Origin of the sequence: Pseudoduganella flava (assembly GCF_007830495.1) — a bacterium.
In the GTDB taxonomy this organism is placed as follows: domain Bacteria; phylum Pseudomonadota; class Gammaproteobacteria; order Burkholderiales; family Burkholderiaceae_D; genus Rugamonas; species Rugamonas flava.
Genome location: NZ_VLKW01000009.1, coordinates 225807 through 281058, shown reverse-complemented (window position 1 = coordinate 281058; position 55252 = coordinate 225807). Strand labels below are relative to the sequence as shown.

The window sequence follows — 55252 nt, the reverse complement described above, 5'->3', positions numbered from 1 at the left end:
TCCGGCGCCAGCATCAGGGAATCCGGGTTCTCGACACTGCGCACGCGGATCAGTTGGCGCACATCCGTCCACATCTCGCTGCTCCAGCCGTTCCAGGCGCCCTGCAGGCGGGTGACCCACGTATCCTGCGGCACCACCGGTTCCATCTGCGGCGCCTTGCTGGCCTTGTGCCGGCCGTTGGCCTTGCGCTCCGGCGCGGCGGGCATGGCAGGCTGCGCGTCCGACAGCATCGGCAGCGCATCGACCTGCGCGATCACGTTGTCGAGGCGGACCGCCAGGCCCACCAGGTCGACGCTCGGCAGCGCCTTCAACTTCTCGGTATCGCGCGCGATGGCGCGGCGGATCGTGATGAATTGCGGCTTGTCCGAACGCGACAGGCTGCGGTCCGCGTTCTGCAGCGCGATCAGCGCGCCGGACACGTTACCGGCCAGCTGCAACTGCTGGCTCGCGGTGGACAGCACCTGTTCGATCTCGGCCAACGCCCACTCGTCGCGGTTGCGCGACATGTCGTTGTACATCTGCTCGAGCGCCAACTGCTGCGCCTGTGCTTCCTGCTGCCGGCCTTCCAGCACGCCCACCTTGACCTGCAGTTCCTTGGTGGCTTCCTGCACGGACTTGGCGATCTGGTTCGTCTCGGTGTTCACCGCGTCGCCCTTCTGCAGCCGCATCGCCATCTCGGTGCGCAGCTTGCGCATCTGCGTGTGCGTGTTGACGGCTTGCGCGGCCAGCAGGATGCCCAGCACGACGACGGCGATCGTCAGCGTGCGCGTGGAAGGGCCGGCGGGCGGCGGGTTGGCGGGAGCGGGCGGCATCGCGGCGCCGGCCGGCGGCTGGCCCGCGGGGGCCGCGGCACCCGGGGTTTTGCTCGGTTCAGCGGCCGGGTCGGATAAAGTAGGCAATTCGTTCATGGTCGTGATTGTAACGCGGCGAGCAGGCGCTCGTCGCCGGATCCTGTCAGTGTCACTCTGGACAGGCCCAGTTCGCGCGCCGTTTCGGCGATCCGAGCGTGCGGCACGATCAGGTGCTGTTGTTGCATCCTTGCCACAACGTCCACACCTTCCGCACCGTCGAGTTCCTTCAGCAGTTCAATGAGGCCGCGCAGCGCTTCCGAGCTGGTGATCACCCAGTCGTTCGGCGCGGCCAGCAAGGCGCGCAGCCGTTGCGCCAGTGCGGGCGTCAGCGCCGGCACGGCACGACGGTAGCCGGCCACCGTCGTCACCGTGGCACCGGCGGCACGGAAGCCGTCGGCCATCAGTTCGCGGCCCGATTCGCCGCGCACGATCAGCACTTCGCGGCCCCGCAGGCGGGCAAGGTCCAGCGTTTGCAGCAGGTGTTCGGAATCGCTGTGCTCCGCGTCGCGCGGGCTGACGATGTCGACCGTGTCGGGCGTGATGCCGTGCGCGGCCAGCGCGGCGCGGCTGCCCTCTCCCAGCACGGCCAGCGTGACGCCGGCCGGCCACCGCGGATGCCGTTGGGGGAGGTGCGCGAACGCCGCGTCGATCGCGTTCGGCGACACGAACGCGACCAGCGCGAAGTCGGCCAGCCGCGCCAGTGCGGCGCGCAGCGGCCCGGGATCGGGCAACGGGGAAATATCGAGCAGCGGCAGTACCTCGGCCTGCCGGCCCAGCGCGGCGACGCGCTCGGCCAGCGGCAGCGCCTGCGCGCGCGGGCGGGTGATGACGACTGCGCCCGGCATCAGGGGGCGGGATGCCCGTCCGCCTCGGCCAGGCAGGAGGCGAGGATCGCGACGGCGTCCTGCGCGCGCAGCTTGTCGGCGACCTGGTCGCCCAGCTGTTCCGCATCGGTGGCCGGGCCGTGCACGTCGGCGCTGGCGACGCGCTTGCCATCCGGCGTGGCGACCATCGCACGCAGGTGCATCAGGCCGTCATCGATCACGGCATGGGCGGCCAGCGGCACCTGGCAGCTGCCGCCGAACACCTTCGACACGCGGCGCTCGGCCGTCACGGCCTGCGCCGTCGGCACGTGGTTCAGCGGCGCCAGCAGCGCCACCAGGTCGACGCCGTCGTCGCGCTCGGCGATCTCGATCGCCATCGCGCCCTGCCCCGCTGCCGGCAGGCTGGACTCCGGGTCCAGCAGCGCGCGGATGCGCTGCGGCAGGCCGAGGCGCTTCAGGCCGGCGGCGGCCAGGATGATCGCCGCGTAATCGCCGCGATCGAGCTTGCCGAGACGGGTGTCCAGGTTGCCGCGCAGCGGCTTGATGACGAGGTGCGGGTAGCGCGCCGCGATCAGCGCCTGGCGGCGCAGGCTGCTGGTGCCGACGATGGCGCCGGCGGGCAGCTCGTCCAGCGACGCGTAGTCGTTCGACACGAACGCGTCGCGCGGGTCTTCGCGCTCGAGCACGGCGGCCAGCGCGAAGCCGTCCGGCAGCTCCATCGGCACGTCTTTCAGCGAGTGCACGGCCAGGTCGGCGCGGCCTTCTGCCATCGCCACCTCGAGCTCCTTGACGAACAGGCCCTTGCCGCCCACCTTCGACAGCGTGCGGTCGAGAATCTGGTCGCCACGCGTCGTCATGCCGAGGATTTCGACGCTGCACTGCGGATATAATAATGTCAAGCGCGCGCGTACGTGCTCGGCCTGCCACATGGCGAGGCGGCTCTCGCGCGAAGCGATCACCAGCCTGGATGGGATGTTCTGCGTCGATTCAGGAGTATTCAAAATCGTAGTATTCAAGACCGTAGTATTCAAGACTGACTTTCGCTGTTGCCAACGCTGACCGGCGTTCACCAGTTACCTGCGCGTGTGATGGAACCACAAATTCTAGCACGCGCTCTTAATGCAGCCTGCGGCCAAAAGCCTTTGCATCGACACTCATCTTTATTTGTAGCGTTCAATCACCCATGGCTAATCACGCAACTGAGCAAGCATCTGAGATCGTAAGTGCAACAGACGAACCACGAGGCGCCGACAAGGACGCGCCGTTGAAGGAAGACATCCGCCTGCTCGGCCGCCTCCTTGGCGACGTGCTGCGCGAGCAGGAAGGCGAGGAAGTGTTCGCCGTCGTGGAGACGATCCGCCAGACCGCCGTGCGCTTCCGCCGCGAAGCCGACGCGGGCGCCGCGAAGGAACTGGACGGCATGCTGAAGATCCTGACGAAGGAACAGACGATCTCCGTCGTGCGCGCCTTCTCGTACTTCTCGCACCTGGCCAACATCGCCGAGGACCAGCACCACATCCGCCGCAGCCGCGCCCACCTGCTGGCCGGCTCGGCGCCGCGCCGCGGCAGCCTGGGCTACGCGCTGTGCAAGCTGAAGGACGCCGGCGTGGACCAGGACACCGTGCAGGGCTTCTTCAAGGATGCGCTGATCTCGCCCGTGCTGACGGCCCACCCGACCGAGGTGCAGCGCAAGTCGATCCTGGATGCGGAACACGACATCGCGCGCCTGCTGGCCGAGCGCGACCTGCCGCTGACGCCGAAGGAACGGGCCGCCAACCTGCACATGCTGCGCGTGCGCATCGCCACGCTGTGGCAGACGCGCATGCTGCGCTACACGAAGCTGACGGTGGCCGACGAGATCGAGAACGCGCTGTCGTACTACCGCATCACGTTCCTGCGCGAAGTGCCGGGGCTGTACGACGACGTCGAGGAGGAGATCGCCGGGCAGTATGGCGCCGCGGCCGACGCGGTGCAGATTCCCCACGTCGATGCACCGTTCCTGCAGATGGGCAGCTGGATCGGCGGCGACCGCGACGGCAACCCGAACGTCAACGCCGACACGATGCGCCATGCGCTGGAACGCCAGGCCACGACGATCCTCGACTTCTACCTGGACGAGGCGCATGCGCTGGGTGCCGACCTGTCCATCTCGACGCTGATGGTCGCGTGCAGCCCGGAGCTGCAGGCGTTGGCCGATGCGTCGCCTGACCAGTCCGACCACCGCAAGGACGAGCCTTACCGCCGCGCGCTGATCGGCATCTACGCCCGCCTGGCCAGCACGGCGCGCACGCTGGGCGCCGCCCACATCCTGCGCAAGGAAGTGGGCCATGCCGAGCCCTACGCCGACGCGGCCGCCTTCTCGGCGGACCTGCAGGTGCTGATCGATTCGCTGGAAGCGAACCACGGCGGCATGCTGGCGCGCCCGCGCCTGACGACGCTGAAGCGCGCGGCCGACGTGTTCGGATTCCACCTGGCGTCGCTGGACATGCGCCAGAGTTCGGACGTGCACGAGCGCGTGTTGACGGAACTGTTCGCCCGCGCCGGCGCGCACGCCGACTACGCGAGCCTCGACGAGGATGCGAAGGTGCAACTGCTGCTGGCGGAACTGGCGCAACCGCGCCTGCTGTATTCGCCGTACATCGACTACAGCGACGAGACGCAGTCCGAACTGTCGATCTTCCGCGCCGCGCGCGACGTGCGCCAGCGCTACGGCGAGCGGGCGATCCGCAACTACATCATCTCGCACACGGAGACGGTGTCCGACCTGCTGGAAGTGTTCGTGCTGCAGCAGGAGACGGGCCTGCTGCGCCGCGACAAGGACGGCCGGACGACGGCCGACCTGATGGTGATTCCGCTGTTCGAAACGATTCCCGACCTGCAGCGCGCGGCCGGCATCATGCGCGACGTGATGGCGATCCCGCTCGTCAAGGAACTGATCGAGCAACGCGGCCGCATCCAGGAAGTGATGCTGGGTTACTCCGACTCCAACAAGGACGGCGGTTTCCTGACGTCGAACTGGGAGCTGTACAAGGCCGAGATCGCGCTGATCGACGTATTCGGCAAGGCCGGCGTCAAGCTGCGGCTGTTCCACGGCCGCGGCGGCACCGTGGGCCGCGGCGGCGGCCCGAGCTACGAGGCGATCCTGGCGCAGCCGAAGGGCACCGTCAACGGCCAGATCCGCCTGACGGAACAGGGCGAGATCATCGCGTCGAAGTTCTCGAACGCGGAGATCGGCCGGCGCAACCTGGGGCTGCTGGTCGCGGCCACGCTGGAAGCGAGCCTGATGCCGCCGGTGGCGCACCCTGAGCACCGCGAACAGCTGGCCGGCTTCGAAGCCGTGATGACGGAACTGTCGGACCGCGCATACAAGGCGTACCGCAACCTCGTCTACGAGACGCCGGGCTTCACGGACTACTTCTTCGCCGCCACGCCGATCGCCGAGATCGCGGAGCTGAACATCGGTTCGCGGCCGGCGTCGCGCAAGTCCACCAAGCGTATCGAGGACCTGCGCGCGATTCCATGGGGCTTCTCGTGGGGCCAGTGCCGCCTGCTGCTGCCGGGCTGGTTCGGCTTCGGCAGCGCGATCGCCGGCTGGCTGGCCGACGGCGACCGTGAGCAGCGCGTGGCGCAGCTGCGCGACATGCACGCGCACTGGCCGTTCTTCGCCACGTTGCTGTCGAACATGGACATGGTGCTGGCCAAGACGGACCTGGCGATCGCGTCGCGCTACGCCGAGCTGGTGGCGGACAAGGAGCTGCGCGAGCGCATCTTCAAGCGCATCTGCGACGAATACCGCCAGACGCTGGAGTGCCTGGAAACGGTGACGGGCGCCCGCGAACGCCTGGCAGGCAACCCGCTGCTGGCGCGCTCGATCCAGAACCGCTTCGCCTACCTCGATCCGCTGAACCACCTGCAGGTGGAGCTGATCAAGCGGCGCCGCGCACTGGCGGCCACGCCGGACAAGGCCGACCCGCGCGTGCATCGCGGCATTCACTTGTCGATCAACGGTGTCGCGGCCGGGCTGCGCAACACGGGCTGAGTTCAAGCCGCACCTTATCCACGCCACACTTCGGCAAAGCGGACCTGCGGGTCCGCTTTTTTTTGGTTCTCCACGGATTAATGTGAAGACCGGGTTCCTTCCAGATGCCCGCACCGCCTACGATTGTTTCAAGCGCCTGGGGCGCACCAGCGTGCATGGCTGGCAGGAAGGAGACACGCGTGACGGTGGCTGAACACCGCTTGTGCGGCCGCGTGGAGGCAGACCCGACGGCATGCGGTGACATGGCGTTGCCGGCGGCCGGCGGAATATCGCGATGTCTCCACTTCAAACCCATCTAAAAGGCCCGACCGCGCGCTGAAGATGCGGCTGTTTTGGACTTTTTGACTTTGGAATTGGATCAAAGCGGATCAATACCTGTTTTTTATAGACCTCATTAGGCGCATCATCCCGCATGGTAGAGTGGATTAGACTCCGCTGGGCCATATTGGAGCGATTTGGACATTGAAGCGCCGGCGGGGACCTCACGGGCTGGTGAAATCGTGGGCGTAGCGGTGCGCGAACAACATGCCGGTGGGAGCGATCGAGTACGAGGAATTCCGCCAATCGATTGACCATATCTCCCGGGCTATTCCGCACCTTGAAGCCGGCGCGGCCCAACACCAAACCGGCCCCCCGTAGTCTCTTCAGAGGGAGGGCGTCCGAAGCGCGAAAATCTAAACGATGCCAATACAAGCCGAACGAGTCTGGTCCACTCCATTCTCAAGGATGAAGCGCCTGATTCGCACTATAAAAATATCGTCTCGACCTTATTTGATCTATTTCTAATTCACGAGAATCTTAACCAACCTTATTCCAGAGGCCCGGTCCAATGTATTAGATCGTTTAATCGGAGCCGACCATGGAATACATACCGACGAAACCCGTGAATCTTCCCCTCGCCGAGTTCATGGCGCTGGAATTCTATTTGATGGACAACCGGCCGGGTGTCAAGCCTGAGCTGTTCGTGACTGAACTGGTAAAGCGATGGCTGGCTATCGAGAATGAGCGCCTGGCCCTGCGGCGGGACGGGCCAGCCCTGCGCGGCTTCCAATGGAAAAAGCTCTTCCTGCCGGAAGGTACCAATCTACGAACGAGCTATGGTGATGACGTCGCCTTCGCCAAGGTGCGCGGCGACCGTATCGTGTCCGATGACGGCGCTGCGCTGACGCCATCGCAATTTGCCAACCAGCGTGCGAAGGGGCGCAACGCGTGGCGCTTCGTCTGGCTGCGCTTTCCCGGCAACGAGCGCTGGGTTCGCGCCGACGACTGCCGGGTGCGGCCGCACCGCGGTGGAGATCGTCACGCCTCGCCCGATCACATCCGCAGCGGCTCTGGATGACCAGGCGACAGCCCTTCCCGCATTGCCGCCAGCCCGTCGCGGTCGCGATGCGATCGCGGCCGCATGCGGACGTGGGGCCGCGATCGCACGACGGCCGTCTGGCGCGTGCGGTCCGCAATGTCTCCACGCGGCCGAACCAGCTGCGTCCAGGCACCGGCACGCGTGTCTCCTTCCTGCCCGCCATGCACGGCAGCGCTGCGCGAACGCCTGGAACAAACTTGACGCAAGTGCCGAAAGAAGATTGGGCTTAACACCAATCCGTGAAGAACCCTTTTTATGTTTAATTTTGCGGTTCATCGCCGTAAAATCGCGTTTCGTCGCATACGCGGGTCCATCGCCCGCGGCGGCGTCCTAGAATCGCACCACCATACAATCACTACAAGAGGTAATTGCCATGCGACGTCTGTTCCTGTCTTCCCTGCTGCTCTCCACGCTGCTCGCCCCGGCCGCCCACGGCGCCGAGGACGCGCGCCAGCTTGCCGCGTTCCGCGCGATCTCGATCCACGGTCCGATCAACATCGAAGTGCATGCCGGCCAGACGCAATCGGTGAAGGTGTACGGCCGGCCGGAATTCATCAGCAACGTCGTGACGAACGTGAAGGCCGAGGAACTGCGCATCGATTACGGCAGCGGCAGCAAGTCGGTGAAGGATGGCGACAAGATCGTCGTCACCGTCCCCTCACTCGTCAAGTGCATCGTCGAAGGCGCCGGCCAGGTCGTCATCGACAACGTCAAGGAAGAGCGGATCGACCTGCAGTTCGAAGGCGCCGGCCGGCTCGAAGCGAAGGGCAGCGCGAAGTGGCTGCGCCTGAAGGCCCGCGGCACCGGCGAAGTGCAGACGCACAACCTGAAAACGGAACGCGCCGACGTCAACTTCGAAGGCATCGGCAGCGTCAAGGTGCACGCCAGCCAGACGTTGAACGCCGTCGTGCGCGGCATCGGCAACCTGACCTACTACGGCCACCCGAAGACGTTGAACAAGTCCGTGGCCGGCATCGGCAATGTGGAGGCCGGGGACTGACGCCACTCGTAGGCAGTCAGCGCTCCCCTTCCGCTGGTTTGACGGCTTGCGGATCGCTGACGCAGACATCCTTCAGGGCCTCGCGCTGGCCCAGCCACTGCCCGGTCACGCAGGCCAGCGCCACGCGCGCCGATTCGAACCGGCGCTGCGCATCGACGACGGGAGCGACGTCCACTTCCGCGTAGGTCCGCTTGCCGGAATTGCCCTCGACCACCAGCGTCAGCCGGCGCGGCAGCTGCGACGGCCCAAGCTCCGTCGCACCGACGCGCACGGTCCGCACCGGGCCGTCGACCTGGCGCTGCACGAGCGGGTGCTTGGCCGCCAGCTGCGCGGCGTCCCGCTCGATCCGGCTGCGCGCCGCCGCCAGATCCGCGGCATCGAGCGTGCCGGCCTGGCACTGCGAGTGCCTGATGCGCGCGACTTCCTGCTCGGCTTGCGCCAGCCGCGTACGCAGCGTATCGGGGGAAAGGCGCGTGCCGACCTGGTCGGGCAGACCCGCCAGGCTGGCTTCCAGCTTGGCGATGTTCGCCGCCGCCTCGCCGCCCCTGGCCAGCGCGCGCTCGCGGAACGGGTCGGGCCTGGCCTTGTCCCAGGCCAGCACACGGTCCACCACGCGGCGGGCAAGGGCCGGGTCGGCGGCCAGCTCGGGCAGGATCAGCGGAGCCGCCGTCATCGTCATCACCGACACCACCTGGGCAGCGTCGCCCTGTTCGAGGAGCGCCTGCCGGCTCGCGCGCAGCCGCGCGAGCAGATACAGGAACCCCGCCTGTTCCTTGTCGCCCGCCGTCCGCACGCCGATCGCCGCAGGGAACAGCCTTGCCGGATCGCCCAGCGTGGCGGGATCGTCCAGCATCTCGTTCGCGGCACGCAGTACCAGCGCGGCATCACAGGACCGCAGGCGTTCGTCCACCCGGTCCGCCGCGCGCGCCCGCAGCGCCTTGCAGCGCCAGCAGCACCAGCGCCGCCGCCAGCGGCTTCCTCAAATCATTCATGGGCCGTCCCTCATGTGCTCGGCGGCCGCGACAGCTTCGCATGCCGCAACACGCCATTGCGCTCGAACCCCAGCGCCTCGTACAGCGCGATGGCCCGCGCATTTTTCTCGCCCACGTGCAGCATCGGCGTCACGCCGTCGCGCTGCATGCCGTGCATCACGTGCCGCACCAGCAGCTTCGCATAACCGCGGCCCGTGTAGTCGGGATGCGTGCACACGGCGCTCACCTCGCGCAGGTCGGACAGATCCATCCGCTCGCCGGAAAGCGCCACGAGCCGCTCGCCATCGTGGATGCCGTAGTAGCGCCCCATGATCCCGGTGCGGCGGCGGAAGTAGCCGGGGAACGCGATGTCCGTCAGTTCGACCATCGCCGGGTCAAGCGCATCGAGTTGCACGATGCCCTCGGGTGGCGGTGCGTCGACGGGACCGTCCCGGTACACCATCTGCATCACGCCGCCCAGCTCCGTCAGGCGCCAGCCTTCCGGCACGGTCGGCGTCGCGCCGAGGAAGTAGGCGTCCTCCGTCACGTATTCCAGGTCCGTCCCCCGCACGAACATGCCGTCTTCCGGCACGGCGCAGAACGGCGCCACGTCCGGCTCGTAGCGGCGCATGTCGCCGAGGACCTGGGCAAGATGCCGCTGGCCGCTCGTCAACGCGGACCAGATCGGGTTGGCCAATCGGTCTTTCATCGTCTTGTTTTCCTCCTCTGGGCTATACTGCCCGGTTTTTGAGTCGATTGCCATGAGCACCCTGCCCTCCTGCCCCCAATGCGGTTCCGAATTCACCTATGAGGACGGCGCCAACCTCGTCTGCCCCGAGTGCGCGCACGAGTGGTCGCCGCAAGCCGCCGCGGCGGACACGGCCCGCGTGTACCGCGACGCTTCCGGCAATGTGCTGCAGGACGGCGATACCGTCACCGTGATCAAGGACCTGAAGCCGAAGGGCTCCGGCGGCGTCATCAAGCAAGGCACGAAGGTCAAGAACATCCGGCTCGTCGATGCCGATCACGACATCGACTGCAAGATCGACGGCTTTGGCGCGATGAGCCTGAAGTCCGAGTTCGTGCGCAAGGCCTAGGCAGGATACAGGCCCCGGATGCGGGCGAACAGCCGCGTGAGGCCGAGCAACGCATCGATGTTCGGTGTGGCGATGCCGACCCGCTGGCCGATCTCGCGCGCCGCGCCGACGATGCTGTCCAACTCGATCGGCCGGCCCGCCTCCACGTCCTGCAGCATCGACGTCCGGAAGGCGCCCAGCTTGCGCGTCACCTGCTGCCGGTCTTCCGGCGTCTCGTCGATCGCGCAGCCGATGCGTGCGCCGATCGCCGCCGCCTCGCGCATCGCCGCGATGCAGAAGCTCGATACCAGCGGGTCGTCCAGCAGCCGGTCCGCCGTCGCGCCCGTGATGGCCGATACAGGGTTGATCGTCATATTGCCCCACAATTTGTACCAGATATCGTAGCGGATGCGCGGCGACAGCGTGACGGCGAATCCCGCCTCCGTCAGCATGCCGGCGATGCGGCGCGCCCGCGCGGACTCGCCGCCATCCGGCTCGCCGACGATCAGGCCATTGCCCATCTTGTGCCACACGACGCCCGGCTCGGGCGCCGATGCGGACGCATGCACGACGCAGCCCAGCAGGTGTTCATAGGGGATCGCGGCGGCGATGTGGCCGCCGGGGTCGACGGCATCCAGCGGCCCGCCCGGCAACGGCTGGGCGCCCTGCGCGAACCACCACGGCACGCCGTTCATCGCGGGCAGCACGACCGTGCCCGGTCCCAGCAGCGGTGCGATCAGCGGCGCCACGTCGCGCAGCGCCGGGCCCTTGACGGCGATGACGACGATATCCTGCTCGCCCAGCTCCGCGGCATCTTCGGTGGCGCGCACGTCCGCCTGCACCAGCTGCTCGCCCTCGCGCAGGCGCCAGCCGTGTTCGCGCAGCGCGGTCAGCGTGGCACCCCGCGCCAGCGCGCTGGTCGCCACGCCCGACGCGGCCAGCCGCGCGCCGATGAAACCGCCGATCGCGCCGGCGCCAACAATGCATGCCTTCATGGTCTCTCCCCCAGGTTTCCCGCGATGATAACGCAGGAGTGGAAACGATTGCATCGAATGCAATGCATGCCTACAATCGCTCGTCCAACCCAGGAGCCCGACCATGCGCCATCGCCCCCTCTTCGCCGCCGTCCTTGCTTTGCTGCCCCACGTGCCGTCCCTTGCCGCCGCCTGCGGCAAGCCGCCATCCGGTGAGCTGACGGCCCAGCGTGTGGCCGCCGCGGCGCCAACGTTCGGCGGCGCCGAGCTGTACGAAGGTCCCGTGTGGATCGGCGATGCGCTGTACTTCTCCGACTTCAGCCACACGGGGGTGTTCCCGTCGCGCATCCGCAAGCTGGCGCCGGACGGCAGCGTCAGCACCGTACTCGAGGATGCCGGCAGCAACGGCCTGGCCGTCGACGCGCAGGGCAACCTCGTCGCCGCCACGCACAAGTACAAGGCGCTGTCGCGCTATGCGCTCGGCACCAAGGCGCGCACGCCGATCGCGGAACGCTATGCGGGCAACGTGTTCAACTCGCCGAACGACATGACGATCGCCGGCGACGGCACGATCTACTTCACCGACCCGGATTACCAGAAGGCGGCCGCGCCGGGCGGCCAGCCCGTCACGGGCATCTACCGGGTCGGCACGGACGGCAAGGTGACGCTGGTGGACGGCAGCCGGCACAACCCGAACGGCATCGCGCTGTCGCCCTCGGGCGATACGCTGTACGTGAACGCCAGCGACGGCGAAGTGCGCGCCTACCAGATCGCGAACGGCGTGCCAGGCCAGGGGCGCAAGCTGATCGCCGGCATCGACGGCGGCGACGGCATGACGGTCGATTGCCACGGCAACCTGTACGTGACGGAGCACGGCGCGAAACGCGTACGCGTGTTCACGCCGCAAGGGCGCGAGCTGGCCGTGATCCGCGTCGACGCGAAGGTGACGAACGTGGCCTTCGGCGGGCGCCAGGGCACCACGCTGTACATCACCGGCGCGAGCGCGCTGTGGCAGGTTCCTCTGGACGTCAGCGGCATGCCCTATTGAAGCGTGCGGGCCGTGAGAATGTGTGAATATTTTTTCATCATTCTCACGTATAGTGGAGGCACCACCACCGACCGGAGACCCGCATGCGCACTGTGTCGATCCTCCTCGCAGCCTTGTTGATCCACGGCGCCGCGCCGGCCCAGACGGGCTTCGGCGAACGCCGTGCGGAGCAAAGCCTGGCCGCCGACATCAACCCCGCCGGCCTGATCGCCGGCGAGATCCGCACCGAGGACGGCCAGCGGCGCGCCGTCGTCCACCACGGTGACGAGACGATCGACCTTGGCACGCTGGGCGGCACGGACAGCTATGCCACCGCGATCAACGGTGCCGGCACCGTCGTCGGCGGCGCGCTGGATGGCGGCAACCGCTGGCGTGCGTTCCGCTGGCAGCGCGGCACCGGCATGCACGACCTGGGCACGCTGGGCGGCGCCAGCAGCCTGGCCATCGCTTTGAACCAGGCCGGCCACGTGGCCGGCTATGCGGATGTCGCGGACGGCAGCTTCCACGCCTTCGTGCACGATGGCACGCGGATGCGCGACCTGGGCACGTTCGGCGGCAAGAACAGCTATGCGACGGGCATCAACAACGGCGGCACCGTCGTCGGCGCGGCGCAGCTGGAGAACGGCTACCGCCACGCGTTCGTGTGGACGCCCGCCGGCGGCCTGCGCGACCTGGGCACGCTGGGTGGCCGGATCAGCGCCGCCACCGCCGTCAACGACAGCGGCCTCGTGGTCGGCGCCGCCGAGACGGCGGACCACAAGTGGCATGCGTTCCTGTTCGACGGCACACGGATGGTCGACCTGGGCGCGCTGATCAACCAGGGCAACAGCTACGCCACCGGCATCAACGCGGCCGGCGACGTCGTCGGCACGATCCGCTTCAAGGACAACGCACCGCTGACCTTCGTCTACAAGGATGGCCGGATGCGCATCCACCCGAACCGCCACAGCCTGTACGAAACGGGCCGGATCACGGACGACGGCAAGGTCGTCGGCGCACACTACACGGGCCACAAGTACAAGGCATTCGCCGTGCCGTCGACGATCGACCTGACGTACAAGAAGACGGCAACGGACTACCTGCTGATGGTGCTGCTGGCGGCCCTGGTCGCATGGTGCCTGCGGCGCGGCTGGCTGCACTGGCGGCATGGCCTGCTGGGCAGGCCGGCGGCGTATTGAACGATTCCCTTCAATTTACAATGCGACTTCGATGAAACGAGGCTTCATTCTCCTTCTGGCGGCCGCGCTGGCCGCGTGCTCCACCTACCAGGCGCCGAACGCCACCGACCCGCAGGCCACCGTCAACATCGACGGCGAGGCGACGCTGACGGCCGCCACGAACTGGTGGGTGTACGACAACCCGTGCCAGCAAAAGAGCGCCAACAGCGGCCAGCTGACGATCACGACGAACATCGGCGGGCGCCACAAGCAGGCCGCCATCCGCGCCGGCGCGCCCGTCTACCTGGTCGTGAACACGCATGTGTCGCAGGGTGTCGTGTCGACCGGCACGGGCCGCGCGGTGCGCATCGGCACCTGCGCGACGGCGGTGCGCTTCACGCCGGAATCCGGCAAGGCGTACGACGCCCAACTGGCGCCCGACGAATGCCGGGTCGCGCTGGTGGAACATGCGACGGGCACGCCGCCGGCCGGCGCGCAGGCGTTCGCGCTGCGCGGCGCACAGGCCGGCGTCTGCGTGCAGGCCGAGGATGCGATCGCGCTGGCCCCGCCCGTGCACCGGGCCGCGGCGCCGGTGCCTGCCCTCGACGAACCGGTGCCCTACCTGCCCGCGAAAGGCCAGGAACGCTTCCGCACCTTCCTCACCAAGCCGCTGCCGCGCGCGTTCGCAATCTCGCAGAACGGCTATTCGGTGTCCGTCAGCGGCACGCAGCCGGAGGACAAGCGCTACCCGGCGGACCCGGTGCAGCGCGCACTCCAGATGTGCAAGGAGTACGCGGGCCGCGAGTGCGAGCTGTACATGGTGGATGACCGGATCGTGTTCCACCGCTGAGATGGGGGCAAGCTCCATCATCCTGGCGGATCGCGGTCGAACACCCGCACACCCGGCGGCAGCGTGACCCACGGATGCCGGCGACAGTCGTACACGGACACTTGCGGCGCTGGGAACGACGGGTCGCCGAACGCGCCGACCGACACGCTGACGACGTCGTCGACGCCCTCCTCCGTGTCGTAAAGATTGGTGCCGCAGACGGGGCAGAAACGGAACACGAAGCGCGTGCCGTGATCGCCCGTACGCACGTATTCGGTTGCACGGCCGGTCACCTGGTACGGCACCGGGAACGATGCCAGCGTCGCGAACACGCTGCCCGTCCTGCTTTGGCACGCCAGGCAGTGACAGACGGCGACACGCAGCGGTTCGCCTTCGACCGTGATGCTGAGCTGGCCGCAAGTGCAGCGGGCGGTGCGCGCCATGATGACCTCCGAAGCGGATGGACGATGGCGTAAATCTACTCCGATCCGCTGCGTGGACAAAAAAAAAGGAAGCCGCGACAGGCTTCCTTTTTGCATCCGCAGAGAGCGATCAGTTCTGCGTCAGGAACGTCTTCAGCTTGTCCGAGCGCGACGGCTGGCGCAGCTTGCTCATCGCCTTTGCCTCGATCTGGCGGATACGTTCGCGCGTCACGTCGAACTGCTTGCCCACTTCTTCCAGCGTGTGGTCGTTCGACATCTCGACGCCGTAGCGCATGCGCAGCACCTTCGCTTCGCGCGGCGTCAGCGAGTCCAGCACTTCCTTGATCACGTTGCGCATCGACGCGTGCAGCGCGGCGTCCAGCGGGGCCAGCGTGGTGTTGTCCTCGATGAAGTCGCCCAGCTGCGAATCGCCGTCCTCGCCCATCGGCGTTTCCATCGAAATCGGCTCCTTGGCGATCTTCATGATCTCGCGCACCTTCGATTCCGGCATCTCCATCTTGGCGGCCAGGGTCGCCATGTCCGGTTCGCTGCCCGTCTCCTGCATGATCTGGCGGCTGATGCGGTTCATCTTGTTGATCGTCTCGATCATGTGCACCGGCACGCGGATCGTGCGGGCCATGTCGGCGATCGAGCGGGTGATCGCCTGGCGGATCCACCACGTCGCATACGTCGAGAACTTGTAGCCGCGGCGGTATTCGAACTTGTCCACCGCCTTCAGGAGGCCAATGTTCCCTTCCTGGATCAGGTCCAGGAACTGCAGGCCGCGGTTGATGTACTTCTTCGCGATCGAGATCACCAGGCGCAAGTTGGCCACGGTCATTTCGCGCTTGGCGTGGCGGGCGCGCTTCTCGCCGGCGGCCATCTGCTTGTTAATCTTGCGCAGGTCGGCCAGCGGCAGCTGCACGCGTTCCTGCAGGTCGATCATCTTGTTCTGCAGTTCCTTGATGGCCGGGACGTTACGGCCCAGCACCGCGCTGTACGGATGGCCCGCGTTCACTTCGCCGTCGACCCAGTCCAGGTTCGTCTCGTTGCCCGGGAAGACCTTGATGAAGTGGGCGCGCGGCATGCCGCAGCGGTTCACGCACAGCTCCAGCACGGCGCGCTCGATGCCGCGCACCTGCTCCATCTGGCCGCGCAGCGTGTCGCACAGCTTCTCGACAACCTTCGCGGTGAAGCGGATGCCCAGCAGCTCGGTGGAAATCGTGTTCTGCGCCTTCAGGTAGGCGGCCGAGCCGTAGGCGGCCTTGCGCATCTTGTCGCACTGCGCCGAGATGACGGCGAAGCGCTCCAGCGCGTCGACCTTCAGCTGCGCCAGCTGTTCGGTGGAGAAGCCGGCGGCGCCGCCGTTGACGTCCCCCTCTTCCTCTTCCTCGTCTTCCAGCTCTTCTTCGTCGTCGTCGTGGGAGGACGAAGCGGCAGGCGCGGCCACCGGGGCGGACGCTTCTTCCGGATCGACGAAGCCGTCGACGACGTCGTCGACCTTCAGCTCGTCGTTCTCGATCTTCTCGGCCAGCGTGACGATCTCGCCGATCGTCGTCGGGCATTGCGAGATGGCCTGGATCATGTCGCGCAGGCCTTCCTCGATGCGCTTGGCGATCTCGATCTCGCCTTCGCGCGTCAGCAGCGCCACGGCGCCCATCTCGCGCATGTACATGCGCACCGGGTCGGTCGTGCGGCCGAAGTCGGAATCGACCGTCGACAGCGCGGTCGCGGCGGCCGCTTCCACTTCGTCGTCGGAGGCGGCAGTGGGCACGTTATCGGACAGCAGCAGCGCTTCCGCATCGGGGGCGCGCTCGTAGACGGCGATGCCCATGTCGTTGAACGTGGCGATGATGCCTTCGATCGCTTCCGGATCGACGATGTTCTCGGGCAGCTGGTCGTTGATCTCGGCATAGGTCAGGAAGCCGCGGTCCTTGCCCATGTTGATCAGGTTCTTGAACTGCTGGCGGCGCTTTTCCAGGTCTTCCTGCGACATGCCGGCTTCACCGCCGAACGGGTCCAGGCCCTTCGCCTTGCGCTCGCGCGCCTTCGACGCGGCCTTCAGTTCGGCGCGTTCGACGGCGTTCAGTGCCGCCACTTCATCGTTCTCGGGGGTGAACTCGCTCGGCTTGCGGCCGCGGCGGCCCGGCACCTTCACGGAAGGCAGCAGGTAGCCGGACGTGTCGATCGATGCCAAGGTGGCCGCATCGGTCACCTGGCTGACGGCGGCCGGCGCGGTCGGCGATGCCGTCGCGGCATCGGCCTTGGCCTTGCGCACGCGCACGGCCTTCGGCGCGGCCTCGTCGGCACCGGCACCGGCAGCGGCAGCGGCAGCGGCGGACTTGCGCGTCGCCTTCTTCGGCTCTTCCACCGCGCCCGCGGCCGCTTCGGCCACGATCGGTTCGGCCGCGGTGTCGGCCGCCGACAGCGTAGCCAGGCGCGTCTTCTTCTTCACGACGGTCACTTTGCCGGTGGCCTCTTGCGCACTGTCGATCACATAGGATAAGGTGGTCTTCGGCACCGTCAGCGGCGCGGCTTCGGCGCGCGGCTTCTTGGCGGACAGCGTTAAGGTCTTCGGCGTTTTCGTCGTCATCAAATATCTCTTTTCGTGCCTGGCCCGGCACTGCGCAATTGAACAATCCACCGCGGCCTGCGCTGCAGGCCCCGTTGGGACGTAAATGGGGATCATCCGGAATGAAAAAAGCCCGCAAGTGGGCTTTGTTATCAGCTCGTTCCGTGGGTAACTCAGTGTGAACAGCTCCGTGTGAACAGAAGAGGGGCCTGCCCCGTCGCGGCAGGCGATCACGCTTGCCGGCATGCGAAACGCCCTGTGCAGGGGACCGCGTTGACCTTCTTACCAGACACTCCTTACCAGACTGAATCTGCACCGTCCTGTCTGTGGTGCGTCGGCCATTATACACGCTTTGGCACTGCTTGACACGCTGACAGTTCGATAGTTGCCTGCCAACGCGCGTGGCCAAATCGGCATCGTGAGGAAAAATGCAACGCGCCGCACCGTCCCGCATGGTATGCTGGCGCCTCTTGCTTAACCATTGATGTTCGATGAATACCAGCCTTACCCCCGAGACCGCGAACGAATCCGCCGCAGGCGACTCCGCTGCGAACGACGCCACCTCCGCCGCGCCCGCCTCCGCCACCCCTGCTACCACTGCTGCTGCCGCGCCCGCCGCAGCCGGTACGGCCCAGGCACCGAGCGCCCGCGCGCTGCTCAAGCAGCTCGCCCAGCAATTCCCGCCATTCCGGGATTGCCTGCCGCTGGCGATCGGCATCGACAAGCAGATCCTCGCGCAAATGCCGGACATCGACCGCAAGCTGATGCGCGCCGCGCTGGGTATCCACACGGGTTCGCAGCGCTACCTGCGCGCGATGGAAAAAGCCACCGTCCGCTTCAACCTGGACGGCACGCAGGGCGCCGAAGTCACGGACGTGCACCGCAAGCACGCCAAGGACACGCTGGCCGAACGCTTCCGCAAGGAGGCCGACCGCAAGAAGGCTGAGCGCGAAGCCCAGGCCGCCGAGGAAGCGGCCCGCCGCCGCCAGGAAAAGCTGGAACAGCTGACCGCGAAGTTCTCCCGCAAGGGCTGATGAGTCCTGCCGACGCTATCCAGCCCGGCGCACCTGACGCCGAGCTGCCGCCTTACGATGGGATCGCACTGGCCGACGTGCGCCTCGTGCGCACGGCCGCCGAGGCAGCCGCCGCGCAAGCGGCGCTGCTGGCCTGCGATGCGATCGGCTTCGACACGGAATCCAAGCCCACCTTCGTCAAGGGTCAGAGCTCGGACGGCCCGCACCTCGTGCAGTTCGCCGACGAGCGCGGTGCCTGGCTGTTCCCCATCGTCGGCGACGTGGCGCCGCTGCTGCCGGCGCTGAAGGCGATCCTCGAAGCGCCAGCGACGCTGAAAGTGGGCTTCGGCCTGGCGGACGACGTCAAGCGCATTCGCGCCAAGCTGGCGATCGAGCCGGCCGCCGTGGCCGACCTCGCGTCGGCGCTGCGCGTGCCCGGCATGAAGCATCAACTGGGCGCGAAAAGCGCCGTTGCGCTGTACTTCGGCCGCAAGCTCACCAAGTCGAAAAAGATCTCCACCACCAACTGGGCCACGCCGCGCCTGACGGACAAGCAGATGCTGTACGCGGCCGACGACGCCCAGGTGGCGCTGCGCGTGTACCGCCACTGGATCGGCCTCGGCAACACGCTGCCGCGCCCGCGCCCGCCGAAGAAGCCCCGCCCCGGCCCCGCCGCCGGCTGATCCGTACAGCGCTGTTCTTCCGCCCCGTGGGAGGGTATGCTTGAGTGGTCCGCACCGCCCTCCACACGAAGAAGAACGGTATGACCACGAGACACCCACTCATTTCCTCGCTGTGCGCCGCGCTCTGCGCCGCGTTGCACGTATCCACTGCGCTGGCCGCCGCGCCAGCCGCGAATGAAGCACCCGCAGCGGCGCCCGTGCTGCGCGATACGCTCGAGCAGCGCGTCGCCCCATGCCTGGCCTGCCACCAGCCGCGCGAGCGCAACGATGCGTACTTCCCGCGCATCGCCGGCAAGCCGGAAGGCTATCTGTACAACCAGCTGCTGAACTTCCGCGACGGCCGCCGGCGCTTTCCGCTGATGACGTACATGGTCGATCACCTGCCGGATCCCTACCTGCGCGAGATCGCCGCGTTCTTCTCCGCCCAGCATCCCGTCTACCCACCCGCCGCGCCGGTGGCCGCGACGGCCGAACAGCTGGAACGGGGCCGCCAGTTGGTGCACCAGGGCGACAGCGCCCGCAAGATTCCCGCCTGCGTGGCCTGCCACGGCGAGCGGCTGACGGGCGTCGCGCCGGCGATTCCTGGCCTGCTCGGCCTGCCGCGCGACTACATCAACGCGCAGTTCGGCGCGTGGCGCAACAAGGCGCGCCGTGCCCAGGCGCCCGACTGCATGGCCGACGTGGCGTCGCGCCTGACGGATGCCGACGTGGCGGCCGTCTCCGGCTGGCTGGCCAGCCAGCCGCCCGACGCGCAAGCCCGCCCGGCCGACGCGCCCGCGGCACCGCTGCCGCTGCGCTGCGGCGGCGTGCCCGCACAGGCAGGTGCGCGATGAGCCGCCGCATCGCCTGGGCCGCCGCCATCGCGGCATTGCTGCTGGCAGTGGCGCTGGGTTTGCTCTGGCCCCGCCACGACAAGGGTCCGCCGCCCAGCGCGGCCTTCGCGGCGCTGCCCGCCGCGGAGAAGATCGCCCGCGGCGCCTACCTGGCGCGGGCCGGCGACTGCATGGCGTGCCACACGACGCGCGGCGGCGCCGAGTATGCGGGCGGGCGCGTGCTGCAGACGCCGTTCGGCGCCGTCGTCTCGCCCAATCTCACGCAGGATGCCGAAACCGGCATCGGCAAGTGGAGCGCCGACGACTTCTGGAACGCGCTGCACAACGGCCGCTCGCGCGACGGCCGGCTGCTGTATCCGGCCTTCCCCTACCCGAACTACACGGCCGTCACGCGCGACGATGCGGACGCGCTGTACGCGTACCTGCGCACGATCCCGCCTGTGCGCCGGCCGAACGAGCCGCACCGGCTGCGCTTCCCGTACGACCGGCAAGCCGCGTTGGCGGTGTGGCGCGCGCTGTACTTCCGCCCCGGCGTCTACACCGCCCAGCCGCGGCAGAGCGCCGAATGGAACCGCGGCGCCTACCTCGTGCAGGGCCTGGGCCATTGCAGCGCATGCCACAGCGAGCGCAATGCGCTGGGCGCCAGCGGCGGCGAATTGTCCGGCGGCCTTGTGCCAGTGCTGGGCTGGTATGCGCCGTCCTTGCTGTCCGACGCCGAGGCGGGCCTGGGCACATGGCAGGTGGACGAGATCGCGCAGCTGCTGCACACGGGGGTCGCGCCGCGCGCCACCGTATTCGGGCCGATGGCCGAGGTGGTGCGCGCCAGCCTGCAGCATCTGACGGATGCCGACGTGCGGGCGATGGCCGTGTACCTGAAATCGCTGCCGGCAGCGGGCAATGGCAGTACCCGGCCCGAACGCTCGAAAGCACCGGAAGCCATCGCCTTCCTGCAGGCCGGCGCGAAACTGTACGAGCAGCATTGCGCCAGCTGCCATGGCGCGGATGGCGCCGGCGCGCCGCCCCACTACCCGCCGCTGGCCGGCAACCGCGCGCTGACGACGATCGATGCGACGAACACGATCCGCCTCGTGCTGAACGGCGGCTTCCCGCCCGGCACGCGCGGCAATCCGCGCCCCTATGGCATGCCGCCGTTCAGCCATGTGCTGAACGACGTGGAAGTGGCGCAGGTGGTGTCGTGGCTGCGCAGCGCCTGGGGCAACGACGCGCCGCCCGTCTCGGGCACGGACGTCAACCGCTACCGCTCAGTGCCGCTCGATTGACAGCGGGCCTGACGGGAGACTGACCGCGGGGCGCTTCCTGGCCCCCGCCGCCTGCATTCTGTGCCGCCAGGCGCGCAGTTCGTCGCACGGCGCTCGCCGCCCGGGGCGCCTTTGCTTACGATGCATTCATCGGATAACGGAGAACGCTCATGAACCTCAAACCTCTTGCCCTCGTCACCACCACGTTGCTGGCCGCCGCCACCTTGGTTGCCGCCGTTCCCGCCGCCGCGGAAGGCCCTTCGCTAGCCTGGCTGGTGGGCGGCGAGCGGGTCAAGGGCAGCGGCCACGTCGTGTCGCAGGCGCGCCAGCCGGGCGCGTTCCACGGCGTCGAACTGGCACTGCCGGCACGCGTCGAAGTGCGCACCGGCGGCGACGACACGCTGACGCTCGAAGGCGACGACAACATCCTGCCGCTGATCGAGACGGTCGTCGAGAAAGGCGTGCTGACGATCCGGCCGACGAAGAAGAACCTGCAGCTCGAGGGCCGCAAGGTGACGATCGTCGTCCAGGCACGCAACGTCGACAACCTGGGCGTGGCGGGCTCCGGCTCCATGGAAGCGAAAGGCATCCGCGCCGACAAGTTGTCGCTGGAAGTGGCCGGCTCGGGCGTGCTGGACGCCAGCGCCATCGAAGCGAAATCCGTGGACCTCGCCGTCGCCGGCAGCGGCAAGGTGATGGCGGCCGGACAGGCGCAGAGCGCGGAAGTGTCGGTGGCCGGCTCCGGCAAGGCCGACGCCAGCCGCCTCACGGTCCAGCAGGCCACGGCCAGCGTCAGCGGCTCCGGCCACGCGCAGGTCAGTGCCCGGCAGTCGCTCACCGCCAACGTGACCGGTTCGGGCGGCGTCGGCTACTACGGCGACCCGCAAGTCACGAAAGCCGTTGCCGGTTCGGGCTCGGTACGCCGGCTGGGCGGGGTGCAGTAGGGTCAGGAAGGAGCGCAGGCTTGCAAGCCTGCGCCGCTTTGCCGGCGGGGCAAAGGCAGGGGCTTCGCGAATCTTGGGCCTTGGGTTCAAGCGTAAGAACGTGCGATGCCTGCTTTACCCAAAATGCAAAGGCTAGGGTCAGACCCGCCGGGTCTGACCCTGGATTTTGGGTCTTGGGTTCAAGCATAAGACTGCCGGATGTTCGCTTTCACCCGAAAAAGCAAACGCTAGGGTCAGACCCGCCCCTCACAGGTCGAACTTCAACTCGGCCACCAAGGTGCGCTGCGTGTACGGGTGATACGCCCAGTACTTCTCGTTGCCCAGGTTGTCGACGCCCAGCGCGCCGGACCAGTGCGCGTCGAAGCGCCAGCGCAGCCGCACGTCGGCCACCAGGTAGCGCGACACCCCCGTGTACGTGAAGCCGTTCGGATCGCTGTTGTCCAGCGTGCCGTACTGCGTGCCGCTGTAGCGCAGGCCCGCCGTGGCGCTGAGCCGGTCGGTTGCACGCCATGCCGCCAGTGCCGTCGCACGCCAGCGCGGCACGCGCGGCTGCCGCTTGCCGAGCGAGGCCGGGTTCGCATCGTTCGCCACGATCGTCGAGTCGGCATACGTCAGGCTCGATTGCAACGTCAGGCCGCGGATCAACACATCGTCGGCCTGCTGCGACAGCTCCAGGCCCGTGGTGCGGATGCGGCCCACGTTCTGCACCGTCGACACGGTGGGCGTGCTGGGCGACAGCGGCTGCGAGTACAGCGCGTCGCGGGTGCGCTCGTGGAACAGCGTGGCGCGCACGCTGCCCCGCTCCGTCATCCGCTCGGCCGTCAGCTCGTGCGTCCACGACTTCTCGGGCCGCAGGTTCGGGTCCGTGTTGACGATCACGTCGTTGACGATCGATCCCTGGAACAGTTCCGCGGCCGTCGGGTTGCGCACCGCGCGCCCGCTCGATGCCTTCAACGTCCACTCGTCCGTCGCGCGCCACGCGAGGGCCGCTTTCGGCGACCAGCTCTTCTCGTCGCGCGCGCCGAAACGCAGCAGGCCGCTGCTGGCGTTCGACACTTCACCACCATACGCCTGCCACCGTTCCCAGCGCACGCCCAACGTCGTCTTCCAGTCCTCGTCGATGCGCCACGTGTCCTGCGCATAGGCGCTGGTCAGGCGCGTGTCGCCGTTGAACGTGGAGACGTGTCTGCCGCTCGTGCCGGCCAGCCAGTCGGGCGTCGCGAACACGTGGGTGCGCAGTTGCGCGCCGTCGCGCTGCACGCCCAGGTCCACCGTGTGCGCGCCGTCCGGCCGCCACGTGCCCTTCAGCGCCAGCGTATGCCAGCCGCTGCCGCCCATGTCCGTCACATTGCCCTGCCCCGTCGCTTCCTGGTCCGCCAGCACGACGGTCGGCGTGCGCACCAGGTCCTTGCGGTAGTCGTACTTGCTGGCCGCGACTTCCCAGTCGAAGACGTCCTTCGCATGGCGCTTGACCGACAGGCCGTGCATCACGTGTTCCAGGTCGCCCCGCTGCGGCGCGAAGTCGGACGGCAGCAGCGTGTAGCGGCGCCCGTCCACGTTGATGTCGCCGCCGCGCACGGCATTGCCGGCCGCGTCGCGCAGGTAGGAGTCGCTGCGCCGCTCGGCGTCGTTGCGCCACCAGCCCAGCGTGTAGCTGGCACGCAGCACGGGCGAGATGTCGTACGCCAGCTTCACCTTCGCGTGGTCCTGCACCGTGTGCACCTGGTTCGTCGCACCGAGGATCAGCCAGTCGCGGTTGGAAGGATTGCGGTCGGCGATCGCGCCCGTCACCGGCACGCCGCCGCTGCCGGCCGTGCCGCTCGATACGAGCTTGTTGGCAAAGCCGATCGGCTGGCCGTTGCTGTCCTGGCGCGAAAGGTGCACCCACCATGCCAGCGCGCCTTGCCGGTCGCCCAGCGACGCGCTGCCCTGCTTGCCGTAGTAATTGTCGCGCGTGCCGTAGGTGTCGAAGTGCTGGGCAAAGCCGGCCAGCCGCACGTGGCCTTCCAGCTTGGTCGGCATGCGCGTCTGGTAGTCGACGACGGCGCCCACCGAGTTGCCCGGATAGGCGGCCGAGAACGGGCCGTACAGCACGTCCACGCGGGTGATTTCCTCGGGCGTCACGAGGCCCCAGCGCGGCGTGTACGTGGCGCCGTTGCCGAGCAGGTTGGACAGCAGGATGCCGTCCGCGTACACGAGCGAGCGGGCGCTGTTGCCGGTGCCGGAAGCGCGGCTGGCCAGCACGGCGTGATCGTAGTCGCCCACGTAGCGCTTGCGCACGTTCAGGCTGGGCAGGTACTTCAGCGCGTCTTCGCTGTCGAACGCGTTGATGCGTTCCTCGATGCGCCGCGCATCGATGCCTTCGATCGTCGTGGGGATCTGCGCCGGCAGCGACGTGGGCCGGCCGCCGTTGATCATCACGACTTCCATGTCCTGGCCGAACACGGGCGCGCACAGGCCCAGCGCCGCCAGCGTTGCCGCCAGCGGACGTTTCATCGGGTGGATCATGGCGCCTCCTAGCGGCGCGGCGGCGAGTAGGACAGCGGCTTGACGGGGACCTGCACGTCCACGTTCTCGCGCTTGCCGTCCTTCGTCTCGACGACGAGCGTCAGCGGCACGTTCTCGCCTTCCTTCAGCTGGCGCGTGAGGCCCATCAGCATCACGTGGTAGCCGCCGGGCGCGAGCTGCACCGGCTTGCCGGCCGGGAGGTCGACCGCATCGGCCGGGGCCATCGACATGCGGTTGTCCCGCATCGACATCTGGTGCAGTTCGGCGTTGGCGATCGGCGAACGGACGGCGACGAGCCGCGCTTCGCGCTTCGACTCGATCTGCATGAAGGCGCCGGAGGCTTTCGCGGCGGGGACGGTGGCACGTGCCCAGGCGTCCTTGACGGTGACTTGCGCATGCGCGGCGCAGGACAGGGCCGCCAGCATGGCGGCGGTAACGAGGTGTTTCATGGTGACTCCTGAATCGATTGAACGAATGACGTAACGGCGATCAGGAGCCGGCAGGCGGCCCGCGCGGCTGCGCGGCGGCCCACGCGGCCAGTGGCCGGGGGGCGTGGTAGAACAGGTAGGGCCGCTCGGTCACTTGCGAGGCGGCGGCAACGGACAGTCCGGCGGCCGGCGGCAGGCCCAGCGCACCCGCGTGGGCGAGGCAATAGCCGCAATCGGCCATCGCCATCGCTTCGCCGTTGTTGGTGCCGGTGCCGGTGCCGGAAACGCGGCTCAGCAGTTCGGCCGACGGCGGCCGCGTGCGGTCCGTCAGCGCCAGGAACGTGGCGCGATCGAGCTGGCCCGTACCGGCGAGCCGGCTGCCGTCGTTCAGGCAGATCTCCCATGTGTGCGCGCCGCCGTGCGGCAGTGCCAGGGCGTGCGACACCGCGGGCGCAAGCGCGTTCAGCAGGATCGCGAGGCACGCGATCCACACTTGCAGCAGGCGCTTGGCGGGAGTCTTCATGCGGAAATTATAGCCCCCGCTGCAAAACCGCGTACGCACCGCTAAGATATCGTTCGGCTTAATTTTCCTCATCCAGGAGTACTACTACCATGCACCTCGATACAGCGATAGAGAACGCGCTGGCACGCCAGCGCATCGTCGGCGCCGTCGTGCTGGTGGCGCGCGACGGCGAGATCGTGTACCGCCGTGCCGCCGGCCTCGCGGACCGCGAACAGGGTGTGCCGATGCGCGAGGATGCGCTGTTCCGGCTGTCGTCCGTCACCAAGCCGTTCGTCGCCGCGGCCGCGCTGAAGCTGGCGGACGACGGCACGATCGACCTGTCCGCCCCCGTCACCGAGTGGCTGCCCCACTTCCGCCCGCGCCTGCCGGACGGCACGGCACCGGACATCGCACTGCACCAGCTGCTGTCGCACACGGCCGGCCTGTCGTACAGCTTCCAGGAACCGCAAGGGCCGTACCGCAAGGCCGGCGTGTCGGACGGCCTCGATCAACCGGGCCTCACGCTGGAGGAAAACCTGGCGCGCATCGCATCCGTGCCGCTGGCGTTCGCGCCCGGCACCAGGTGGCGCTACTCGGTGGCGACCGACGTGCTGGGGGCGGTGCTGGAGAAGGCAACGGGCATGCCGCTGCCCGAGATCGTGCGGCGCGAAGTCACCGGATCCCTGGGCATCCGCGAGACGGCATTCCACGTGATCGACGAGTCCCGCCTCGTGGTGCCCTACTACGATCACAAGCCGGCCCCGGCGCGGATGGCGGACATCCAGGCGGTGCGTTTCATGGATGGCGAAGCGACCTTCGCGCAGCAGCGCATCTTCGACCCGGCCTCGTATCCGTCCGGCGGCGCCGGCATGGCCGGTACGGCGGACGATGTGATGCGCTTCCTGCTCAGCTTACGGACGTCGAACCGGGCGATCCTGGCGGCGGCCACGGTGGACCGTACCGGCCCGCAGGCGATGACGCAGGGCCCCGGCTGGGGCTTCGGCTACCTGGGCGCCGTGCTGGCGCACCCGAAGGAAGCGCACTCGCCGCAGTCGCCCGGCACGATCCAGTGGGGCGGCGCCTACGGCCATTACTGGTTCCTCGACCCGATCGCGGACCTGGTCGTGGTGCAGCTCACCAATACGGCCTTCGAAGGCATGGCGGGAATGTTCCCGCGCGACGTGCGCAACGCCGCCTACAAGGATTTCATCAGGAGCTAGCGTTCGGCCTTCCACACCTCGCGGTCGACCTGCACCGTCTCGACGCCGTCGGTCAGCCAGATCTGGCCGTCCTGGATCGTGCATTGCAGCTGCATCGTGCGCTGGGCCATCTTTTCCAGCGCCGCGGTGGCGTCCGACGGCAGGTTGACGACCGTGAGGTTCTTCGCCCGCTCGACCTTGTTGGCGATGTTCTTCCACCAGATCGGGCTGGCGGTGCTGTAGCTGTACACGATCACGTGCTCGGCGCGGCCGCAGCCCTTCAGGATGCGGCGCTCTTCCGGCTGGCCGATTTCGATCCACAGCTCGATCGCATCGGTGAGGTCCTTCTGCCACAGGTCCGGTTCCTCGACGTCGAACATGCCCTTCGTGAACGACAGCGCCTCATGGGCGTGGATCGCGAACGCCAGCAGGCGCACCATCATCCGTTCGTCCGTCTCGGAAGGATGGCGGGCCAGCGTCAGCGCGTGGGTGCCGTAGTAATTGCGGTCCATGTCGGCGATCGACAGGTCTGCCTTGTAGATGGTTGCCTTGAGTGCCATTGAAACGTCTTATTTGAAAATCACGGTGCGGTCGCCGTTTTGCAGGATGCGGTGTTCGACGAACCACTTGACGGCGCGCGCCAGCACGACGCATTCGACGTCGCGGCCGATCGCCGACAGCGTCTCCGCGTCCATCGCATGGTCGACGCGCTCGACGTCCTGCTCGATGATCGGGCCTTCGTCCAGGTCGCCCGTGACGAAGTGCGCCGTGGCGCCGATCAGCTTCACGCCGCGCCGGTGCGCCTGCGCATACGGCTTGGCGCCCTTGAAGCTGGGCAGGAACGAGTGGTGGATGTTGATCGCCTTGCCGCGCAGGCGCGCGCACAGGTCCGGCGACAGGATCTGCATGTAGCGCGCGAGGACGACCAGGTCGATCTGGTGCGACTCGATCAATTCGACGATGCGCGCTTCCTGGGCCAGCTTCGCGCTGTCCGGCGCGCCGGCCGCCAGCGGCAGGTGGTGGAACGGGATGTTGTAGCTGGCCGCCAGCTGGTAGAAGTCCATGTGGTTCGACACGATGGCCGGGATCTCCACCGGCAAGAGGCCGCTCTTGTAGCGGAACAGCAGGTCGTTCAGGCAGTGGCCGATCTTCGACACCATCAGGAGCACGCGCGGCTTCCTGAACGCGTCGTGCAGGTGCCACTCGAGCGACAGCGCCTCGCCCAGCTGGGCGAAGTCGGCGCGCAACGCGGTGTCGCCCACCTGCGCGTCTTCCGCGGCGAAGTGCACGCGCATGAAGAAGCGCTTGGTTTCCTGGTCGCCGAACTGGGCGGAATCGATGATGTTGCAGCCGTGCTCGGCAAGAAAGCCGGACACGCGATGCACGATGCCGCGCTGGTCGGGGCAGGAAAGCGTGAGGATGTATTCGGGATGCGTCATGGCCGGTGTTGGAAGCATTGGGTGACTCGAACCGCATATTGTCGCACGAACGGCAGAGCATCCCCAAGCCAAGGGCGCGCCTGGCTTGCGGCGACAGTTTTATACTGGTTCGCAGGCAGCCCGTCAACAACGCAAGGAGAGCCACCGATGAGCACAGACAACAAACGTGATGCCGTCCCGATGCCCAGCAGCGCGGACCATCCCGCGGCCAAGATGCCGCGTTCGCCCAGCACGCAATCGAAGGATGCCGTCGCCCTGCTGACGTCCGACCACGACAAGGTGAAACAGCTGTTCCGCGAATACGAGCGGCTGGCCCGCCTCGGCGACATCAGCCTGAAGGCCGACCTGGCCCAGCAGATCTGCATGGAACTGGAAATCCACACGATGATCGAGGAAGAAATCTTCTACCCCGCCGTGAAGAGCGAGACGGGCGACCAGAAGATGGTGCAGGAAGCGATCCAGGAACACGCGGAAGCAAAGGAACTGATCGCCCGCATCCAGGGCTTGCCCGGCGACGATCCGGACCTGGACGGCACGATAGCCCTGCTGCGTAAGGCGATCGAGCACCACGTGGAGGAAGAGGAAAAGGAAATGTTCCCGAAGGCACGCCAGAGCGACGCGAACCTGACGGCGCTGTGCGAACAGCTTGCCGACCGCAAGGAACAACTGGAACACGATATGGGCGCCCGCCCGTTGCGCAGCGGCACGCGCGAAGCGGTGGGCGAACGCTCGGCGATCGGCAAGGCCGATTCCTGATCGAATAGCCGGAACTTACGCGAGACCACCTCCTCTAATCTGACGAAGCGGCAGACCTTGCCGCTTCGCGGCCCGGGCCCGTTGCCCGGATCGACGATCTTTCGCACAGAGAGAGGTGAAACATGGCTACAAATCAGGGCGACCTGCGCACCGAACCGCGAATGGAGCAGCACCGAAACGAACAGCGAAGCGAGCAAGGCAAAGGCAACAGCCAACGGTCGGAGAACCAGAGCAGTCAGAAAAGCACCAGCAAGCGGGGATTCGCCGCAATGGACGAGGCCACCCAACGGATGATCGCCAGCAAGGGTGGGCAGGCCGCGCACCAGAAAGGCACTGCGCACGAGTTCAACTCGGAGGAGGCCCGCCGTGCCGGGCAGAAAGGCGGCGAAGCGGTCAGCAGGGACCGCGAGCACATGGCGGAGATCGGCCGCAAGGGTGGCGAAAGCCGCCAGTCCGCGAACCGCCTGGCGCGCCAGGGCAAGGAGGAAAAGCACTGACCCCGGCGGCACCGGCCGGCCGCCCAACGATATGAACCAGGAGACGGAAATTCCGGCCGCCGGGCCGCTCTTTACGCCACATAATCCACACGAAGCCCACCACACCGCGCATTACACCGCGCACTACGTCGCGCACTACGCCGCACCCGCTGCATTGCATCCGCCACATCGCACTCCGGTGTGGCGCATCGCGATTGCATCGCGACCGCATTGGAACCGCATTGGAACCGCGGCGTGATCGCATCGTCCCTTGCGTCGCCCGATCGAACCGCTGATCGAACGGCTGATCGGGCTCGCTCCACCGCCCTGCTTCCCCCACTTTTGGGGCAGGCGGACCTACCCGCACGGTTTGATTCGCATTTCCATTGTCTGCGATACAATCAATTTCCACTTTTTGAAGAGGCAGACATGAACGACCAAAAGCAACAGGACGCACTGAAGACTCCGACCGACCTGGGCAACAAGGCACGCCAGGACGTGGCCGAGGGGCTGAACCGCCTGCTGGCCGACACCTTTGCGCTTTACATCAAGTGCAAGAATTTCCACTGGCACGTGTCCGGCCCGCACTTCCGTTCCTACCACCTGCTGCTCGACGAACAGGCCACCGCGATCTACGCGATGCTGGACCCGATCGCCGAGCGCGTGCGCAAGCTGGGCGGCACGACGATCCGCTCCGTGAAGCACATCGCGCAACTGCAGCGCATCACCGACAACGACGCACCGTTCGTCGAAGCGACCGCGATGCTCGACGAGCTGCGCGCCGACAACCAAACGCTCGTCAAGTCGATGCGTGAAGTGCACGAAGTGTGCGACAAGGATAATGACATCGCCACCGCCAGCCTGCTGGAAAACTGGATCGACGAGGCCGAGCAGCGTATCTGGTTCCTGTTCGAATCGACCCGCAAGGCGTGATGCCTTACGGGACGCCGACGATGACGCTGGACGCCTTGAACAGCGCCGTCGCCGGCATCCCGTCCGCCAGCGCCATCTCATCGGCGCTGGCGCGTGTGACGGTCGCCGCGATCGTGCCGCCGCCCGGCAGCGCGATCGTCACGTCGGCGCTGACCGGCCCCGGCACCACCCGCGCGATCGTGCCCGCCAGCTGATTACGCGCCGACAGCTTCATTCCTTCCGCCTCCAGCGCCACGATCACAGACGACGCCTTCACCAGCGCGAACGCCTGCACACCCGGCGCCAGGCCGAGACTTGCCGTGCTGTCGCGGGTGACGACGGCCACAATGCGCGCCCCGCCGACGACCCGCAGCACGACTTCATCGTTGACGGCACCCGGCACGAGCGATTCGACGGTGCCGAGAAACTGGTTGCGTGCGCTGGTTTTCATGTTCAAGGCCTGTAATACGTTCAAATCAAAATCGCCCTGCCGGCCCAGCTGCGCGACGAAGCGGCGATGCGCTTCCTCGTAGCGGCGGAACTGCGCCACCAGCTCGGCGCCGCGCGCCGTCAGCCGGGTGCCGCCGCCGCCCTTTCCGCCGGCCAGCCGTTCGACGAGCGGCGCGCCGGCCAGGTTGTTCATCGCGTCGACGGCATCCCACGCGCCCTTGTAGCTGATGCCGACAGCCTTTGCCGCCCGCGTGATCGAGCCGTGCTCGGCGATCGCCGCCAGCAGCGCGATGCGGTCGGCGCCGCCCAGGTGCTGGCCGCCGGCCGTCAGCCACAGCGTGCCTTCGATGGTCAGCTTATCGCTCATCGCCCTCCTCCACGATGGCGCCATCGGCCATCGTCAGCACGTGGCCGCCAAAGGTGGCGGCATCCTCCGGATCGTGCGTGATCATCAGCATCGGTATGTCCAGGCGGCGTTGCAGCGCATCGAGCTCGGCGCGCATGCGCACGCGCAGTGCCGGATCGAGCGCGGCGAACGGCTCGTCCAGCAGCAGCGCCGCCGGTTCGGCGATCAGCGCGCGGGCCAGCGCCACGCGCTGCCGCTGGCCGCCGGACAGCTGGTCCGGCATCTGGTGCGCACATGCCCCCAGCTCGAACGCGTCCAGCCAGTATGCCAGCGCCGCGCCGTCGGCCTGGCGCGGCGGATTGAACACGCCGCGCGCGAGGCCGAACGCGATATTCTGCCGCACGTTCAGGTGCGGGAACAGCGCGTAGTCCTGGAACAGGTAGCCCACGTTACGGCGCCGGGCCGGCACGTCGATGCGGCGCGCGCTGTCGAACAGCACGCGGCCCGCCAGCTCGATGACACCTGCATCGGGGCGCGCCAGGCCCGCGATCGCCTTCAGCATCTGGCTCTTGCCTGCGCCGGACGCGCCATAGATCACCACCCGCTTGGCTTGCGACGCGAAGCGCGCGTTCAGCCGGAACTCGCGCGCGCCGGCGCGCAACGTGGCGGCGATGTCGACGCGGATCATGGCAGCACCTTGCGCGGCGGGGCGAGACGGCCGGCCAGCAGCAGCACGACGACGCACGTGACGGACGTAACGAGCACCAGCAGGTTCGCCGTGTCGTCCTGCCCCGCCTGCACGGCTTCGTAGACGGCGATCGACAAGGTCTGCGTCTTGCCGGGGATGCTGCCGGCCACCATCAGCGTCGCGCCGAACTCGCCCATCGAGCGGGCGAATGCGAGCAGCGCGCCGGCCAGCACGCCGCGCCACGCCAGCGGCAACGTCACGCGCAGGAACACGGCGAAGCTGGAGATGCCGAGTACGCGCGCGGCCTGCTCCAGTTGCGGGTCGACCGTCTCGAACGCCGAACGGGCGGCCTTCAGCACGAGCGGCAGCGCAACGACGGCCGCGGCCAGCACGGCGGCCTCCCACGTGAAGATCAGGTTGATGCCGAACGCGTCGTGCAGCCAGCGGCCCAGCGGGCCGTTGCGGCCGATGACGACCAAGAGGTAGTAGCCCAGCACCGTCGGCGGCATCACCATCGGCAAGGTCAACAGCGCATCGAGCAGTTCACGGCCGGGAAAGCGCACGCGCGCCAGCAGCCAGCCGAGCGCCACGCCGAGCACGATGTCGATCGCCGTGGCCCACAGCGCCACCTTCAGCGACAGGCCGAGGGCTGTCCAGGCTTCCTGCATCAGGGCTTGCCGAAACCGTACTTGGCGAGGATCGCCTGCCCTTGCGGCGCCAGCGCGAAGTCGGCGAACTGGCGCGCCAGTTGCGGCTGCGGCGCATGCGTCAGCACGGCGATCGGATAGCGCACCGGGGTCGCGGTGGGCAGCGTCAGCACGGCCTTGACCTTGTCCTTTTGCGCCATCACGTCGGTGGCGTAGACGAAGCCGGCATCGGCCTCGCCGCGTGCCACGTAGTCGAGGCTTTGCCGCACCGACGTGCCGAACGCGAATTTCGGCTGCAGCGCCTGCCACAGGCCCGCCTGCGTCAGCGCTTCCTGCGTGTAGCGGCCGATCGGCACGCTGGCGGGATTCCCGGTGGTCAGCCGCGCGGCGTTCTTCAGGTCGGCCAGCGCCGCGATCTTGCTGCCGATCGGTGCGACCAGCACGACGGTGTTGCTGACGAAGTCGCGCCGCGTGCCCGGTGCCAGCAGCTTCAGGCTTTCCGCCTTGTCCATCGCGTCCTGGTCGGCGGACGCGAACACGTCCACCGGCGCCCCCTTGGCGATCTGCTGCACGAGCGGATCGGAGGCGGCGAAGTTCAGCAGCACCTTGTTGCCGGGGTGGGCGGCCTCGAAGGCCTGCGCCAGTTCGCGAAACGCGTTGGTCAGGCTGGCGGCGGCGGAAACGGTGACGTCGGCGGCGTGCGCCAGCACCGGCAGCAAGCCGGCCAGCGCCACGCCCAGGAGCTTCTTGCGCATGGTGTCCTCATCGGGGCGGAAAAGCGCAATATACACGAATATATAGCGCCTCGCGCTAGCCCATCGGTACTAGGACGGCGGGACGTTCACAGTGGCTCGATCGTCAGGCCGCCGGCCAGCAACGGGCGCTTCAGGATCTGGTAGACGTCGAAATCGAAGCGCGCGACCTGCTTGCGCCGCGGCTTCGCGGTGCCCAGATAGCACCAGTTGTCGACGAGCTGCTTCTGGCGCAGGCCGCCAGACTCCTCGACGATCGCGATGGGCCCGTCGTACGGCCAGCGGTGCACGCGCATGTGATCGAGCGCGCCGGCCAGCCGGTCGCCATGGTCCGCCGCACTCTCTTCGCCGGTGCAGGCGCCGCGGCAGCGGGCGATCTGCCGCGCGAAGCATGGCCGCCCGGGGCTGCCCTTCTCGATGCCGGTCATCACGGCACACAGGTTGGCCACCTGGGCGATGTCGCGCAGCGTTTCCAGTGCTGCCTTGCGGGTGCCGAACAGGCCGAACAGGCCGTCCGTGCGGCCGAAGTCGACTTCTTTTGCGAACACGATCTCGGGGCGGTGGGCGCGCACGGCGATCGAGCACATGTCGCGCTGCCGGCGCAGCTTGCTGTTGAAGACGGGCTGGTGCTCGCGGATCAGCATCGCCTCGCGCAGCAGCGCGCCCAGCTCGCCGCCGGTGCGCTCGAAGTCGATGCGGCGCGTGCGCCCCAGCATCTGCGACTCTTCCGGCGTGCGCAGGTGCGACAGCACGCGGTGGCGGATGTTGACGCTCTTGCCGATATAGATCGGCGTGCCGGCCTCGTCGCGGAACAGGTAGACGCCGGGGTGCGACGGCAAGGCATCGATGCAGTCGCGGGGAATGTGGTCGGGGTAGCTGAATTGCAGGACAGGGTCGGCGCAAACCAGCAGGCCCACGGAATTGACATGGGTGCGCATCGCGCCATCATACGGCGTCCCGGCCCTGTGGTACAGTCTCCCCGCCATGACCGCCTCACTGAAATACCTCGCTGCCTACTCCGACGACACGCGCCACCAGGTGCAAGCCCTGCTGAACCAGAACCGCCTCGGCGACGTGTTGAAAAAACGTTATCCGAACGCCCACGACGTCCGCAACGATCGGACGCTGTACCACTACGTGCAGGGCCTGAAGGACGAATTCCTGCGCAACGCGGCGCCGATCGACAAGGTACTCTTCGACAGCAAGCTCCACGTGATCAACAACGCGCTGGGCCTGCACACGTCGATCTCGCGCGTCCAGGGCGGCAAGCTGAAGGCCAAGCATGAAATCCGCGTGGCGACGATGTTCCGCGAGTGCCCGCTCGAATTCCTGCGCATGATCGCCGTGCACGAGCTCGCGCACCTGAAGGAAAAGAACCACGACAAGGCGTTCTATAAACTGTGCACGTACATGGAGCCGCACTACCACCAGTACGAATTCGACGTGCGGCTGTACCTCACCGAACTGGAGCACTCGGGCACGAAGCTGTGGTGAACTACAGCCGTGCGAGGCGGCCGCCGTCGACCGCCAGCGCGGCGCCGTTGACGAAGCCGGCCTCCGCCGAGGCCAGCCAGACCACTGCGGCCGCGATGCAGTCGGGCGAACCGACATCCTTCGTGTCGATCACTTCCACGCCGGACTTGACGTTCGGGTTCTCCCATAACATCGGCGTGTCGACCGCGCCGGGCACGACCGCGTTGACGCGGATGCCGCGGGGCCGGCCTTCGATGCTGGCCGAGCGCGTCAGCGACAGCAGCGCCGCCTTCGCCGCGGCATACGGCGCCACCAGGGGTTCCGTCTCGTAGGCATGCACGCTGGCGACGTTGACGATCGCGCCGCCCGGGCCTATCCGAAGCAGCGCATGCTTCGTGAAGAACACGGCGCCCAGCAAGTCAACGCGCAGCGTGCGCAGCCAGTCGTCTTCCGTCTGTTCCACGATCGGCTTGAACGCCATCATGCCGGCATTGTTGACGACGACGTCGAGCCGGCCAAAGCGATCATGGGCGATGGCGACGGCTCCGGCGACCTGCGCCTCGCTGCCGACATCGCACACGGCCGTCGCCACCGGCAACCCGCCCGGTCCCGCCACGTGGACGCGCGCCTCCTCGAGCTTTGCCGCATCGATATCGGCCAGCACCACGCTGGCACCCGCGCCGGCCAGCCGCTGCGCGCAGGCGAGGCCGATGCCGCTCGCGGCACCCGTGACGATCGCTACTTTGCCCGTGAAGTCCATCGTGTCAGTCCGCATTGCGCGGCGCCGCCGTGGCGCCGCCGAGGGTCAGCACGTCCGCCGCACCGATGTCGCAGGCCCGGGCCCGGTCGTAATCCTGTGGATACAGCACGGGCACCTGCAGGCACACGCTCTGCGTCGGCAGCACTTCCGACCAGTTGGCGATCAGTTCGCGGTAGGCGTGCCCGACGGGCCGCAGCTTGCGCTCCAGGTCGCACAGCCCCAGCGCGTTGACGTTGCCGTTGGCGAAGCGCAGCGCGCTGTCCCAATCGACCTGGTCGGTCAGCGAATACCACGTGAAGCCGACGATCGGCACCCCGCTGTTGCGCACGCTGAGCACATTGGCCCACTCCTTGCGCAGCCAGCGCACCGCCTCGTCGCCGGCCGGGCCCTGGCACAGGTTCGTTTCCGTGTGCATCACGGGCAAGCGGTAGCGGTCGTAATACTGCCGTGTGATCACCGCGTAACCGAAGATCTCGCCGCAGGCGTACGTGCCGCCGTCGTGGGCGACGTGGTGCTCGTTGGTCTGGTAGTAATCGTTCCCCATCACGCAGTGGTGCTTCAGGTTGTTGTTCATGAAGAACGCATACTCGTCGCGCGTCATGCCATGGTCGATCAGGTACTCGTACATCACGGAATCGACACGCCGGGCATAGTTCAGGTCCAGCGACAGGAAGCGCCGCGCGTTGCGGATCTCGGCCGGGCCGATCGCCGACGGGTTCTCGGCATGGAAGTACTCGGACGACTCGCTCTGCACGAACAACGCTTCCGGCTGGGCCGCGAGGATCGCGCGCATCGCCAGCACATTCCCTTTCACCAGGTGTTTCAGTGCGGTGACGAAGGCCACGTCGTCGGCCAGCTGTTCGTTCCACCAGCCGTACAGCGCGGAGAACAGCGCGCAGATCGACATCTCGTTGACGGGCGTGTACAACTGCACCCACGGGTAGCGCCGTGCGAACGCCCCCGCATACTCGGCGAACAGCTCGGGGAACGCGGGATTTTGAAAATTGCCCAGCCAATCGGGCACGCCGAAGTGGCACAGGTCGACAATGGTGACGAGGTTACGGCGATGCAGGTCGTTGAACACCTCGTCCGCAAAGCTCCAGTCGTAGTGGCCCGGGCCCAGCCACGTCCTGTGCAGCGGCGGCCCGTAGCGCAACGCGCGGATGCCGAGCTCCTGGACGAGATCGAAATCGGTCTTCCAGTAGCGGTAATGCCCGCACTTCTCCATCTCGTCGACCCGCGTGCGGCCATGGTCGATGGTGGGAATGCTGTTCTCGATACCGGTGGCAAAGATAAAGCCGCGAAACATGACGCCTCCTCTCGCGCAACGAGGCATCGTACCGCGATGGCGGCGGAAGCGGCGTCCGCTACCGCCCGCCCGCGGCGGCACCGGCCGCCGGCTGTTCGCGCAGCCCGTACTTCTTCAACACGCCGGCGCCGCTGAACAGCAGGGCCAGCTAATCGATCTCTTTTCTGGCCGAATACCGCAGATACTTCCCCTCTTCGTCGCACCAGCGCGAATAGGAAAAGGCAGTGCCCGTTCCCACATAAATATGGTTGAGCGCCTCCATCACCTTCGCACGATCTTTCAATCCGAACTTCGACAATTTCAGGTAGAGCAGATTCCATGCGATCAGCGCGTCGTCCCAATTGACTTCCTCGCCGACGATCGAAAAGATATAGGCCGGCAGCTTCGTTTCGCCGTCCCACCCGGATTTGATAAACCGCGACAAGGTATTGGTCCCCGAGTCGCACGAGGACAGGCACAGGACCAGCTTGCCCGTGTAGTCCGGATTGTCGATCAATGGCTGGATATCCTGCACCAGGCCATTCCACGACACGGCATCCCTGCCAAATCCGATGCACTCCGAGTTGCCATGGGCGGAGATATGCAGGATCAACGGCAGCGAGTGAAATCGCTCCGCGTGCACCGAGTCGGCGGATGCGATGTAGTCGATGGTCTCCTTGAATTCGCGCCGGCTGCGCGCGAAAAACGACGTAGACTGGTGGCCCATCAGGCGGCAGCTGACGGTCAGCGGCTCCGCTTCGGACCTGTTCTCGAACAGGTCGATGGGATTGGGGCTTTCGATGACGGCAATTCTGAGTCGCGCCATGATTAGCAATTCAAAGGGCGAGAGTTATGCTGATAGATATCATAGAACACGAAATTCCTGAGCTTTCCAAATACCGCATGAAGCACCAGCAGGAGCAGAGCCCTGCTCGGAGTGGTCTCGGACACCGTCACCTCTCGCCCCTCATCCATCAAACGTAGCTCAGACACCTTTGCGCCCCTGCAATCAATTGAATCTGCAAGCTTTTCGAGCGCAAATATATCCTTTCTTTCCACTTCGCTCTTTGTCAACTGATGAGCGAACTTGTTGCGCTGTGCATTAACCGCGTCCAGCACCTCGAAGATTTCCTTTGGAAGTCCGAGATTCTTGGCAATGTACAGCTTATTGAAAAAACCAATTTTCTCAATGCCTCTGAAGACTGGCGCTCCCCCGTTGACCTTGTAATCAATCCATTTTTCTACCAGGTATTCGAACACCAGATGAAACGTGATCACCTGGCTGGCGTGAGAGGACCTTGCATTGATTTCCTTGAGTGGATCAAGCTCCGCAAGTTCTTTCAGTTGTTTATCAAAAGCTTCGAACCGCTGCGCGCCGTCGTGTGTTGCGACCCGCGTCAAGATGAGTCATTTCGACCCTTATAGAGGGAGTAGTGTACGTTGATATGTGGAAATAGCACAAGCCACCACTGATGAGTTGTCCCGCCGTAAAAATACAACGCCCGCCAATGTCACTGAGATAACTTCAAACCGCTGGGGTAGCATGATGACAAGACCCCGGGATCCCCCGGACGACTTGTGGAGCCCCCCATGCCCATGTACTGGCAGCTGAAGAGCTGGAAAACCGCCGACCGGCACCGCACGATCGACCACCTGACGAAGCTGCGCGCACTGCTCGCGCAGACCGTGCCGCGCCGCACCGCCACGGACACGCTGCTGGTCGCGACGTGGAACGTGCGCGACTTCGACTCGAACAAGTTCGGCCACGGCCCGCGCCTTGCCGAGTCGTTCCACTACATTGCCGAGGTGGTGTCGGCCTTCGACCTCGTCGCGATGCAGGAGGTGAACGAGGACATGCGGCCGTTCGAGAAGGTGATGGACCTGCTGGGCCCCGCGTGGCGCTACATCGCCACCGACATCACCGAAGGGCCGTCCGGCAACGGCGAGCGGATGGTCTTCCTGTTCGATTCGACGAAGGTGCAGTTCAAGCACATCGCCGGCGAAGTGGTGCTGCCGCGCGCCGGCCTGATCGACGGCGAGCACCAGCCGGCGCGCAGCCCGTTCCTCGTGCGGTTCCAGTCCGGCTGGTTCAAGTTCAACCTGTGCACGGTGCACACGTATTACGGCGAGACGTCCGGCGCCGGCTACGCGCGGCGCGTGGCCGAGATCGACGCGGTGGCCGGCTTCCTGCAAAAGCGCGCGGCGAACGATGGCGAGAACTACATGCTGCTCGGCGACATGAACGTCATCGGGCCGGGCGACGCGACGATGGAAGCGCTGAAGAAGCACCGCTTCCAGCTGCCGTCGGACCTCACGCTGGACAACGACGAGCTGCGCTGGGCCAGCAATATCGGCGGCGACAAGCGCTACGACCAGATCGCCTTCCACGTGCGCAAGGACGAGCTGGAACTGGGCCCCAGCGCCAACAACGCGGGCGTGCTGAACTACTACAAGGCCGTTTACACGGAGGACGAGGCCGAGACCTACTTCCCGCTGCAGCGCACCAACAAGAAGTGGCCCGACACGCCGGAAGGCCGGAAGAAGTACTACAACAAGGAATGGCGCACGTGGCAGATGTCGGACCACCTGCCGCTGTTCGTCGAGCTGAAGATCGACTTCACCGACAAGTACCTGCAGCGCATCCGCGCTGGCGCGCAACCGGTGGACCGGCCACGGCCCGACGCGACGGACGATTAACGCAGCGCGGCCTGCTTCAGGCGCGCGACGACGGCTTCCGGCGCCTGTTCGACGATCATCCGCTCGGCATTGGCGGGATGCACGAAGCCCTCCTCGCGGGCATGGGCGACGAACTCCACCAGCCGGTCGTAGAATCCGTTCACGTTGTACAGCGCGATCGGTTTGGCGTGGATACCCAGCTGGGCCCACGTCAGCATCTCGAACAGCTCTTCGAGGGTGCCGAGGCCGCCCGGCATCGCCACGAAGCCGTCCGACAGCTGCGCCATCATCGCCTTGCGTTCATGCATGTCCTTGACGATGAACTGCCGCGTCAGGCCCGTGTGCCCCACTTCGCGTTCGACGAGGGCCGTCGGGATCACGCCCGTCACCTCGCCGCCCAGGCGCAGCACCTCGTCGGCAATGGTGCCCATCAGGCCGACGTTGCCGCCACCGTAGACGAGCCCCAGGTTGGCATCGACCAGCGCGGCCGCGAGGGCGCGCGCGCGTTCCGCATACAGCGGCCTGGCGCCCGCGTTGGCGCCACAGTACACACAGATGGATTTCACTTGTTCAGTTTCTTCAGGTAGTCGTCAGTGAGTTTCTGGAAGCGGGCCAGCGTTTCGCCGCGCAGATAGGGTTCGACCTGGATCAGCACCTGGTAGCAGCCGCGCGCCAGCGCTTCGGCCATCGACTGCTGCTCGCTGTACTTGCGCGGGTTGCGCACGTATTCGTACGACAGCCAGTACGTCGCGACGACAACCATATTGGTCGCCATCGCGTCGATCTTCACGTCCGTCGCCTCCAGCGCGCCCTCGCTGCGCAAGTCCTCGCACAGCTGCTTGGCGACCTTGATCTTGTGCGTCAGGATCTGCTTGAAGTGCACTTCCAGCTTGCGGTTACGGGACAGCAGGTCGTTCTGGTCGCGGTAGAAGAAACGGTAGCGCCAGATCAGTTCGAACATCAGGTGCAGGTACTGCCACACGTCCTCGATGTTCGAGCGGCGGCCGGACGGCACGTGCAGGATGCGTTCGATCTCCTCCTCGAACTGCACGAAGATCGAGTTGACGATGTCGTCCTTGTTACGGAAGTGGTAGTACAGGTTCCCCGGGGAGATGTTCATCTCCTCGGCGATCACGGTCGTCGTGATGTTCGGCTCGCCGAATTCATTGAACAAGCGCAGCGACAATTCCAGGATACGTTCGCGTGTGCGTCTTGGGGGCTTCTGTAACATGGCACGAGTGTTCGGTTTTTTATTCCCGCAAGGATAACACCGATGGGAGCGGGGCTCAAAACCGTGCCGGCCAGGCACCAGGCGGTGCCACTTCCCGCCCTACTTCGCCTTTTTCAGCCTGGCCACCTGCTCGCGCAGCCCGTCCACCTGCTGCCGCAGCGCGTCGACCTCGTGCTTGAGCGGCGCCGTCGCATCGGCCACCGCGCGGCGCACGTGTTCCTCGGTGTGACGGTCGAGCGCCTGCATGCGGCGCGACGGTTCGGGCGAGCCGCCGGCACGCAGCGCCGCGGCGCGCTCGCGGCGGGCCGCGAAATCCTCCAGGCCCGCCTGCCAGATCATCTGGATCTTCTTCTTGACCATCTCGCCTCCTATGCCGCCTGGGCCCGTTTCGCCTGGCTGTACAGGCGGAAGCCCTCGCGGATGTTCTCGCGCAGCACCGCTCCCTTCCACGGCTTCGTGTAGAAGCGGTCGATCGCCCCCTGGTTGATCGCGGCCATGATCGGCGTCAGGTCCGCATAGGCCGACAGCATGATGCGGAACGTGTCAGGCGCCAGGTTCTTTACCCGCTCCATGAACTCCGTGCCGCTCATCGACGGCATGCACTGGTCGCACAGGATCACCTGCACACGGTGCCGTGCCAGGATGTCGAAGCCTTCGGCCGCCGTCTGCGCCGTCAGGATGCGGTAGCCGTCCTGCGCCAGGAAGTCGGACAGCACGTCCAGCATGAACGCATCGTCGTCGACGATCAGCAAGGTGGGCCGCTCGTCCTCGCGGCCCTCGTCGGCCGGCGCCACCAGGTTGCGCCCTTCGCGCAGCATCAGCTCGAAATCGTCGGCCGGCACGGGCCGCGAAAAATAATAGCCCTGCATCTCGTCGCAGTCGTGGCGGCGCAGGTAGGCCAGCTGCGCATCCTTCTCGACGCCCTCGGCGATCACCTTCAGCTTCATGCTGTGCGCCATGTTGATGATGGCGAGGACGATCGCCGCGTCGTCCGGATTGCTGGTGACCTCGCGCACGAACGCGATGTCGATCTTCAGCTTGTCGATCGGGAAGCGCTTCAGGTAGGCGAGCGACGAGTAGCCGGTGCCGAAGTCGTCGATCGAGATCTTGATGCCGAGCCCTTTCAGGTTCTGCAGCATCGTGATGGTTTCCTCGGCATTGCTCATCAGCGAGCTTTCCGTCAGCTCCAGCTCCAGCAGCTCGGGCGGGATGTCGTGCTCGCGCAGTGCCTTCAGCACTTCTTCTTCCAGGCCGCCGACGAAGAACTGGATGCCCGAGACGTTGACCGAGATCTGCACGGCGCCGGCGCCGGAATTCTTCCACTGCGCGATCTTGCGGCACGCCTCGTGGATCACCCACGTGCCGACCCGCACGATCAGGCCCGTCTCCTCCAGCAGCGGCACGAACAGCGCCGGCGACACCATGCCGTGGCCCGGGCGGCTCCAGCGGATCAGCGCTTCGGCGCCGCTGATGCGGCCCGTGCCGATGTCGATCTTCGGCTGGAAGTACAGCACGAACTCCTCGTTGTCGATGGCGCGGCGCAGCGCGTTTTCCAGGTCCAGCCGGGCCAGCGACTGCGCGTTCATCTCCGCCGTGAAGAAGCGGAACGCGTCGCGGCCCGCCTCCTTGGCGCGGTACATCGCCGTGTCGGCGTACTTGATCAGCGTGTCCGCATCCAGGCCGTCGTCCGGGTAGACGGCGATGCCGATCGATGCCGTCACCGTCACCTCGTGGCCCTTCAGGTCGAACGGCTGGCGCATCGCCTCGCGGATCTTGTCGACCACCGGCAGCGCGCCCTGCACGCCTTCGGGCAGCATCAGGATCGCGCAGAACTCGTCGCCGCCGAAGCGGCCGATCGTGTCGCGCACGCGCAGGCAGTCGACCAGGCGGCTGGAGAACTGGCGCAGCAATTCGTCGCCGATCGTGTGGCCCAGCGTGTCGTTGATGTTCTTGAAGCGGTCCATATCGAGGAACAGCACGGCCAGGGCCCAGCGGTGCTCGGCCGCCTGCGTCAGCGAATGCGTCAGCGATTCGTACAACTGGCTGCGGTTCGGCAAGCCGGTCAGCGTATCGAAGTGGGCCAGCTTCAGCAGCCGCCGTTCGGCTTCCTTGCGCTCGGTGATGTCGCGCGCGACGGCGACCAGGATCCAGTTCTGGCCCGAGCGCAAGGTGCGCCGCTGCACCTCGACGGACAGCAGCGAGCCGTCGCGCCGGTGCAGCATCAGCTCGGCCATCGCGCCGCTCTGGTCGCCGGCCAGCAGCTTGTCGTACAGGTCCGCCAGCTGCACCGGCGCGCTGCCGCGCTCGCGCTGGCCCACCAGCAGGAAGTCCTCGCGCTCGAAGCCCAGCATGCGGCAGGCGGTGACGTTGACGTCGACGAAGCACATATTGGCGCGGTCGACGAGGAAGATCGCGTCGGCCGTCGCATCCATCGCCAGCCGGAAGCGGCGCAGGTCTTCCGTCAGCCGCGTGCGCGCATCCATGTCCTGCTGCAACTGCGCGTGGTTGCGGCGCACTTCCTCGTACAGCTGCAGGTTCTCGTAGGCCACCGCGACCTGCGCCGCCACGGTGGAGGCGATGCGCTCGTCGATCTCGGAAAAGCCGTCGTCGCCCAGTTTGTCGGCCAGGTACAGCCAGCCGTGCACGCGCGTGGCGGAAGCGATCGGCACGCCGAGGAACGAATGCACGGGCGGGTGTTCGGGCGGCAGCCCGAGGGACTCGGGATCGCCCGGCAGCGCGCTGCGGCGCACCGTCTGGCGGCTCTCCAGGATCTCCTTCAGCACGCCGGAATCGGGCGCGCCGCACAGTACCTTGCCCACCTCCCCGCCGCCGCAGTGGCTGAACCAGCCGAGCTTCGTGCCCTCCTCGTCCAGCACGCCGATGCACGCGTATTTCGCCACGCAGATGTTCTGCGTGACGCGGCAGCCGATATCGACCAGCGCCTGCGGTTCGCGCTCGGCCGACAGGTCGATGCCCAGTTCGATCAGGGCGGTCAGGCGCAGGCTGACGGCCTGCAGGCTGGACAGGCTGTTCGACAGCCGCTGCGTCATCGAGCGCAGGCGCTCGGCTTCGCCGTCCGGCGTCTCGTGATGGGCGATCTCGGACAGCACCTGGCTGGACGATTCCACCTCGTCGAGGTATTCCGCCATCTTGTGGCCGATGTCGCCCAGCTTCGTGTCCTCCGGCGGGCCGCCGGGCAGCTCGGGCACGATGGGGCGCTCGGCCGGCACGCCCAGCGCCTCGTGCACGGTGGCCAGGATCACGTCCGGGTCGGACGGCTTGGGCAGCACCCAGCGCACGCCGCACGCCTGCGCCACCGCCACCGCCTCGCGCTCGCGGTAGGTGGCGGTGTAGAAGATGATGGGCACCTTCGCCGTGTCCGGGTTCTCGCGCACCCGCGCGACGAACTCGTAGCCGTCCATGTTCGGCATCAGGATGTCGGAGATGATCAGGTCCGGCCGGTCGCGTTCGATCTGTCCCAGCGCCTCGATGCCGCTGGCCGCTTCCACCAGGCGGTGGCCCGAATAGCCCAGGAGCGTCATCAGGAATTGGCGGTTCAGCACATGATCGTCGACGATCAGGATGGTGGCGATGTCGTTATTCTTGGGGGGCGACATCTCCCCCGGTAAAAAAGACTCGATCTGTGTGACGAAGCTGTCCGGTTCGATGGGTTTGCCGATGTAGCCGTCGAAGCCGGCGGCCAGCAGGCGTTCGCGGTCCCCCACCATCGCCAGCGCCGTCACGGCCAGCGCCGGGATCCGCTGTGTGGCCGGATCGGCCTTCAGCGCGGCCACGACGCCGTAGCCGTCCAGCTTGGGCAGGTGCACGTCGCAGATGATCAGGTCCGGCTGTTCGCGTTGCGCGGCGGCGACCCCTTCTTCGCCGTCGCTCGCCGTCAGCGGGGTGTAGCCGAAGGCGCGCAGCAGGTACACCATCAGCTCCATATTGGTGGGATTGTCTTCGATGATGAGGATGCGTGCAGACACGGTCTCCCTCCCCTTTGTTATCTGTGTTCGTTGATGGGCCGAGGCCCTCCCCGTCCTTTCAGTATCCCTTATTCCGTACGGACGCGATGCACGACTTGGCGCGCGGCGTTACACCGATGGTTATCGTTCCATCGTGAGTAAAAGTTTCCGTAGGTCAACTTTTAAATGATTGTAGCGGGGCGGGGTGCGCTCGTCAAAGCGCCGGCCGTCAGGATCTCGTCCAGTACGCGGCACAGCACGCGCGGATCGCTGCCCAGCGCGACGTGGCCGATGCCGGCGAACGCGATGTTCTTCGCGCCGTCCAGCCGGGAGGAAGTTTGCGGGGCGATGATGTTGTCGTGCCACGACCAGATCGACGTGATCAGCGCGCGGTGCGGCGCGTCGTCCTTGTCGAGCTGGGCGAGCCACGGCGAGTCGAGGCGCATCTGGCGCACGTTGGCGCCGATGCCGAGGGCCGCCAGGCCGGTGCCGTGATGGGGCGAGCCAACGGTGACGATGCGGGCCACGCCGGCAGTGCCGTGGCGGCGCAGCCAGGCGCGCACGACGAGGCCGCCCATGCTGTGGCCGACGAGGACGATGCGTGGCGCGCCGGTGGCGGCGCGCAACCGGCCGATCGCCCGCTCGACGTGCTCGACGTAATCGTCGATCGGCGCGCCCAGCGGCTCCAGGTCGACGGTATCGTGGCTGATGCCTTCGCGCCGCAGCAGCGCGCGCAGCGGCGTCCAGAAGCCGCCGTTGGCGCCGAAGCCGTGCACCAGCAGCACCGGCAGCGCGCGCGGCTGCGCGGCGAAGTACGGCGCCGGCTTGTGGCGCAACATGGTCCAGGACGACGTGACCATCGAGGCACGGAACTCGGCACAGAAGAGGCACAGCCGCTCCAGCGGGGCGAGCCGGTGCTCGTCCGGCACAGTGCAGCCGTAGCGGCGCGCCATCCAGAAGTTGTTGGCATTGATCGCGAGGCGCACCAGCACGACGGCCAGCACGGCCAGCAGCAGCGCGAGGTCGAGCGGCACCCATGCCGCCGCCGCGTACCAGATCGCCAGCGCGGCAGCCACCTGCACCGCCATGATCGCCAACAGGATGCGCACCACCATCATCTTCTCCTCATCTGCCAGTCGCCATCCTACCTCGTGCCGGCCCCAGTGCGCGCGTTCATGCCGCCGGCGCGACCGGCCGCGGCGCCGGCCGGCCGGTCAGCCGCTGCGCCAGGCCGCTCGCCAGCATCCCCGCGATCGCGTAGATCGACAGCTGCGGGTTGGCGCCGATCGACGTCGGGAACAGCGAGCCGTCATGCACCGATACATTGGCCAGTTCCCGATAGCGCCCGTCCGGCGCGACGACACCGTTCCGCGCGTCGCCCGCCATCGTGCAACCGCCCATCACGTGGGCCGACGCGACGCGCGTCTCGAACGGCGCCATCGGCAGCGCGGCGATCGCGGCGCGCGCTTCCTGCCAGCTGGTGTAGTGGCGGCTGCGTTCGTGCAGCGGCAGCACGGCCTGCGCGCCGGCGGCGAACTGGATCTCGGCCATCGCCAGCAGCGCGCGGCGCGCGCCATCCCACAGGAACGGCGTCATCGGATAATCGAGTACGGGACTGCCGTCGCCCCGCAAGGCGACCGTGCCGCCGGGCGAATCGGCATGGAAGCCGTCGCGCAGCAGCGCCAGCATGCCCTGCGTGTACGGGTAATGCCGCATCGTCTCCGCGTGCGCCACGCCGTGGCCGGTCAGCACCGTCGACAGCAGCAGCGGATGCATCGGTGGCACTTCCAGCTTGAAACCCGCCGGGCCGTCGGCCGGCTGCGTGGCGAGGAAGTGATCGGAATACACGGTTTGCGGCGCGCCCGCATAGCCGTCGACCCGTTCCGCATAGCGCGCGGCGCTGATCAGCGTCGGGTGCAGGAACGTGCGCCGGCCCAGCAGGCCGTGCGGATCGGGCGCGCCGGAGCGCAGCAGCAGCGCCGGGCTGTTGATCGCGCCGCCGGCGACCACGTAATGCCGCGCCCTGACGGTGACGGCACGGCCGGTCGGCAGGATGCCGTCGGCGCCCAGTGCGGCGATGCGCAGCGTGCGGGCCGTGTCGCCGGCCAGCTCGAACCGTTCGGCGCGCGCATGCGTCAGCAAGGTGGCGCCATGCCCGAGGGCGGCCGGAATCGTCGTGACCAGCATCGACTGCTTCGCATTGGTCGGGCAGCCCATGCCGCAATAGCCCAGGTTCCAGCAACCGTTCACGTTGCGCCGGATCGCGTGCGTGGCGATGCCGAGCCGCTGCGCGCCGCGCTGCAGCAGCGCGTTGTTGGCATTCGGCGGCGTCGGCCAGTCGGCCACGTGCAGGCGCTCCTCCATCCGCGCGAACCACGGCGCCAGCCCGTCGACCGTATAGCCGGCCAGGCCGTAGTGGCGCTGCCAATGGGCCAGCGTGGTGGCCGGCGTGCGGAAGCTGGACGTCCAGTTCACCGTCGTCGAGCCGCCCACCGTGCGGCCCTGCAGGATCGTGATCGCCTTGTCCTTCGTCTTGCGCCCGCCCCCTTCCTGGTACAGCGTGGGGTAGGCATCGGCCTCGCGCATGCGGAAGTCGCGCGACGATTTCAGCGCGCCCTCCTCGACGATGACTACAGCCAGCCCGGCCAGCGCGAGGATCTCGGCCGTCACGCCGCCGCCGGCGCCGCTGCCGACGATCGCCACGTCGCAATCGAGCGTGCGGTCGTCCGCCAGCGTGGCGCAGTCGAGCACCTTCCAGCCGGCGGCCAGGCCGGCCGCGATCGGATCAGGGATCGCGCTCATGACGCCAGTTCCTTCAGCGGCCCCGGATAACCGATCGCGGCCCAGCTCAGCGGATCGGCATACCAGCTGCCGAGGATCAGGTCGTGCAAGCCGTGATAGGCGCCGCGCAGCACGGCGAAGCGGTGAAAGCGCCAGCCGTCCAGGAAGCGTTCCAGCTCGCCCGGGGTGGCATCGCGCCAGGCCGGCAAGCCCGTCAGCAGGCGGCGCGCCGGTGCCAGCGACAGCAGGCCGAACAGGTCCTGCAATTCGCGCTGCGTGGCGGGCGGCAGGCCGGCGATCGCCAGCCGCACCCGTTCGACGGTGCCGGCCACCGCCAGCAGGCGGGCGCCGCCCTGGGCAGGCAGTGCCGGGCCCAGCACGGCCGGCACGAGGGCCGTCAGCAACTCGCGGCCCGCCGTATCCAGCTGGAAGCGGGCCGGCGCGGCGCGGCCCAGCCAGCGCCAGGCGGCACCGCCGGCGGCCAGCGCGGCGGCACCGCCCAGGCCCGCCATCAGGAAGGTTCTGCGCGTGGTCATGTGTCCCCTGCTTATTTTTGTGAAAAGCCAGTGTACGGCAAGCAAGCAGGGGAAATTAGAGTGGACGCTCAGTCGTCCTTGCCGCGGGCCATCATCTGCCGGGCGATGCCGCGCAGGATGTTGACCTCTTCCGTCTCCAGGCCGGCGCGGGCGAACAGCCGCCGCAGGCGCGGCATCAGCTTGCGGGGGTTGCCGGCATCGAGGAAACCAATCGCCACCAGCGCTTCTTCCAGGTGGGCGTACATGCCCTCGATCTGCGCCTGGCTGGCCGCGTCGCCATGGAACCCGACGGGGCTGTCGACGGCTTGCGTGCCGCCGCTGGCCGCCATCCGGCATTCGTACAGCAGCACCTGGGCGGCCTGCGCCAGGTTCAGCGACGAATATTCCGGGTTGGCGGGAATGTTGATCAGCACGTTGCAGCGCTCGACGATGTCGTTCGGCAGGCCGAAGCGCTCGTTGCCGAAAATCAGGGCCAGGCGCAGGTCGGCTGCGGCCGAGACGTGCAGCGCCAGCTCGCGCGGACCCTGCACCGGCGGCGAAAATTCGCGCAGCCGCGCCGACACGGCCGCCGCGTAATTGATGCCGTCCAGTGCCTCGGCCATCGTCGCGACGACGCGCGCGCGTTCCAGGATGTCCTGGGCGCCGCTGGCGAACGCCACCGCTTCCTCGTGCCGCAAGGCGTCCTCGACGCGGGGATTGACGAGCACCAGCTCGGCAAAGCCCATCGTCTTCATCGCCCGGGCGACGGAGCCCACATTGCCGGGCCGGCTCGTCTCCACGAGGATCACGCGCAGGCGGTTGAACAGAGAAGATGTGATTTCCTGCTGCATCATTTAGAATAGCGGTTTTCGCGAAACGGCAGATTTTACAACGCCTCGGCTTGCAGCTGGCTTGGCCTGCCCTTCGCGCCGCTCTTTTTCAACCTCGTTCACAGCACCGTCCGCCTGCTGCGCACCCCTGCGCCGGGCGGGCCTGTCTTCTATTACGGAATTGCCATGCATCCAATGCTCAACACGGCCGTGAAAGCCGCCCGCCGCGCCGCCGCCGTCATCAACCGCGCTTCGTTCGACCTGGACCGGGTCGGCGTCACCGAAAAACAACATAACGACTTTGTCACGGACGTGGACACGGCCGCCGAGCAGGCGATCATCGAGGTGCTGCAGAAAGCCTACCCGACCCACGCCTTCCTCGGCGAGGAATCGGGCACCACGGGCAATGTGAACGACGAGAGCGAGTTCGTGTGGATCATCGATCCGCTCGACGGCACCACCAACTTCATGCACGGCTTCCCCCAGTACGCGGTGTCGATCGCGCTGCAACAGCGCGGCGTCATCACGCTGGGCGTCGTCTACGACCCGGTGCGCAACGACCTGTTCACGGCCGAGAAAGGCGCCGGCTCCTACCTGAACGACAAGCGCATCCGCGTGCGCAAGCTGGACCGCATCGCCGGCGCGCTGCTGGGCACCGGCTACAAGAACGGCAGCCCGAAGGCGCTGGACGAATACCTGAAGATGTACGGCCTGATGGCCGAGCGCTGCCACGGCGTGCGCCGCGCCGGCTCCGCCGCGCTGGACCTGGCATACGTCGCCAGCGGCCGCCTGGACGGCTTCTACGAGAAAAACCTGCAACCGTGGGACATCGCGGCCGGCTCGCTGCTGGTGACCGAAGCGGGCGGCATCGCCGGCGAATTCAATGGCGAATCGAACTACATGAACACCGGCCACATCGTGGCGGCCAGCCCGCGCGTGTTCGGCCAGATGGTGGGTTTGCTTGCAGAATTTGCATAATTGCAAAGGTTGGTGTAGCTCTGTTACAAAAAAAGGAGGCGTTTGCCTCCTTTTTTATTGCCGGCGCGAAATTACTGAGAAGGAACACTGATATACTGCCTGTGAGAAATTGCCGGTGAGTCCGGCCAACACGATTTTCCTTCGCCTCCTCACGGCGACTTTCACAGAGCACCTATGTCTTTCTCTCAACTTGGCTTGTCCGATGCGATCGTTCGCGCCGTGACCGAAACGGGTTACACCGCCCCAACGCCGATCCAGTCGCAGGCCATTCCGGCTGTGCTGAACGGCGGTGACCTGCTGGCCGGCGCACAGACCGGCACCGGCAAGACGGCCGGCTTCACGCTGCCGCTGCTGCAACGGCTGTCCACCGACGCCTACGGTTCCAAACTGACGAACAACACGTCGCAGCGCCCGATCCGCGCGCTGATCCTGACGCCGACGCGCGAACTGGCCGCCCAGGTCGAGGAATGCGTGCGCGTGTACGGCAAGTACACGAAGCTCAATTCGGCCGTGATCTTCGGCGGCGTGTCGATCAATCCGCAGATCAAGCAGTTGAAGCATGGCGTCGACATCCTCGTCGCCACGCCGGGCCGCCTGCTGGACCACCTGGCACAGGGCACCGTGAACCTCGACAAGGTCGAGATCCTCGTGCTCGACGAAGCGGACCGCATGCTCGACATGGGCTTCATCCGCGACATCCGCAAGGTGCTCGCCGCGCTGCCGCCGAAACGCCAGAACCTGCTGTTCTCGGCCACGTTCTCGGACGAGATCAAGGCGCTGGCCGACGGCCTGCTGGACAAGCCGGCCACGATCGAAGTGGCGCGCCGCAACTCGACAGTGGAGATCATCGCGCAGAAGATCCACCCGGTCGACCGCGACAAGAAACACCCGATGCTGTCCTACCTGATCCGCACGCACAAGTGGACGCAGGTGCTCGTGTTCACCCGCACCAAGCACGGCGCCAACAAGCTCGTCGAACAGCTGGGCGCGGACGGCATCAAGGCGATGGCGATCCACGGCAACAAGAGCCAGTCGGCGCGCACCCGCGCCCTGGCCGAGTTCAAGGACGGCACCTTGCAGGTGCTGGTGGCCACCGATATCGCCGCGCGCGGCATCGACATCGACCAGTTGCCGCACGTCGTCAACTACGACCTGCCGAACGTGCCGGAAGACTACGTGCACCGGATCGGCCGCACCGGCCGTGCCGGTGCCAAGGGCGAGGCGGTATCGCTCGTCTGCGTGGACGAGCACGACATGCTGAAGGATATTGAAAAGCTCATCAAGCAGACGTTGCCGCGCGAAGTCGTGCCCGGCTTCGAGCCCGATCCGAACGCCCGCCCGCAGCCGATCCAGCTGCGCAGCGGCACGGGCCAGCACCGCAATCCCCGCCCGGGCGGCGGCAATGGCGGCGGCGGCCGCGGCAAGCCGAACGCGTCGCGCGCAACGGCCGGTAGCGGCAATGGCGGCGGCAACGGCGGCGCAGGCGGTGGGCGCAGCGGTTCCGGCGGCGGCGGCCGTAACGGTTCGGGCGGCCGCAGCGCCGGCCCACGCAATCCGCAGCGCAGCGGGGCGCCCGCCTCGGCACGCTCCGGCGGCGGCCGCGACCGCTGACCGAGCGGTAAAACCTGGACCGCCGGGCTGGCGGTCCGGGCGAAAGTTGTGCATAATTGCTAACACCCTCAAGTTTCTGTTACGATAGAGACTTTCAAATCAATAGCCGCACACCGATCGCCGCCCATGCCCAAGTTCGCCGCCAACCTCACCCTGCTGTTCACCGAGGTCCCGTTCCTGGACCGGTTCGCCGCGGCACGCGCGGCCGGCTTCGACGCCGTCGAATGCCAGTTCCCCTATGACCACGACCCGGCGGACATCCGCCAGCGGCTGGACGACAACGGGCTGTCGATGGTGCTGCACAATATGCCGGCCGGCGACTGGCAGGCGGGCGAGCGCGGCCTGGCCTGCGACCCGCGCCGCCACCGCGAATTCCGCGACAGCGTCCACAAGGCCGTCGAATACGCGACGCGACTGGGCGTGCCGGTGCTGCACTGCATGGCAGGCATCATGCCGGCGGGCATGGACCTGCGCCGCGCCCGTGAGACGTACGTCGTCAACCTCGACTATGCCGCCAGCCTGTGCGGCCCGCGCGGCATCCGCCTCGTGATCGAGCCGATCAACACGATCGACATGCCAGGCTATTTCCTGTCGCGCACCGAGCAGGCGCTGGGCATCATCGCCGCCTGCGACAGCGACAACGTGTTCCTGCAGTCGGACATCTACCACATGCACCGCATGGGCGAAGACGTGATCGCCACGTTGCGCCGCGCCCTGCCGCACGTGCGCCACGTGCAGATGGCGGACGCGCCGGGCCGCAACGAACCAGGCACCGGCGACATCGACTACCCTGGCGTGTTCCGCCTGCTCGACGAGCTCGGCTATGACGGCTGGATCGGCTGCGAGTACCGCCCGCTGGCCGGCACCGTCGCCGGCCTGAACTGGCGTTCCGGCATGGCTGCCTGACGCGTCGGACATTCTGTCGATTTGCGCTGTCGCAAGCGGCAGCGAATTTTGTTGGCGCAAGATGATCGTTCCTGTCACGACAAGGAGCATCATGCGCCACCTTTGCCACCCTTCTCCGCGCCGCGGCGCGCCCCGAACGATGCTGCTGGCCATGCTGATGGCCCTGCTGCTGACCGGCTGCGCGAACCCGCGCCTGCAGGAAGCCCGGGCGCTCGCGGCCCAGGCGCCAAAGCTGAACGGTTATGCCGAGCTCAGCGCCCGCTACCGCGACACCTATCAGCGTGAACAGCCCTACCTGAGCCCGGCTGCGGACGTGCGCGAGCGTGCGACCGATGCCCAGCGCCACGCGGCGTATCGGGACCTGGTGGCGTTGCACGACGCGGCCGTCGCCTACCTGCGCACGCTGGGCGCGCTGGCCGGCGGCGAGCGCTTCGATCCGGGCGACCAGATCAAGGAGATGGCGAAAGGCATCAAGGCGTGGCCGGACACGGGCCTGACGGACCGCTACGTGAACGCCTACGCCGGGCTGGCGCGGGTGCTGGCGCGCGGCGTGTCGGGCCGGGTGCAGGACCGCGCCGTGCAGGACATGCTGCGCGACGGCTACGCGCCGCTGCGCGACACGCTCGATGCGATGAACGACGTGCTGCGCTACTACGACAAGAACCACGACAACGAACAGGCGATCGTGCTGGGCATGCTGGAAACGGAGATCCCGTTCGCCGACCGGCCCCAGGACCGCCTGCTGGCCGCGCTGGCCAAGGCGCACCGGCAGGACAAGCAGCACGAGTACCGCCTGCTGGGGCTGCGCCACACGCTCGCCGCGCAGAACGTGCGGGACATCCGCGCCCGCCATGAAGCGCTGTACCGCATGCTGGACCCGTTGCCCGATGCCGGGCCGCCGCCGGCGGCGCGCGTCGCCGCAACCTTGCAAGGAGCTACGCCATGACCAGCACCACCACGCTGCCCGCCGACATCGAGGCGCTGGCCGACAGCTTTGCCGCCAGCGCGGACGCGCTGCACAAGCGCATCATCCGCGCGATCCGCCAGAACGGCACACCCGCCGGCCAGGCCATCACGCGCGAACAGGCACAGGCGCTGTTCGACCAAGAGGTGGCGCTGCGCCAGCAAGCCCATGCGCTGTATGCGGATGCCGTGCGCTATGCCACGGCCGGGCTCGGCGGGCAGGCGCAGGAGCTGCTGGACCTGGCCGCGCGGGCGCGCGACCGCATCCGCCGCATCGAGCGCGCGAAGGACCTGTCCGGCGTGGCTGCCGCACTGCTGGCCGCGGCGGCCGCGATTGCCGCGGTGCGTCCGGAAGGGCTCGGCCCCGCGCTGGAAGACCTGAAAGAGCATCTGGAGGCGTTGCAGGACGCGGACAAAGCGGCCCCGGAACCGAAGCCCCGGCATACAATGGGCTAATGAGTGGGCCAATGAGTGGACCAATGAATGGACACATGCATGGACGGATGACGGACACATGAACGCCCTGTCGCCAGACCAGCTCGCCGCATTGCAAGCGGCGCTCGAGCAGCGCAAGATTGCGCTGCTCCGGCAGTTTGCGGACCGGCCAAACAGCGAGTTCAACCGTTCGCCGGCCGTCGACGAGGTGGAAACGTCGCCGGCCGACAGTGCCAGCAACCGCACGCTGAACCAGCTGGAAGCGGAGGCGGACGAGCATCGCCTGGCCCAGCTGGCCGCCGTGCGCCATGCGCTCGCCAAGTTCGACAGCGGCGAGTACGGCGACTGCGAAAGCTGCGGCGAGCCGATCGGCTATTCGCGGCTGGAGGCACGCCCGGAAGCGCCGTTGTGCATCGTCTGCCAGACGCGGCTCGAACAGCGCCGCTGATTCCCATCCACCCTGCCCTTCCGTGCGCGGGCGGCCCTACCCGCGGCCTATAATCGGCGCATGGGCTACAAGACGATACTGGTACACCTGGACGAAGCACCGCACGCGGGCGCACGCGTGCTGATGGCGGCCGAGCTCGCGCTGCAGCACGGCGCCCACGTGATCGGCGTCGCGTTGACTGGTGTCTCCCGCTTCCTGTACCAGAACGAAATGGTGGACGAGGAAGATCCGAACCTGGCGCTGCACCTGGACATGCTGCGCGAGCGCGCCCGCACGGCGCTGGCCGCGTTCGCGCCGCAGATGCGCGCGCTGGGTGTCCACTCGTTCGAGGAAAGGATCATGGACGACGAACCGGGCGCCGGCCTTGCGCTGGCGGCGCGCCATGCGGACCTGGCGATCGTCGGCCAGGCGCTGCCCGAGCAGCGCACCAGCGGCCCCGGCTCCTTTCCCGCCGAAGTGCTGACCGAGTCCGGCTGCCCCGTGCTTGTCGTGCCGCACACGGCGCGGCCGCGGGGATCGATTTCCGTCAGCACGGCAGGCATCGCCAGCCCCGGCGCTCCGGCACCGGGCCGCCACGTGCTGCTGGCCTGGAACGCCAGCAAGGAGTCGGCCCGGGCCGCGCGCGAGGCGCTCCCGCTGCTGGCGCGCGCCGAGCAGGTGACGCTGGCGATCATCGACGCCGACCTGCACCCGGCCGCGTTCGGCGACACGCCGGGCAGCCAAGCGCTGGCATGGCTGGCGCGGCATGGCATCACGGCCACCGTCGCGCTGGCGCAATCGCCGCGGCAGGGCTTGCTGAAGCGCCCCGGCGACGTCGGCGAAACCCTCTTGATGCTGGCGGGCGAACGGGGCTGCGACCTCGTCGTGCTGGGCGCCTACGGCCATTCGCGCTTCCGCGAAACGCTGCTGGGCGGCGTCACCCGCACGGTGCTCGAGACGATGACGGTGCCGGTGCTGATGGCGCACTGATTGCAGTAACGCCCGCTCAGGCCGACTGCCAATCCTGGTCGCGAATCTTCGCCACCTGCCGTTGCGCCAGCCATTTCCACAGCTGCAGCGCGTCTTCCTTGTCGGCCGACATGCGCCGCGGGCTCGCCAGCGCGATCTCGCAGTCGCGGTCCGACCATTCCTCGAAGCGGATCGCACCGCCCCGGGCGACTTCCATCAGGTACATCAGGCCGTCGTCATAGCCGAAGCGCAGCACGGCGGTCGGCGGGCCGCCGTCGGGGCCGGCCACGCCATCGCCTTCATAAATCTCCGACAGCGCGGCGGCCAGTTGCGCCTCGGTCGGCGCCTGGACATCGCGGCCATCGGCCCCCGTGAGCACTACCCAGGCATGTGTCATTGACTGGCTCCGGAAAATCGCCGCGGTGCGGCCGGACTGGCCTCAAGCGACGACGTGCGGCGGCGACAGCGGATCGAAATCCTTCCAGT

Annotated in this window: 57 protein-coding genes (2 of these 57 only partly in view); 25 read left to right on the top strand and 32 right to left on the bottom strand. The window is 67.3% G+C overall.

Annotation, left to right across the window (positions count from 1 at the left end; all coding sequences use genetic code 11):
• The 3 genes in view from IP92_RS22265 to hemC are tightly spaced (each overlapping or abutting the next) and all read right to left on the bottom strand, a layout consistent with a single transcriptional unit that may run on beyond the window.
• Positions 1-908, bottom strand: partial view of a uroporphyrinogen-III C-methyltransferase gene (locus tag IP92_RS22265; RefSeq protein WP_145879247.1) — the 5' portion only. It extends 262 nt beyond the left edge of the window; the window shows 908 of its 1170 coding nt (coding positions 1-908); it begins with the start codon at positions 906-908; its stop codon lies beyond the left edge, outside the window.
• The gene (locus tag IP92_RS22260) at positions 905-1696 is read right to left on the bottom strand and encodes a uroporphyrinogen-III synthase (RefSeq protein WP_145879245.1); all 792 of its coding nucleotides are present in this window, start codon (positions 1694-1696) and stop codon (positions 905-907) included. The genes IP92_RS22265 and IP92_RS22260 overlap by 4 nt, the downstream gene beginning before the upstream one ends.
• Positions 1696-2676 carry a hydroxymethylbilane synthase gene (hemC, locus tag IP92_RS22255; protein ID WP_260071549.1) on the bottom strand — a complete coding sequence of 327 codons (981 nt, stop codon included), beginning with the start codon at positions 2674-2676 and terminating at the stop codon, positions 1696-1698. Before hemC ends, IP92_RS22260 begins: the two co-directional genes overlap by 1 nt.
• Positions 2677-2858: 182 nt before the next feature.
• Here hemC and ppc point away from each other — a divergent pair, with 182 nt between their 5' ends.
• The 3 genes from ppc (at position 2859) to IP92_RS22240 (ending at position 8074) form a co-directional block, all read left to right on the top strand.
• Positions 2859-5714: a phosphoenolpyruvate carboxylase gene (gene ppc / locus IP92_RS22250; RefSeq protein ID WP_145879242.1), complete on the top strand. Its 2856-nt coding sequence runs from the start codon at positions 2859-2861 to the stop codon at positions 5712-5714.
• Between the two features lie 859 nt (positions 5715-6573).
• Positions 6574-7053 carry a hypothetical protein gene (locus IP92_RS22245; RefSeq protein ID WP_145879240.1) on the top strand — a complete coding sequence of 160 codons (480 nt, stop codon included), beginning with the start codon at positions 6574-6576 and terminating at the stop codon, positions 7051-7053.
• A gap of 394 nt (positions 7054-7447) precedes the next feature.
• On the top strand, positions 7448-8074 hold the full coding sequence (locus IP92_RS22240) for a GIN domain-containing protein (RefSeq protein WP_145879238.1): 627 nt from the start codon (positions 7448-7450) through the stop codon (positions 8072-8074).
• 16 nt (positions 8075-8090) lie between these two features.
• Here IP92_RS22240 and IP92_RS22235 read toward each other — a convergent pair whose 3' ends face one another.
• Together IP92_RS22235 and IP92_RS22230 are read right to left on the bottom strand one after the other, a co-directional pair.
• Complete coding sequence (locus tag IP92_RS22235; protein WP_145879235.1) at positions 8091-8984, bottom strand: hypothetical protein; 894 nt, start codon at positions 8982-8984, stop codon at positions 8091-8093.
• A 92-nt stretch (positions 8985-9076) separates the two neighbouring features.
• On the bottom strand, positions 9077-9754 hold the full coding sequence (locus IP92_RS22230; RefSeq protein WP_158206829.1) for a GNAT family N-acetyltransferase: 678 nt from the start codon (positions 9752-9754) through the stop codon (positions 9077-9079).
• A 52-nt stretch (positions 9755-9806) separates the two neighbouring features.
• Here IP92_RS22230 and IP92_RS22225 point away from each other — a divergent pair, with 52 nt between their 5' ends.
• Positions 9807-10142 (top strand): zinc ribbon domain-containing protein YjdM, encoded by a 336-nt coding sequence (locus IP92_RS22225; RefSeq protein WP_145879231.1) that lies wholly within the window; start codon positions 9807-9809, stop codon positions 10140-10142.
• Here the strand turns inward: IP92_RS22225 and IP92_RS22220 are convergent.
• Complete coding sequence (locus IP92_RS22220) at positions 10139-11116, bottom strand: 2-dehydropantoate 2-reductase (RefSeq protein WP_145879229.1); 978 nt, start codon at positions 11114-11116, stop codon at positions 10139-10141. The two genes, IP92_RS22225 and IP92_RS22220, sit on opposite strands and share 4 nt — an antisense overlap.
• A gap of 103 nt (positions 11117-11219) precedes the next feature.
• On the opposite strand from IP92_RS22220, the gene IP92_RS22215 reads away from it, so the two are divergent.
• The 3 genes from IP92_RS22215 to IP92_RS22205 all read left to right on the top strand — a co-directional run bounded on the left by IP92_RS22215 (position 11220) and on the right by IP92_RS22205 (position 14150).
• Positions 11220-12143, top strand: a complete 924-nt coding sequence (locus tag IP92_RS22215; protein ID WP_145879227.1) for an SMP-30/gluconolactonase/LRE family protein — start codon at positions 11220-11222, stop codon at positions 12141-12143.
• An 83-nt stretch (positions 12144-12226) separates the two neighbouring features.
• The gene (locus IP92_RS22210; RefSeq protein ID WP_145879225.1) at positions 12227-13321 is read left to right on the top strand and encodes a DUF3466 family protein; all 1095 of its coding nucleotides are present in this window, start codon (positions 12227-12229) and stop codon (positions 13319-13321) included.
• 31 nt (positions 13322-13352) lie between these two features.
• A complete protein-coding gene (locus IP92_RS22205) occupies positions 13353-14150 on the top strand; it encodes a hypothetical protein (protein WP_145879223.1) in 798 nt (265 codons plus the stop codon).
• Positions 14151-14167: 17 nt separating this feature from the next.
• Here the strand turns inward: IP92_RS22205 and IP92_RS22200 are convergent, their stop codons facing one another.
• Positions 14168-14572 carry a GFA family protein gene (locus tag IP92_RS22200; RefSeq protein WP_229418914.1) on the bottom strand — a complete coding sequence of 135 codons (405 nt, stop codon included), beginning with the start codon at positions 14570-14572 and terminating at the stop codon, positions 14168-14170.
• A 109-nt stretch (positions 14573-14681) separates the two neighbouring features.
• Positions 14682-17144 carry an RNA polymerase sigma factor RpoD gene (gene rpoD / locus IP92_RS22195; RefSeq protein WP_145879221.1) on the bottom strand — a complete coding sequence of 821 codons (2463 nt, stop codon included), beginning with the start codon at positions 17142-17144 and terminating at the stop codon, positions 14682-14684.
• A 470-nt stretch (positions 17145-17614) separates the two neighbouring features.
• On the opposite strand from rpoD, the gene IP92_RS22190 reads away from it, so the two are divergent.
• From IP92_RS22190 to IP92_RS22170, 5 genes are all read left to right on the top strand, one after another.
• Positions 17615-18157 (top strand): ProQ/FINO family protein, encoded by a 543-nt coding sequence (locus tag IP92_RS22190; protein ID WP_145879219.1) that lies wholly within the window; start codon positions 17615-17617, stop codon positions 18155-18157.
• Positions 18157-18819 (top strand): 3'-5' exonuclease, encoded by a 663-nt coding sequence (locus IP92_RS22185; RefSeq protein ID WP_145879217.1) that lies wholly within the window; start codon positions 18157-18159, stop codon positions 18817-18819. Before IP92_RS22190 ends, IP92_RS22185 begins: the two co-directional genes overlap by 1 nt.
• An 80-nt stretch (positions 18820-18899) precedes the next feature.
• Positions 18900-19652: a c-type cytochrome gene (locus tag IP92_RS22180; protein ID WP_145879216.1), complete on the top strand. Its 753-nt coding sequence runs from the start codon at positions 18900-18902 to the stop codon at positions 19650-19652.
• A complete protein-coding gene (locus IP92_RS22175) occupies positions 19649-20932 on the top strand; it encodes a cytochrome c (RefSeq protein WP_145879214.1) in 1284 nt (427 codons plus the stop codon). Before IP92_RS22180 ends, IP92_RS22175 begins: the two co-directional genes overlap by 4 nt.
• Before the next feature lie 149 nt (positions 20933-21081).
• Entirely contained in the window at positions 21082-21855 is a 774-nt protein-coding gene (locus IP92_RS22170; RefSeq protein ID WP_145879212.1) for a head GIN domain-containing protein, read from the top strand.
• Between the two features lie 246 nt (positions 21856-22101).
• Here the strand turns inward: IP92_RS22170 and IP92_RS22165 are convergent, their stop codons facing one another.
• From IP92_RS22165 to IP92_RS22155, 3 genes are read right to left on the bottom strand one after another with little or no spacing between them, the layout of a single operon-like run.
• Entirely contained in the window at positions 22102-24363 is a 2262-nt protein-coding gene (locus IP92_RS22165) for a TonB-dependent receptor (RefSeq protein ID WP_229418913.1), read from the bottom strand.
• A gap of 8 nt (positions 24364-24371) precedes the next feature.
• Positions 24372-24812, bottom strand: a complete 441-nt coding sequence (locus IP92_RS22160; protein ID WP_145879210.1) for a copper chaperone PCu(A)C — start codon at positions 24810-24812, stop codon at positions 24372-24374.
• Positions 24813-24852: 40 nt separating this feature from the next.
• On the bottom strand, positions 24853-25314 hold the full coding sequence (locus IP92_RS22155) for a DUF2946 domain-containing protein (RefSeq protein WP_158206828.1): 462 nt from the start codon (positions 25312-25314) through the stop codon (positions 24853-24855).
• 89 nt (positions 25315-25403) lie between these two features.
• Here IP92_RS22155 and IP92_RS22150 point away from each other — a divergent pair, with 89 nt between their 5' ends.
• The gene (locus IP92_RS22150; RefSeq protein ID WP_145879205.1) at positions 25404-26513 is read left to right on the top strand and encodes a serine hydrolase domain-containing protein; all 1110 of its coding nucleotides are present in this window, start codon (positions 25404-25406) and stop codon (positions 26511-26513) included.
• Here the strand turns inward: IP92_RS22150 and IP92_RS22145 are convergent.
• Together IP92_RS22145 and purU are read right to left on the bottom strand one after the other, a co-directional pair.
• Positions 26510-27052: a YaeQ family protein gene (locus IP92_RS22145; protein WP_145879203.1), complete on the bottom strand. Its 543-nt coding sequence runs from the start codon at positions 27050-27052 to the stop codon at positions 26510-26512. The genes IP92_RS22150 and IP92_RS22145 overlap by 4 nt on opposite strands.
• A 9-nt stretch (positions 27053-27061) precedes the next feature.
• Complete coding sequence (gene purU, locus IP92_RS22140) at positions 27062-27931, bottom strand: formyltetrahydrofolate deformylase (RefSeq protein WP_145879201.1); 870 nt, start codon at positions 27929-27931, stop codon at positions 27062-27064.
• Positions 27932-28078: 147 nt separating this feature from the next.
• On the opposite strand from purU, the gene IP92_RS22135 reads away from it, so the two are divergent.
• From IP92_RS22135 to IP92_RS22125, 3 genes are all read left to right on the top strand, one after another.
• Positions 28079-28687, top strand: a complete 609-nt coding sequence (locus IP92_RS22135; RefSeq protein WP_158206827.1) for a hemerythrin domain-containing protein — start codon at positions 28079-28081, stop codon at positions 28685-28687.
• 161 nt (positions 28688-28848) lie between these two features.
• Entirely contained in the window at positions 28849-29184 is a 336-nt protein-coding gene (locus IP92_RS22130) for a KGG domain-containing protein (protein WP_199272013.1), read from the top strand.
• 408 nt (positions 29185-29592) lie between these two features.
• A complete protein-coding gene (locus tag IP92_RS22125; protein ID WP_145879194.1) occupies positions 29593-30096 on the top strand; it encodes a Dps family protein in 504 nt (167 codons plus the stop codon).
• A 4-nt stretch (positions 30097-30100) separates the two neighbouring features.
• On the opposite strand, the gene IP92_RS22120 is transcribed toward IP92_RS22125, so the two are convergent.
• From IP92_RS22120 to IP92_RS22100, 5 genes are all read right to left on the bottom strand, one after another.
• Positions 30101-30892, bottom strand: coding sequence for a TOBE domain-containing protein (locus IP92_RS22120; RefSeq protein ID WP_145879192.1), 792 nt, complete (start codon positions 30890-30892; stop codon positions 30101-30103).
• On the bottom strand, positions 30882-31559 hold the full coding sequence (locus tag IP92_RS22115) for an ABC transporter ATP-binding protein (RefSeq protein WP_145879190.1): 678 nt from the start codon (positions 31557-31559) through the stop codon (positions 30882-30884). Before IP92_RS22115 ends, IP92_RS22120 begins: the two co-directional genes overlap by 11 nt.
• A complete protein-coding gene (modB, locus tag IP92_RS22110; protein WP_145879188.1) occupies positions 31556-32227 on the bottom strand; it encodes a molybdate ABC transporter permease subunit in 672 nt (223 codons plus the stop codon). Before modB ends, IP92_RS22115 begins: the two co-directional genes overlap by 4 nt.
• Positions 32227-32961, bottom strand: a complete 735-nt coding sequence (gene modA, locus IP92_RS22105) for a molybdate ABC transporter substrate-binding protein (protein WP_145879186.1) — start codon at positions 32959-32961, stop codon at positions 32227-32229. Before modA ends, modB begins: the two co-directional genes overlap by 1 nt.
• An 86-nt stretch (positions 32962-33047) precedes the next feature.
• On the bottom strand, positions 33048-33896 hold the full coding sequence (locus IP92_RS22100; RefSeq protein WP_145879184.1) for an endonuclease: 849 nt from the start codon (positions 33894-33896) through the stop codon (positions 33048-33050).
• A 46-nt stretch (positions 33897-33942) separates the two neighbouring features.
• Here IP92_RS22100 and IP92_RS22095 point away from each other — a divergent pair, with 46 nt between their 5' ends.
• A complete protein-coding gene (locus tag IP92_RS22095; protein WP_145879182.1) occupies positions 33943-34452 on the top strand; it encodes a M48 family metallopeptidase in 510 nt (169 codons plus the stop codon).
• A gap of 1 nt (position 34453) precedes the next feature.
• Here the strand turns inward: IP92_RS22095 and IP92_RS22090 are convergent, their stop codons facing one another.
• The 4 genes from IP92_RS22090 to IP92_RS22075 all read right to left on the bottom strand — a co-directional run bounded on the left by IP92_RS22090 (position 34454) and on the right by IP92_RS22075 (position 37880).
• Positions 34454-35206 carry an SDR family NAD(P)-dependent oxidoreductase gene (locus tag IP92_RS22090; RefSeq protein ID WP_199271831.1) on the bottom strand — a complete coding sequence of 251 codons (753 nt, stop codon included), beginning with the start codon at positions 35204-35206 and terminating at the stop codon, positions 34454-34456.
• Positions 35196-36500, bottom strand: a complete 1305-nt coding sequence (locus IP92_RS22085; RefSeq protein ID WP_145879180.1) for a family 1 glycosylhydrolase — start codon at positions 36498-36500, stop codon at positions 35196-35198. The genes IP92_RS22090 and IP92_RS22085 overlap by 11 nt, the downstream gene beginning before the upstream one ends.
• 148 nt (positions 36501-36648) lie before the next feature.
• On the bottom strand, positions 36649-37305 hold the full coding sequence (locus tag IP92_RS22080; RefSeq protein ID WP_145879177.1) for a hypothetical protein: 657 nt from the start codon (positions 37303-37305) through the stop codon (positions 36649-36651).
• Positions 37306-37307: 2 nt separating this feature from the next.
• Positions 37308-37880 carry a hypothetical protein gene (locus tag IP92_RS22075; RefSeq protein WP_145879175.1) on the bottom strand — a complete coding sequence of 191 codons (573 nt, stop codon included), beginning with the start codon at positions 37878-37880 and terminating at the stop codon, positions 37308-37310.
• 189 nt (positions 37881-38069) lie between these two features.
• On the opposite strand from IP92_RS22075, the gene IP92_RS22070 reads away from it, so the two are divergent.
• Complete coding sequence (locus tag IP92_RS22070) at positions 38070-39176, top strand: endonuclease/exonuclease/phosphatase family protein (RefSeq protein WP_199271830.1); 1107 nt, start codon at positions 38070-38072, stop codon at positions 39174-39176.
• Here the strand turns inward: IP92_RS22070 and IP92_RS22065 are convergent.
• From IP92_RS22065 to IP92_RS22030, 8 genes are all read right to left on the bottom strand, one after another.
• Positions 39173-39721, bottom strand: a complete 549-nt coding sequence (locus IP92_RS22065; RefSeq protein WP_145879173.1) for an LOG family protein — start codon at positions 39719-39721, stop codon at positions 39173-39175. The two genes, IP92_RS22070 and IP92_RS22065, sit on opposite strands and share 4 nt — an antisense overlap.
• Positions 39718-40386 carry a TetR/AcrR family transcriptional regulator gene (locus IP92_RS22060; protein WP_145879170.1) on the bottom strand — a complete coding sequence of 223 codons (669 nt, stop codon included), beginning with the start codon at positions 40384-40386 and terminating at the stop codon, positions 39718-39720. The genes IP92_RS22065 and IP92_RS22060 overlap by 4 nt, the downstream gene beginning before the upstream one ends.
• Positions 40387-40485: 99 nt before the next feature.
• A complete protein-coding gene (locus IP92_RS22055; RefSeq protein ID WP_145879168.1) occupies positions 40486-40746 on the bottom strand; it encodes a hypothetical protein in 261 nt (86 codons plus the stop codon).
• A gap of 8 nt (positions 40747-40754) precedes the next feature.
• Entirely contained in the window at positions 40755-44372 is a 3618-nt protein-coding gene (locus IP92_RS22050) for an EAL domain-containing protein (RefSeq protein WP_145879166.1), read from the bottom strand.
• A 161-nt stretch (positions 44373-44533) separates the two neighbouring features.
• Entirely contained in the window at positions 44534-45469 is a 936-nt protein-coding gene (locus tag IP92_RS22045; protein WP_229418912.1) for an esterase/lipase family protein, read from the bottom strand.
• 55 nt (positions 45470-45524) lie between these two features.
• Positions 45525-47153 carry a GMC family oxidoreductase gene (locus IP92_RS22040; RefSeq protein WP_145879164.1) on the bottom strand — a complete coding sequence of 543 codons (1629 nt, stop codon included), beginning with the start codon at positions 47151-47153 and terminating at the stop codon, positions 45525-45527.
• Complete coding sequence (locus IP92_RS22035; protein ID WP_145879162.1) at positions 47150-47668, bottom strand: hypothetical protein; 519 nt, start codon at positions 47666-47668, stop codon at positions 47150-47152. Before IP92_RS22035 ends, IP92_RS22040 begins: the two co-directional genes overlap by 4 nt.
• Before the next feature lie 68 nt (positions 47669-47736).
• Positions 47737-48501 carry an RNA methyltransferase gene (locus IP92_RS22030; protein WP_145879160.1) on the bottom strand — a complete coding sequence of 255 codons (765 nt, stop codon included), beginning with the start codon at positions 48499-48501 and terminating at the stop codon, positions 47737-47739.
• A gap of 171 nt (positions 48502-48672) precedes the next feature.
• On the opposite strand from IP92_RS22030, the gene IP92_RS22025 reads away from it, so the two are divergent.
• The 7 genes from IP92_RS22025 to IP92_RS21995 all read left to right on the top strand — a co-directional run bounded on the left by IP92_RS22025 (position 48673) and on the right by IP92_RS21995 (position 54787).
• Positions 48673-49455 (top strand): inositol monophosphatase family protein, encoded by a 783-nt coding sequence (locus IP92_RS22025; RefSeq protein ID WP_145879324.1) that lies wholly within the window; start codon positions 48673-48675, stop codon positions 49453-49455.
• Between the two features lie 174 nt (positions 49456-49629).
• A complete protein-coding gene (locus IP92_RS22020) occupies positions 49630-51066 on the top strand; it encodes a DEAD/DEAH box helicase (RefSeq protein ID WP_145879157.1) in 1437 nt (478 codons plus the stop codon).
• Positions 51067-51192: 126 nt separating this feature from the next.
• Positions 51193-51972: a hydroxypyruvate isomerase gene (gene hyi / locus IP92_RS22015; RefSeq protein ID WP_145879155.1), complete on the top strand. Its 780-nt coding sequence runs from the start codon at positions 51193-51195 to the stop codon at positions 51970-51972.
• A 91-nt stretch (positions 51973-52063) separates the two neighbouring features.
• The gene (locus IP92_RS22010) at positions 52064-52918 is read left to right on the top strand and encodes a hypothetical protein (protein WP_199271829.1); all 855 of its coding nucleotides are present in this window, start codon (positions 52064-52066) and stop codon (positions 52916-52918) included.
• Entirely contained in the window at positions 52915-53391 is a 477-nt protein-coding gene (locus tag IP92_RS22005; RefSeq protein ID WP_145879153.1) for a hypothetical protein, read from the top strand. Before IP92_RS22010 ends, IP92_RS22005 begins: the two co-directional genes overlap by 4 nt.
• A gap of 58 nt (positions 53392-53449) precedes the next feature.
• On the top strand, positions 53450-53818 hold the full coding sequence (locus IP92_RS22000; protein WP_145879151.1) for a TraR/DksA family transcriptional regulator: 369 nt from the start codon (positions 53450-53452) through the stop codon (positions 53816-53818).
• Positions 53819-53878: 60 nt separating this feature from the next.
• Positions 53879-54787, top strand: coding sequence for a universal stress protein (locus IP92_RS21995; protein WP_145879149.1), 909 nt, complete (start codon positions 53879-53881; stop codon positions 54785-54787).
• Between the two features lie 16 nt (positions 54788-54803).
• Here the strand turns inward: IP92_RS21995 and IP92_RS21990 are convergent, their stop codons facing one another.
• Together IP92_RS21990 and IP92_RS21985 are read right to left on the bottom strand one after the other, a co-directional pair.
• Positions 54804-55163 (bottom strand): hypothetical protein, encoded by a 360-nt coding sequence (locus IP92_RS21990; RefSeq protein WP_145879147.1) that lies wholly within the window; start codon positions 55161-55163, stop codon positions 54804-54806.
• A gap of 42 nt (positions 55164-55205) precedes the next feature.
• Positions 55206-55252, bottom strand: the 3' portion of a protein-coding gene (locus tag IP92_RS21985; protein ID WP_145879145.1) for a glycine zipper domain-containing protein. Its footprint extends 505 nt past the window's final position; 47 of the gene's 552 nt are visible here — the last part of the coding sequence; its start codon lies beyond the right edge, outside the window; it ends in the stop codon at positions 55206-55208.

Bases quoted from the DNA above. Each gene is read 5' to 3' on its own strand.
- IP92_RS22145 (WP_145879203.1), bottom strand. From the start codon at position 27,052: ATGGCACTCAAGGCAACCATCTACAAGGCAGACCTGTCGATCGCCGAC.
- IP92_RS21995 (WP_145879149.1), top strand. From the start codon at position 53,879: ATGGGCTACAAGACGATACTGGTACACCTGGACGAAGCACCGCACGCG.
- IP92_RS22045 (WP_229418912.1), bottom strand. From the start codon at position 45,469: ATGATGGTGGTGCGCATCCTGTTGGCGATCATGGCGGTGCAGGTGGCT.
- IP92_RS22090 (WP_199271831.1), bottom strand. From the start codon at position 35,206: ATGCGGACTGACACGATGGACTTCACGGGCAAAGTAGCGATCGTCACG.
- IP92_RS22240 (WP_145879238.1), top strand. From the start codon at position 7,448: ATGCGACGTCTGTTCCTGTCTTCCCTGCTGCTCTCCACGCTGCTCGCC.
- modA (WP_145879186.1), bottom strand. From the start codon at position 32,961: ATGCGCAAGAAGCTCCTGGGCGTGGCGCTGGCCGGCTTGCTGCCGGTG.
- IP92_RS22165 (WP_229418913.1), bottom strand. From the start codon at position 24,363: ATGATCCACCCGATGAAACGTCCGCTGGCGGCAACGCTGGCGGCGCTG.
- IP92_RS22220 (WP_145879229.1), bottom strand. From the start codon at position 11,116: ATGAAGGCATGCATTGTTGGCGCCGGCGCGATCGGCGGTTTCATCGGC.
- IP92_RS22010 (WP_199271829.1), top strand. From the start codon at position 52,064: ATGCGCCACCTTTGCCACCCTTCTCCGCGCCGCGGCGCGCCCCGAACG.
- hyi (WP_145879155.1), top strand. From the start codon at position 51,193: ATGCCCAAGTTCGCCGCCAACCTCACCCTGCTGTTCACCGAGGTCCCG.
- IP92_RS22260 (WP_145879245.1), bottom strand. From the start codon at position 1,696: ATGCCGGGCGCAGTCGTCATCACCCGCCCGCGCGCGCAGGCGCTGCCG.
- IP92_RS22160 (WP_145879210.1), bottom strand. From the start codon at position 24,812: ATGAAACACCTCGTTACCGCCGCCATGCTGGCGGCCCTGTCCTGCGCC.
- IP92_RS22000 (WP_145879151.1), top strand. From the start codon at position 53,450: ATGAACGCCCTGTCGCCAGACCAGCTCGCCGCATTGCAAGCGGCGCTC.
- IP92_RS22170 (WP_145879212.1), top strand. From the start codon at position 21,082: ATGAACCTCAAACCTCTTGCCCTCGTCACCACCACGTTGCTGGCCGCC.
- IP92_RS22020 (WP_145879157.1), top strand. From the start codon at position 49,630: ATGTCTTTCTCTCAACTTGGCTTGTCCGATGCGATCGTTCGCGCCGTG.
- IP92_RS22085 (WP_145879180.1), bottom strand. From the start codon at position 36,500: ATGTTTCGCGGCTTTATCTTTGCCACCGGTATCGAGAACAGCATTCCC.
- IP92_RS22175 (WP_145879214.1), top strand. From the start codon at position 19,649: ATGAGCCGCCGCATCGCCTGGGCCGCCGCCATCGCGGCATTGCTGCTG.
- IP92_RS22035 (WP_145879162.1), bottom strand. From the start codon at position 47,668: ATGACCACGCGCAGAACCTTCCTGATGGCGGGCCTGGGCGGTGCCGCC.
- IP92_RS22125 (WP_145879194.1), top strand. From the start codon at position 29,593: ATGAACGACCAAAAGCAACAGGACGCACTGAAGACTCCGACCGACCTG.
- IP92_RS22060 (WP_145879170.1), bottom strand. From the start codon at position 40,386: ATGTTACAGAAGCCCCCAAGACGCACACGCGAACGTATCCTGGAATTG.
- IP92_RS22040 (WP_145879164.1), bottom strand. From the start codon at position 47,153: ATGAGCGCGATCCCTGATCCGATCGCGGCCGGCCTGGCCGCCGGCTGG.
- ppc (WP_145879242.1), top strand. From the start codon at position 2,859: ATGGCTAATCACGCAACTGAGCAAGCATCTGAGATCGTAAGTGCAACA.
- IP92_RS22230 (WP_158206829.1), bottom strand. From the start codon at position 9,754: ATGAAAGACCGATTGGCCAACCCGATCTGGTCCGCGTTGACGAGCGGC.
- purU (WP_145879201.1), bottom strand. From the start codon at position 27,931: ATGACGCATCCCGAATACATCCTCACGCTTTCCTGCCCCGACCAGCGC.
- IP92_RS22100 (WP_145879184.1), bottom strand. From the start codon at position 33,896: ATGCGCACCCATGTCAATTCCGTGGGCCTGCTGGTTTGCGCCGACCCT.
- IP92_RS22070 (WP_199271830.1), top strand. From the start codon at position 38,070: ATGCCCATGTACTGGCAGCTGAAGAGCTGGAAAACCGCCGACCGGCAC.
- IP92_RS22200 (WP_229418914.1), bottom strand. From the start codon at position 14,572: ATGGCGCGCACCGCCCGCTGCACTTGCGGCCAGCTCAGCATCACGGTC.
- IP92_RS22115 (WP_145879190.1), bottom strand. From the start codon at position 31,559: ATGATCCGCGTCGACATCGCCGCCACGTTGCGCGCCGGCGCGCGCGAG.
- modB (WP_145879188.1), bottom strand. From the start codon at position 32,227: ATGCAGGAAGCCTGGACAGCCCTCGGCCTGTCGCTGAAGGTGGCGCTG.
- IP92_RS22055 (WP_145879168.1), bottom strand. From the start codon at position 40,746: ATGGTCAAGAAGAAGATCCAGATGATCTGGCAGGCGGGCCTGGAGGAT.
- IP92_RS22150 (WP_145879205.1), top strand. From the start codon at position 25,404: ATGCACCTCGATACAGCGATAGAGAACGCGCTGGCACGCCAGCGCATC.
- IP92_RS22185 (WP_145879217.1), top strand. From the start codon at position 18,157: ATGAGTCCTGCCGACGCTATCCAGCCCGGCGCACCTGACGCCGAGCTG.
- IP92_RS22135 (WP_158206827.1), top strand. From the start codon at position 28,079: ATGAGCACAGACAACAAACGTGATGCCGTCCCGATGCCCAGCAGCGCG.
- IP92_RS22080 (WP_145879177.1), bottom strand. From the start codon at position 37,305: ATGGCGCGACTCAGAATTGCCGTCATCGAAAGCCCCAATCCCATCGAC.
- IP92_RS22155 (WP_158206828.1), bottom strand. From the start codon at position 25,314: ATGAAGACTCCCGCCAAGCGCCTGCTGCAAGTGTGGATCGCGTGCCTC.
- IP92_RS22245 (WP_145879240.1), top strand. From the start codon at position 6,574: ATGGAATACATACCGACGAAACCCGTGAATCTTCCCCTCGCCGAGTTC.
- IP92_RS22190 (WP_145879219.1), top strand. From the start codon at position 17,615: ATGAATACCAGCCTTACCCCCGAGACCGCGAACGAATCCGCCGCAGGC.
- IP92_RS22120 (WP_145879192.1), bottom strand. From the start codon at position 30,892: ATGAGCGATAAGCTGACCATCGAAGGCACGCTGTGGCTGACGGCCGGC.
- IP92_RS22215 (WP_145879227.1), top strand. From the start codon at position 11,220: ATGCGCCATCGCCCCCTCTTCGCCGCCGTCCTTGCTTTGCTGCCCCAC.
- IP92_RS22095 (WP_145879182.1), top strand. From the start codon at position 33,943: ATGACCGCCTCACTGAAATACCTCGCTGCCTACTCCGACGACACGCGC.
- IP92_RS22180 (WP_145879216.1), top strand. From the start codon at position 18,900: ATGACCACGAGACACCCACTCATTTCCTCGCTGTGCGCCGCGCTCTGC.
- IP92_RS22025 (WP_145879324.1), top strand. From the start codon at position 48,673: ATGCTCAACACGGCCGTGAAAGCCGCCCGCCGCGCCGCCGCCGTCATC.
- IP92_RS22205 (WP_145879223.1), top strand. From the start codon at position 13,353: ATGAAACGAGGCTTCATTCTCCTTCTGGCGGCCGCGCTGGCCGCGTGC.
- IP92_RS21990 (WP_145879147.1), bottom strand. From the start codon at position 55,163: ATGACACATGCCTGGGTAGTGCTCACGGGGGCCGATGGCCGCGATGTC.
- IP92_RS22030 (WP_145879160.1), bottom strand. From the start codon at position 48,501: ATGATGCAGCAGGAAATCACATCTTCTCTGTTCAACCGCCTGCGCGTG.
- IP92_RS22225 (WP_145879231.1), top strand. From the start codon at position 9,807: ATGAGCACCCTGCCCTCCTGCCCCCAATGCGGTTCCGAATTCACCTAT.
- rpoD (WP_145879221.1), bottom strand. From the start codon at position 17,144: ATGACGACGAAAACGCCGAAGACCTTAACGCTGTCCGCCAAGAAGCCG.
- IP92_RS22130 (WP_199272013.1), top strand. From the start codon at position 28,849: ATGGAGCAGCACCGAAACGAACAGCGAAGCGAGCAAGGCAAAGGCAAC.
- IP92_RS22210 (WP_145879225.1), top strand. From the start codon at position 12,227: ATGCGCACTGTGTCGATCCTCCTCGCAGCCTTGTTGATCCACGGCGCC.
- IP92_RS22005 (WP_145879153.1), top strand. From the start codon at position 52,915: ATGACCAGCACCACCACGCTGCCCGCCGACATCGAGGCGCTGGCCGAC.